Raw genomic sequence first — 57,671 nt, forward strand, 5'->3', positions numbered from 1 at the left:
TCGGATGGTTCGGGAACCAGCCTGATGTTGTTTTTACTGGCGGCGCGACTGATAACACTGCCGCCTCCGGGTTCTGCATAAGCCGTGTCGGTCTGGGCCTGGGCCAGCGTCACGTAATGGGCACCCGCAGCTTCCAGCCGGTTCAACACATCGGGTAGCGTGATTGCGCTCCAGCCGCCTATGTGGGTCAACAGCACTTGCGGGATGATGCGTCCGTACACGCGCCTTGAATTTTCTTTCATGCTTGCGATGCCAGTGTCTACGCCTTGCAGGTAGTGGACCTTCATGCGCTCTATGCTGGCCATGTCACCCTTATCCACGCAGCGTGCATAGGCGTCGGTATAGTTCCAGTCGCTGAAGCCGACACTGACGTCTGCGATTTTATAACCACGGTTGCGCAAGAAGACGATGGCATTGTCGCGTCGGTTGGCACCCACCGACAGGTAGGCGAAGCGCAGGTAACGCCAGAACTCCCCTTCCATCCTGCTAGCGATTGCCGGTTCGCCAGCGATCACATCGGCCTGCCAGGCTTCCGGTGTTGCAGCCTGGTCGATATTCATGTGGCTGTAAGTGTGGTTGCCAAGCGGGTAGCCAGCCTGCCGCCAGATATCAAGAACTGCCGCATTGCCCGGATCATCGCCTAGCCCGCCTGCATTCACAAAGCCGAAGGCTTCCGGCACGTGATGCGCCTTGAAGGTCTTGATATGGGATTGGGCGATATCTAGCCTGGTCATGCCGTGCGGCAGCATGCCATGAGCTGGCAAATCGTCTACGGTGATGGCAATGTCGAAGGCGTCAGCGGCCCATGCAGGGGTGGTGAAGTTGACCATCAACGCCAGCATAGTCAAAACAGTTTTCATAGAGATTTTATCTTCAAGTCAGCTGGGTTGAGCAGTTTACTACGCTTGGTCAACATGCATATGCGAAAGCTTGCTCAGCTCTATTCCGCCTGATACACCCATTTCCCGCCCTTGATCTGCACCATCACGCGTGCTCTCTGGTCCAGGCCCAGGTGATCGGTTTTGCTCATGTTGACGACGCCATTGGTGGTCGCCAGGCCCCGGGTAGCTTCCAGGGCATCACGCAAGGCGGCGCGGAATTCTGCGGTGCCGGGGGCGGCTTTCTTTAAAGCGACGGGGATGGCTTGTTGCAGCAGCAAGCCGGCATCCCAGGCATACGAGGCGAAGGCGGCCAGGCTGCCTGCGCCGTAGGTAGTTTCAAATTTGTTGGAAAAATCCAGAGCAGCTTTTTTGACAGGATTATTGTCAGCCAGTTGTTTGGCCACCATCACCGGGCCAGTGGGCAGATAGGTGGCATCACAGTCTTTGCCGCAGACGCGCAGGAAGTCGCTGTTGGCAACGCCATGGTTGTGATAGATGCGGCCCTTGTAGCCGCGTTCTACCAGGGTTTTGGGTGGTAGCGCAGCGGGTGTGCCGGAGGCACCAACAACGATGGCATCCGGGTTGCTTGCCATCAGTTTCAAGACCTGGCCGACCACGCTATTGTCATTGCGGCTGAAACGTTCCGTGGCGACGACCTTGATCTTTTTCAGTTCGGCATATTTCGTCACTTCCACCAGAAAGGCTTCACCCAGCGCATCAGAAAAGCCGATGAAGCCCATGGTCTTGACGCCCTTTTTGCTCATGTCTTCGGCAATCGCTATCGCCATCATGGTGTCGGTCTGGGGTGTCTTGAACATCCAGGCTTTATTGGCATCCATGGGTTCGATGATGCGGTTGCTGGATGCCAGGCTGATGGCGGGTGTCTTGCCTTCACCAATGACACCCAGCATGGCGAGGGAATTCGGCGTCGTGGTTGAACCTATGATGGCATCGACTTTTTCTTCTGAGATCAGCTTGCGGGTATTGGTCACGGTTTGCGTGGTGTCAGAAGCATCATCAAGGATGATGTATTCCACTTTCTTGCCAGCGATTTCTTTGGGCAGCATGGCGATGGCGTTTTTCTCTGGTATGCCCAATGATGCAGCTGGCCCTGTCGATGAAATAGTCACGCCTATCTTGATTTGTGCCTGAGCACCGGCACAGAGTAAAGTTGTCGTCAGTGCCAGCAGGCTTTTTTTGAAGTGGATATTGATTTTCATATAGTCTCCGTATTTTTTGTTGTGAAGAATTTTTATAGTTTACAAGGTACCGATAAAAAGCCGCGAAAGCGTGCGCGCCCACCTCTGACCGGCGCCGCACTCAATTCATGATTCGGGAAGCGCGCCAGCAGACGTGAAATCGCAACCCTGCCTTCCAGCCGCGCCAAAAACATACCGGCACATTGATGTATGCCGGATGCAAAGGCCAGATGACGATTCGGGCTGCGGCTAAGGTTGAGTTGGTCCGGATCTGGGAATTGCAAGGGGTCACGATTCGCCGCACCTATGCACAGGCTGATGCGGCTACCTGCTGCTATATCGATGCCGCCGATTTGGGTATCTATCGTCGTCATGCGATTACCCAACTGGTTGGAACTTTCAAAGCGCAAGAATTCTTCGATGGCTGTGTTGATCATTTCTGGCTGGGCGATCAGGCGGGCTTTTTGTTGTGGCCATTCCTGCAAGGCGACCAGGCCATTGCCAATTAAATTGGTAGTGGTTTCATGCCCTGCATTCAGCAAGAAAATACAGTTTTGCAAGAGTTCAGTTTCGGTCAGTTTTTCGCCATTGGCTTCACCTTCTATCAGGCGTGTCAGCATATCGGTTTTTGGGTCACCTGGATGCAGGCGGCGCTTTGCTACCAGTTCTTTGAGGTAGGCCAAAAAATCGGCGACACATTGATTGGCATAGGCAAAAAATTCCGGGGTGATGGCAGGTTCCAGCGCACCCAATATCGCCAGCGACCAGGCACGCAAGGGTTCGCGTTCATCATGTGGTACGGCCAGCAAATTGCCGATGATCTCGACTGGTATGGCGGACGCGAAATCGGTAATCAGGTCAACCTCGTCCTTGTTTTCCATCTGGTCCAGCAAGCCATCCACCAGTTTGATCAGGCCGGGTTCGGTATCGGCCATGGCTGCCGGTGTCAGGCCACCCATGATCAGGCGACGTACCCTTGTGTGTAACGGCGGGTCATTGAAGACCAGGCTATTGGTGTGATGTTCATATAGCAGTGAGTCACCGTAGCGCGGTTTGAATTCCAGTTTTTTGTCCGAGCTGAAGGTCTTGGCGTCCTTGTACACATGGACCAGGTCGGCATAACGCGTCAGCAGGTAAGAACCATCCGGCATCTTGCGCACCGGGGTTTGCTCACGCAGGGCGTGATAGTAGGGATAAGGGTTCAGGTAAAAATCTGCGGGCAGGTGGCGCAGGTCAAAATCATCAGTGATGAGCGGCGCTGAAATGACGGTATTCTGATATTCAGGAGTCATGTAGAACTCGCTTCATCAAAAGGAGTGAGATGCGCTCTTAAACCCGGCAAAGGACAGAATTTGCACTGTGTCCGATTTGCCGGGTACTGTCAATCAGGCAGATGACAATCGCTTATGGCAGCGGTGCATAGTTCAAAGGTGTCCAGGCGTAGGCCTTGCCCTCTTTACGTACATAGCCCAGGGCAGGAAACGCCAGGTGGGCAGCACCTACCAGATAGCCTTGTTGCGCGGCGTCAGCATAGGCTTTTTGTCTTTGGGCATAAGCGGCCTTGCTGTCACTGTCAAATTTGATGGTGACGGTGGGATTATCAAACTGGACGGCGGCGACATGCATCAGGTCACCCCACAACATCAGGGTCTGCCCCTTGCTTTCGACTTTGTAGGCGGTGTGACCAGGGGTATGACCATGGGCGGCAACTGCCTTGATGCCTGGCGTCAGTTCTGTATCACCTTCAAATGGCGTCAGCTTGCCTGCCTGCACATAAGGTTTCAGGATGGCGATGGCTTTCTCAAAGCTACCCTTGGCATCACCAGTGGCCTTGTCCAGATTGGCCTGGCTTAACCAGAAATCCGTGTCATGCTGGTCTATACGCACGATGGCATTCGGGAAGACGGCTTTATCGCCATCCACCAGGCCACCAATGTGGTCGGTATGCATGTGGGTGATGTAAATTTCATCAACTTGCTCAGGCAGGTAACCGGATGCCCTCAGATTTGCCTGTAACTTGCCCACCGTTGGCCCAAAGAAGACACCGGCACCTGTGTCTATCAAAATCAGTTTGCTGCCAGTGTTGATGAGAAAACCATTGAAAGAAGTCGCCAGCGGGCTTTGCTGGTGGTATTTGGCCAGTGCTTTGTTGACTTTTTCTGGCGTGGTATTGGTCAACAGTTTATCAACTGGCAATGGGACTGTACCGTCAGACAAGACTGTGATTTCAAAATCACCCAGCATGCTTCGGTAAAAACCGGGAGCGTTGGTTTTTGCCATGGGCGCAGCGGCCTGGGCGCTGATGGCGGGAATACCAAACACCGCAATACCAGCCAGGATGGATGAGCTGAACAAGCCGGAACGAAGCAAACTTTTCAATTGCATGGTTTTTCCTTTGAATGTGGTGGAGTTCAGCAGGTGACAAAATGCCTGTGGCATTACTGCAGGAGGCAGAGCCCACGCCTGCTACGGATGGATGCGTAGTCTATTATGCCGAAATTTCAACAAGTTTGTTGTCGCACACGCAAGGTGTGCGATTAATGCTTAGCTGATCAGCGTCGCAGTCAGGGATTCGACATCTTCTGCCGATTCGGACAAGATGGAAAGCAAGGTGCCTTCGCCAACGGCGAAATCAATTTCTGAAGCGGACAGACGTATGCTTTCTGGTGAGCGTGGGTCCAGTGGCGAGGGGACGGCAGCCAGTTCATTGGCCAGCAGCAGAGTATCCCCCAGCGTTTCTGGCGGCATGACACGCATGCCATACCACAGTGCTTCGACGGCAGAGACGACGCGTTTGGGTACCAGTAGTTTATTCAGGACAGCACGGCCGATGAAGGTTTCATCCGTTTCGGCCAAGCTATCCGGGGACGGTGGCGCGGTGTCGATTTCCAGCAAGGACGGGAATTCCTGGGCGCGCGACAGCAGATAAAAACCACCTACTTCATGCACAATGCCAGCAAACAAGGCAGTTTCGGCATCCACCTTGCTGACCTTGCGGGCAATCAGGTGAGCCAGTGCGGCGACGTAGGCAGAATGACGCCAAAGGGCATCCATTTTGGCGCGTATGCCGGGGTTGGATACGGCAGCACTTAATTGCCGCATGACAACGGCTGCTGTAACTGAGCGCAGGGTATTGAAACCAAGTATGGTGATGGCCGTACGGATATTGGTGACTCCGCCGCCAAAGCGGTTGTAGGCGACGGAGTTGGCAATGGCTACTACGCGGGCTGACATCAGCGGTTCAGTCATGACCAGTTTGGCTGCAGTTTCTATACCGCAATCCGGGTCATCCAGTGCCTGCTGTATCTTGAGGGAAGCGTTGACATTGGTCGGAAATACCAAATCGCCTTTGCTGGCCTGTTCAACGATACGCTTTAGTGCTTCCGACTTGTTCATATTCATTTCTAGATAGAAAAGACCCGAAGCGAGGGTCTGTTTCTATCTCTCGCTTAACTTTTATTCCAACCTAATACTTTCACTAGTTTACCAGCAGTTGCCTTAATCAAGTTGGATTCCGTATTTTCATCTTCTGCTGGGGCGGCGCTGACCCTTGCCGGCTGTGCCCGGCGTGCAGGATTGTTGCGCGTGTCAAGCTTGAAGGCTGTGACTGCATGTGCCAGATTATTGGCTTGCTCTTCCATGCTTTCCGCTGCGGCGGCGGCCTGTTCTACCAGGGCAGCATTTTGCTGTGTCATTTCATCCATCTGATTGATGGCACGATTGACTTCTTCTATGCCTGAAGTTTGTTCCTGGCCGGCGGCACTGATCTCAGTCATGATATCCGCCACATGCTTGACCGAGGCGACTATCTCATCCATGGTTTTGCCAGCTGCATCAACCAGTTTTCCGCCAGTATCGACTTTTTCTACGGAATCGCTGATCAGGGTCTTGATTTCCTTGGCGGCGCTGGCGCTGCGCTGGGCCAGATTTCTTACCTCCGATGCTACCACTGCAAAGCCGCGTCCCTGTTCACCGGCACGTGCAGCTTCCACTGCCGCGTTCAGGGCCAGGATATTGGTCTGGAAGGCAATGCCGTCAATCACACTGATGATATCAACAATCTTGCGCGAGCTTTCCTTGATGGAATTCATGGTGTGGACTACTTTTCCGACTTCCTCACCACCCTTGATGGCAAAGTTGGAGGCCGAGGTCACCAGCCCACTTGCCTGTCTGGCATTGTCAGCGTTATGTCTGACGGTAGCGGTGATTTCTTCCATGGAACTGGCGGTTTCTTCCAGTGCACCAGCCTGGGTTTCTGTACGCGAAGACAGGTCAGCATTGCCGGAAGAAATTTCGACGGCGGCAATGGCGATGGCATCGGTACCCTGGCGTACTTCGCTGACTATATGATACAAATTGTCATTCATTTCTTTTAATGCATTCAACAATTCACTGATTTCGTCTTTACCGTCAGTGGTTTCACGGAAAGACAATTCGCCAGCGGCGACCCGTTTCGCAATCACGACAGCATCGCGCAGTGGGGTGGTGATGCTGCGTGTCAAAAACACAGAGAAGCCTGCGCCTATCAATAAAATCACTGCGCCAATCGCAAACAGGGTAACCGTTAGTTGCTTGCCCTTGCTTTCGGCGATGGCTGACAACTCAGAGGCAGCCTTGTTTTGTATGTCGACTAGTTTATTAATTTCGAGTAAAGCTTTTTGTTGCAATGGATCAACTTTGGTGGCAATCACCTTGACCGCTTCTTCGCCGTTGAAAGCCAGCAGCATCTTCATGGCCTCCTTGGTAGGAACGTCGATTTCCTTGTCCATTTCAGAAACGGTATCCAGGATTTTTTTCTCTTCACTGTTCAGACCAAGGGCGATCAGTTTGTCGCGTGCCTCGGCAAAGCGAGCTTGTTGCTTTTTTGAGATGACCTTTTGCTTGTCGATTTCACCAATATCACTTTGCAGGCCGATATTGCGTATGGCAATGCCACCTTCGAGCATGCTGCTTTTCATGGTGGCAGCCAGTTCGGTTTTGGCATGTGATAGTTCCAGACCAGCGACCATTTCTTTGCGATTGCTGGCGCTGAATATGCTGTCGAGGACAAGGATGAGTATGAGGGTGGCGAGTATTACACCAAAGCCGACAGCGAGTCGGGTTCCTATGCGCAAGTGACGCAAATTCATCGTGTATCTCCCAGAAAAAACTTCGTTTGCTGCCAAATGAGAAAAAATATTTTTCGAAATTCAACATAACAGATTCTGGGGAAGAGAAAATCCGGTATGTCTTTGTAACTGTGAAATAAGCTTCGGTTGGGCTTTGGGTCCATTCAGAGACTCAAGGGAATTGACCGTCTCTCACATTACTATGCAGAAAATTTGAGTCCTTGTTTCCATACTATGCCAAAATTGTTTTGCCGCAAAGCAGCAAAGTCGCAAGTTTTTGTTAAATTCTGTGGATGACTAAATGCCTATATTGATGACTGTTGTGGTGCTGGCTCTCTCAGCCAGCCTGATTTTTGTCTGGACGCGCTGGCGGCGGGCCGCTCAGGCGGATTACATTCGCAGTTATATGTTTCCGCCTGGATTGTTGGAAAGGCTCCACAAACTGCGTCCCGATCTTTCCTTGAAAGACCAGCAACTGGTGGCACGGGCGCTGAGGCAGTTTTTTCTGGTGTATTTAAAATCCGGCTACAAGCATATCGCCATGCCTTCACAGGTGGTCGATGATCTATGGCATGAATTTATTTTATATACAAAAAATTACGAACAATTCTGCAACAAGGCTTTTGGTCGTTATATGCACCATACGCCAGCTGCTGTGCTGGGCAGTAATCTGCGTAACAACGATGGCCTGCGGCGTACGTGGTGGTTTGCCTGCCTGGAAGAAAACATCAATCCGCGTCGTGCCACCCGCCTGCCTCTGCTGTTCGCGCTGGATGCCAAATGGAGTATTGCCGATGGCTTTCGCTATGAACCGGATTGCAGTGCCTTGCGTGCCAATGCTGACGGCACTGTATATTGCGGTGGCGATTTTTATGGCGGCGTCAGTAGTGATTCACCCTACGGCTTTGGTGAAACCACGCATGATAGTGGTAGTGGCTACAGCGCTGACAGTAGCGATAGCAGCGGTGACAGCTCGGGTTGTAGTGGTGGTTGCAGCGGCGGTTGTAGCAGCAGTGATTAAAGCTCAGGCGGATGTGATTTACTGTAGTGTTTAAGCGCTGTTAGGCGACAGTGCTGCATTACTGCTTTCCAGGCGGTCCATTAATATTTTCTTTTCTCCATCGCGGAAATTCAAAAATTCCAGGCCAATACGGAAAGAAAATTGCGAAAGTATGGTGTACACCATTTTGCTTTCAACTTCTATTTTTTGTGCCTGTACGCCGATACTCAACGGTGGCAAGCTCATGATCAGTCTGACTCTGCTGTTAAAAAAAACATTGTAGTCACAAAACATGCTGAGACCATTCTCGGAAATGTCGTTGATTCTTCCGTAATAAGTCAGTTTCTTGCCACTGAACTCATGAACCAAGGCGATGTGCCATTTCACCAGATAGCGACCATGGGAACGCGGCAGTTGTGTCTTTACTTCATTGAATTTAATGAAGGTATTGGAGGCAGGGGCGTTATCAGCAGAAGGTGAATCCTTAGCTGGAATCACAAACGCCAGGTCTGGAGCAGTTGTTGGCGGAGGCAAAGAACGGCCTTCTATTGCACCTTTATCAAACAAGGCAGCAGGAGTTTCCGGCGCTACCGTGTCAGCGCCATAGGAGACTTTTCTTTTTCCAGGTAGTTTGTGCATGTGGTCATTATATAGAAAAAACCCGGCACAATTTCCGTGTGGAAACTACAAAGTCAAAGGTTCAAGCTACTTCTTGCGTAGTTGATAACTCAGACACTGACTCCCCGCTTTGCTGGTCTGAATTGTTTGCGATAACTGGCTGGTGACAAGCCCGAATGTCGTTTGAACAGACGACGGAAAGAACTGGGGTCACTGTAGCCGGTGCGCTCTGCCACCTGTTCCAGTGTCAACGTGGTGGTTTCCAGCAGGCGTTTGGCAATATCCATCTTGATTTGCTGGGCATAACTGGCTGGCGTGGTATCCAGCGTCTGGTGGAAATGCCGTATGACAGTGCGTTCGCTGACGGCCAGATGTTCGGCCAGTGCTGGCAGGCGGAAAGGCAGGTGGTGATTCTGGTTCAGCCATTTTTGCGCGCGCTGGACCAGCGGGTTTTCATGTGGCTGGGAATCTTGCTGGGTCATCGTCAGCAATTGCATATATGGCATTTGCGAAGCGCGATTGGCGTCTATCAGCAGGGTCTTGGAAACGCCCGTGGCAACATCCTGCCCGCCAAATCGTTCCACCAGGTGATAGGCCAGATTCAGATAACTGGTCGCGGCACCGCTGGTCAGGATGTTGTCATACTCGTTCAATACCTCGGCCAGATGCAATTGCACATCAGGATAGCGGGCCTTGAAAGCCCGCTCCAGCCACCAGGTTGTGGTGGCATGCCCGCCATTCAGCAAGCCAGCTTCAGCCAGCAAGAATGTGGCACTGCAATTCGAGGCCAGTATGGCTCCCTGTCGGTGCTTTTCACGCAAAATGGGGAACAGATCACGCATCTCATGCAAATCACCAAGCAGGCCAGGGATACCATTGCCAATATAAATACCAGGCAGCAGAATGACATCAGCCTTGCTGTCTGCCTCTATGGGACCATCAGCAATCAGACTGACACGGGCGGGTGTCATGACAGGCTTGCCATCCAATGAGCGCAGGCTCCACCTGAACAAGGGGCCGACATCATCCCGGTTTTTTATTGCCCAGATGGCATTGGCAACGGCAAATACATCCAGCGGACCCGTGACCGCAGATGCCATGCATTGCGGATAGAGCCAGGCTTCAATATTAATCATTTGTCGTAATCTGCATTGAAAGAGTCAATACTGACACTATCCACCCTTTCCTGCAATATCTAGAATGCCAGTTAAGCTTAACCAAGGAAGATCATCATGCAAGTTGAATCAGGTACTACCCCGACGGCAGACGAACAGGCACAACGCCTGAACCAGTTTGGTGCCCCATTCTTGCCCGGCCATCTGGGCATACGTATCCTGTCGGTCGAAAAGGGACGCGTCACTGCAGAATTGCCAATTCAGCCTCACCTGTTGGCACCGAATGGTTATTTGCATGCTGGCAGTGTGGTGACGCTGGCCGATACAGCCTGCGGTTACGGCTGCATCAGCAGCCTGCCGCCCGGGGCGCAAAGTTTTACGACAGTGGAACTGAAGTCGAATCACCTGGGTACGGCCCGCGAAGGCACCATCAGCGTCATTGCGACTGGCGTGCATCTGGGTCGTACGACCCAGGTATGGGATGCGGTGGTCAGTTATCAGGACAAGACTATCGCCCTGTTCCGTTGCACACAAATGATTTTATTTCCGCGTAAGGATGCATGATGAGTACAGAAGTTGAAGCAGTTTTGCAGCAATGGCTGGCCCGTGAAGCCGAAGTGCGAGCCCGCATGGCTGAACCCGGCATTGCTACGCTGGATCAGTTGAAAGCAGTCAGTGGTATTGATTTCCTGCTGGGCATTTTGAATGGCGATTATCCGGTTGCCCCTATAGGCAAGACTTTGGATTTCATTCCGGTAGAAGGTGAGCCGGGCCGTATCGTGTTTCAGGGTACGCCGGGTGTTCAGCATTACAATCCCTTGGGCAGTGTGCATGGCGGCTATTTCTGCACGCTGCTGGATTCCGCGGTGGGTTGCGCCGTGCAATCGATGTTGCCCAAGGGGATGGGCTATACCACTTTGGAAATCAAGGTGAATCTGATACGTGCCATGAACAGCAAGACCGGGCCGGTCAGGGCAGAAGGCAAGGTGATACAGGTGGGTAAGCAGGTGGGTACGGCAGAAGGCCGTATTGTGGATGCGGCGGGGAAGGTTTATGCGCATGCGACGACGACGTGTCTGGTGTTTCCGCTGCCTTAATTGAGGTTCGGTCAACCACACGGTGGTTTGCCGCGTCAGTTGCTGTGCTGATTTTTACCCCTTCTCTTTCAAGGAGAAGGCAGGGATGAGGATGGGGTTCTGTCGATCAACGGCAATCATAATTTCGTCGCTGTAGGTTGGGCTACGCTTTATCAGCCCAACACTGGGCTTTTCAAGTACGTATTCGTTATTTTGTGCGGAAGCTCAGCGGCGTTCGTTGCATGCTTGGGTTGTTATTAAAACGATTGCCCTTCGTAGACACAAGCCGAGTCTCGGCCCGGCGGCCGAATTCCTTTCTTTTGCGTCGCCAAAAGCAGGTATCCAAAGTCGCGTAGGTTGGGCTACGCTTTATCAGCCCAACACTGGGCGTATCAAGCACATATTCGTCATTGCGAAAGTTGGAGCACATCGGGAGGTGCTCCAGTGGCGGTTGTTGTTTGCTGTACGTTGATTTAAACGATTGCTCTTCGTAGACACAAGCCGGGTCTCGTCCCGGCGGCCGAGATACTTTCTTTTGCGTCGCCAAAAGCAAGTATCCAAAGAAAAGGCGACCGCAGACTTGCCCTTCGGGTGCTTGCGCTGCGCTTCAGCACAATTTGTGCATCCCAAAAAATGGGAAAGCTTCGAAACTCGCCTTCGGCTCAAACACGAAGCTTTCTGATCCATTTTCTGTGAAGCACAAATTGCTACGTCCCAAGCGGATTAAGATCAAAAGCAACCTCAAATTCAAAACCAGAGGCAACATCAAAATCAACACCACTGCGACCGCAAATAAATTGCCGTAATCGCCGTTGATTGTTCCCCTATTTTTTACCCGACTCCTTCTCCTGCAAAGTCCTCCACATCACTTTCCCCGTCCCTGATTTCGGCAAACTGTCCACAAAGTCTACGAACTTGGGTACTTTGTAGGCGGCCATTTTGTCGTGGGCCCAGGCCATGATGTCGTCGGCGGTGATGTCGCTGCCGGGTTTTTTGACGATGACGGCTTTGACGGTTTCGCCGCGGTAGGTGTCCTGGGCAGCGATGATGCAGCATTCCTGTATGGCTGGGTGCTGGTACATCATCGATTCGACTTCGGCGGGCCAGACTTTGAAGCCGCTGGCGTTGATCATGCGTTTCAGGCGGTCGGTGAAGAAGAAGAAGCCTTCTGGGTCCATGTAACCCAGGTCGCCAGAACGGAAGAATTTTTTTCCATCAAGTTCGGCGAAGGAATCGGCGGTTTTTTGCGGGTCGTTCCAGTAACCCTGGAAGACTTGCGGGCCATTGATCCAGATTTCACCGGTTTCGCCCTGTTTCACTTCCTGCAAGGTGGTGGGATCAACCACGCGCGAATCAACGTTGAAGTAAGGCATGCCCAGGCATTGTTGTTTCATGCGCTGTGGCGGGTTGAGGTGGGAAGGGGCCATGGTTTCGGATAATCCATAACCTTCCATATACACTTGACCAGACAATTCATACAATTTTTGTGCAATCGCGGCTGGCATGGCGGCACCACCACCAGATACGCGTGTCAATTTGGAAATGTCATATTCACCCAGACGCGGATTCGAAAGGAAATCGATCATCATCGATGGCACCAGGGTCCAGCTACTGACGGCATAACGGGTAATCAGTTGCCCGGCAACATCCCTGTCCCAGCGTGGCAGGATGACCAGGGTACCACCACAATAGATCATGGCATTCATGACCGACTGCATGCCAGTAACATGAAAGAAAGGCAATACCGCCAGCGCTACATGAGTGGCGACGATGGCACCTGACCAGGTGGGGCTACCCACGATGTTGAACATGACCGAGCGGTGATTGTGGATACATCCCTTGGGTTTGCCAGTTGTACCTGAGGTATAGGGCATGCAGGCCAGATCGTCCGGCCCCGCTTCATGCCTGCGTGGTTGATGTCCCGCCTGGATTGCTGCCTGCCAGCTGACAACCCCGGCCTGTTCTGCTACCTGCCGCTCTGCCTTTACAAAATCAGGGATGGTCAGGGTAGTGGCCACATTCAAATGGTCAGAGTAAGTAGCCACTATCGCGTTTTGTAATATGCTGTGCCCCACCAATGGCTGCAGGCGAGCAAATATCTCTTGCGAGACCAGCGCAGTTCTGGCACCACTGTCGGCGATGTAATGTGCCAGTTCATCCGTCATCAACATGGGATTGACAGGCACTACCATGGCATCAGCACGCATGATGGCATAAAAGCCGATCACAAATTGTGGACTGTTTTGCATGTTCAGCAAGACCCTGTCGCCTTTTTGCACACCGCAGACCTGTTGCAGATAACCCGCCAGCGCCAATACTTCATCATGCAGTTGCTTGTACGTAATGACGGAGTCATAAAAGATGATGGCCGGTTTGTTGGGGTAACGTAGCGCTGACACTTGCAAATTCGTGTAAACGCTGGCTTCCGGCGTAATCAGATGATGGGGTAAGCCTTGCGGCCAGTGGGCGTAATGCAAAGTATTCATATAGCAGTGTCTCCGGGTTTTGGTCGGTTTTTTTATTAGAGTGCCATACCTAAAGTATTTTTGCACGATCGTTCGTAAATAAATTATGTCTTGCAGAAACTTGAAACATTTTGTCAACACTTGGCTTAAAGGTATTGCAATTGCCAGCATAAAGCTACAATGGTGAGAATTTCTCTATTTTGTAAGTCATCGGAGTCAGCGTGTTTCAGCAAATCAAAACAGCCCTTATCGTTTTATCCAGCCTGGCAATGGTGGCCTGCGGTGGTGGCGGCAGTAGTTCGGGCTCAGGCACGTCGGGTGGAACGACAGCCAATCCTATGGCGATTGCGGTTCCCGATCCCCTGACTGTGACCAGTGGTGTCCCTCTGAGTTTTAATGGCCAGGCCAGCAGTACTGCCGGTGTCATCACGAATATGTACTGGCAGGTAGAAAATCTGACCTTGTCAGCCAATCCGCTGACAGCCGTGACTAATGCCGATTGCAAGACCATACAAAAAAGTAGCAGCGGTGCGGAAGCCAGCTGTGTCTTGCAAGTCACACCACCTGCCATATTAACTGCCGACTATACCTACAAGTTCACCCTGAATGCCGTCGATGTCAAAGGCAATACCGTCAAGGCATCCACCACGTTGTTGGTGAAACAGGAGGCATCCACGACAGCCAATCCAGTAGCCAAGATTACTGGCAACACGACCGCCACTTCAGGCGACAAGGTCAGCCTCAGTTGTGCAGGCAGTGGCGGTACACCTGCAACAACAGGCGACGCCTATTCTTATCAATGGGTGGTCAGTGACGCAGCGGGCACGACAATTACCCTGGCACCGACAGATGCTGCAGCGACCAGTTTTACGGCCCCGGTTGTGACCGCATCCACCGCCCTGAAAGTGCAATGCCGCGTTACAGATGACAAGCAAAAAGTTGGTACGGCAACCCAGACCGTGACGGTCACACCCATCGTCAAGCCTACGGTCGTACCAATTTCTTATAGCGGTGGTGCAGTCGCAGCTGGTTCCACGATCAGCCTCGATGGTAGCAAGTCTGTCAAATATGATGCCAGCGGCAAGGTCGACAGTAGCACGCCTCTGTTTTATTTCTGGACGCAAAAATCCGGTCCGCCGATACAAATCTTCAATGCCTTCAGCAGTGTCGCCAGTGCATCCTTACCCAAGTTTCTGGATACCCGCACGGCGTTTGTGTTCACGCTGAATGTATCAAATTCGGTGATTACCTCTGGCGGTTTTTCGCTTGATCCAATTGCGCAGATGGACGTGGTGTTTTATGTTGATCCCTTGCCGCCAATTTCGCTGGTGTCATACACCCCGGTACAGGTAGTGTTGACCGGCAGTGCAGTCACCCTGAAAGTCGATGCACCGTCGAATACCGGGTCGAGTATTGTGTATTACAGCTGGTCGCAAATTACCGGTACTTCCGTCGTCATAGCCGGTGCTGGTACCGCCAATGCTGGTTTTATTGCACCCAGCATACCTGGCACTCTGGTTTTCCGCGCCACGGGCAGTTATCAACCCATCACGGTTGCTAATCCTGGCACTGCGTCCATTGATGTTATCGTCATGGTGCAGGCACCTGTAGTCACAAAATAACAGCTGCTTGCAAACAAAAGCCCCGCATCGACAGATAGCGGGGCTTTTTATTTATGCCTGAGAAGTCATTTTTGTACAATTTTACGTCGCCCCAATTTGCGCTGGCGGGTCAAGGTTTTGGTGGCGACAAAAATCTCGCGCATGAAATAGATAAAGCTACCTATCAACGAAAATACGCCGCCGACAAACAAGGCCGCAATCAGCTTATCCAGATTCAGGCTGGTGGCATCGCCCAGGAACAGGGTGGCAATCACCAGGCATATGAACAGGCCGCAAGAGGTACTGAGCGTGATCGCGCGATTGATCAGGTGAGAGCGTTCATATAATTCATGTAACTCCTCTTCCAGCCCGGGTGGATTGACTGCCGGGCTATTATCACCGTGCAGCAAATCCTCCACCACGCGGGAACGGTCAATGATACGTGCGAGACGGCTGGTTAGCACCGAGAGTTTGGTACCAACGCCCGTCAGTAGAAAGACCGGGGCAATGGCAAGTTGGATGATATGGCTGACATCACCTAGCTGTAAATTGATCATGTTTTTATCCTTAAGCTATTTTTCGGAATTTTACAGGTGAGCCTGAGTGTATGGGCAAACTAAAACAAGGCTTTTGGCGTATTCTGACACTTTCTCTGACACTTTCATTGGCATTTTGCCAGCAGGAGCCACCATGTCTGTATCCACACGTTCACCCGCCATCTTCATCGGTCATGGCAGTCCCATGAATGCCCTGGAAGACAATGACTATACCCGTGCCTGGCATGATCTTGGACAAACTGTGGCCCGCCCAAAGGCGATACTGATGGTATCTGCTCACTGGATGACGCGTGGGGTGGCTGTGACAGCCATGCCCAGACCAAGGACGATTCATGATTTCGGCGGTTTTCCGCAGGCCCTGTTTGATATCCAGTATCCTGCTGTTGGCGACCCTGCCCTCGCCGCCCGTGTGGCAGAATTGCTGGCACCTATGACTGTGATACAAGATCAGCAATGGGGTCTGGACCATGGTACCTGGTCAGTGCTGGTCAAAATGTATCCACAAGCAGACATACCCGTGGTGCAACTGAGTCTGGATTTATCCCAGCCCGCGGCCTGGCATTTTGAACTGGGACGGCAATTGAGTGTCTTGCGCGACGAAGGCGTGATGCTGATGGCCAGTGGTAACGTGGTCCACAATCTACGCCGCATGTCATCACAAGTGCGTGCTTATGACTGGGCGCAGCGCTTTAACGACAACATGCGTGCAGCCATCCTGGAACAAGATTGGGACAAGCTGGTGCATTACGAACAATTTGGCAGCGATGCTGATCTGGCCGTACCTAGCAACGAACATTTCTTGCCGTTGCTGTATGTATTGGGTAGCAAGCGGCAGGATGAGCAACTAAGCATCTTTGCCGAAGGCATGGAACTAGGTGCCATCAGCATGATGTCGGTGGCGGTTTCCTGAGTGCTATGGCGAGCAATGGCTACGCGTTTTGACAGGTATTGAACTTGAAAAAAAGAAATATATTCCTTCTCTCGTTTGTCCTCATTCTGACTTACTGCCAATTTTCAGATGAAATTACCAGTCGACTAAATGGTACTGCGGTTGAACTGGTGTCCGCCACCAGGGCAATCGAAGATACATTGGCGACTCCAAACTTTGTTCATTTGCAAGTGGTGGCAGACAATAGCCTGCGCATTACGATCAGGACTATTTTTTATGATTCCGGGGCCATCGCCAAACCTTATCTGACGCTGGATAAGGGGCATGGTGTCTTGCATATCGAGATCATGCCGCAATTTCGGATATTTAATACCAAATGCGAATATCAGCGCCAACTGGTGATACAAATTCCAGCGCAGCGTTGGCAAAAACTGAGCGATCTGGCTATATACAACCACAACACCTATGAAGCAATTACCGATAATATGCCCATTGCTGATCATGCATATTTAGAAACGCAACTGCGTGAATCAGCTCAGCAAGTAGCATGGGAAAAGTTCACAGAAACCCCGTCATGCTAACTTTCAGCTAGCTGTCTTTAACTCGCCTGCAAGGGTAAAGTCAGCCGCACTTCCAGCCCGCCTTCGGACAAATTGCTGAGCTGCAGTTTTCCACCATGCTGCTGGGCGATATTCTGGGCGATGGTCAGGCCCAGGCCAGTGCCGCCAGATTCGCGTGAGCGTGAGGTTTCCATGCGAAAAAAAGGTTCAAAGACTTTGGTCTGAAATTCCGGTGGTATGCCACTGCCACCATCGCGTATCAGCACATGCATGACATCGTGAGCAGCATCTTTGCCTGCGACCAGGCTGACTTTGGCGAATTGGCCGTATTTGACCGCGTTGTCGATCAGATTGGTCAGGCAACGACGCAGTGCCTGCGGCCTGGCCATCACGGTGACGCCGGGTTGTCCCTGAAAGCTGACATTTTGGCCGGCATCGGCTGCATCGGCACAGACACTGTCGAGCAGGGAATCCAGGTCCAGCGGTTTCAGTGCTTCATTGCTATCCATGCTGCGGGCCAGATCCAGGCCCTCGCGTATCATCATTTGCATGCCGGACAAATCTTCTATCAGCTTGTCGCGCAACTCATCATCCTTGACCTTTTCCAGGCGCAGTCGCAGACGTGTCAGCGGGGTTTGCAAATCATGGGTGATGGCTGCCAGCATATGAGTACGCTGGGCGATATGTTGACGTATCCTCGCCTGCATGGCATTAAAAGCACGGGTTGCCTGCAGGATTTCTGTGGCACCTTCTTCTGGCAAGGGCGGACGGTTGATGTCCTGTCCCAGCGCGGTGGCGGCTTGTGCCATTTGCTGCAGGGGGCGCATGGACATGCGGGCAATAATGAACGTCAGTACGGCAATACTGGCCAAAAACAGGAACAGGTACTGAATGAAATCCGGCCGCAAAGGCGGCGTCGGACTGCGTGGTGGCAGCACAGTCAGGCGCAAGGTGGTGCCGTCATGCAAAGTGATACCCAGGGCTTCACAGGGCAGACGGTTGGTCTGGACATTTTGTGGTACACGTGGGCAGGATGCCGGGTCTTGCACCAGTGACGTGACACGAAAAGTCTTGCCCAGCCGTTCACTGACCGCTGCCGCATATTCTGAACGTGGTGCATGGTCCGACGTTTCAGTTGGCAATGTTGCCACTTGCAGGCCCAGGCGAGGTGCTGTTGCCAGAAAAGCTTCGCGATTGGCTTCTGGCAAGGCATCCAGTGCCAGTACCAGTTGTTCAGCCCGTTCAACCGCGTGTGAGTCACGGTATTGGGTAATGGTTTTCTGGCGTTCACCAAAAGCCAGCCACCAGGTCAGCGCTGTGGACGCAATAACGCCAAGTAAAAGAATGGCAAATACCCTGCCCCACATCGATGACAAAATTTTCATTATTCTTGCTCCACCGCGACAGTCACGGCCAGTACATAACCGCCATTTCTGACCGTTTTGATGATTTGTGGCGAGCGTGCATCTTCCCTCAACTTTTGACGCAAGCGACTGATCTGGATGTCGATGGAACGATCAAACGGATCGGCATCGCGTCCATGCGTCATGTTCAACAACTGATCACGATTCAGTACACGGTTGGGGTGATCCAGGAAGATATTCAACATGCGGAATTCTGCGCCTGACAGCGACACGACCATATCGTCCGGGCTGATCAGGTGACGGGCTGTCAAGTCCAGGGTCCAGCCAGCAAATTTAAGTTTTTGCAAGGCTTCGCCGGTATGTGGGTTGATATTGGTCTGGGTGCGTCGCAATACGCTACGTATGCGTGCCAGCAGTTCACGCGGTTCAAAGGGCTTGGGCAGGTAATCGTCGGCGCCCATTTCCAGTCCCAGGATGCGGTCCAGCGGTTCGCCGCGTGCGGTCAGCATGATGACCGGCAGGCTGGATTTGCTGCGCAAGGTACGGCACAGGGTCAGGCCGTCGTCACCCGGCAGATTCAGATCGAGCACGATGAGGTCAATTTGCTGATTTTGCAGCGTAGCCCACATGGCATTGCCTTCGGCAGCAGTGACTGTACTGTAGCCATTATTATCGAGATAATCGGCCAGCAAATTGCGGATGTCGCGGTCATCATCAACAATGAGAATTTTATTAGGTGTATCCATGGGTTTCATTATGAGCCTGGTCCGTGCTATGAAAACGAAGATTTTGTATCGGCTTGTTATGATAAGCCGATCAGGAAACAGTACGTAACATACCATTGTATGGTATCTCAGGTTGTTACACGTCGATACAAAGCAAGGGCAGACAGACATGTTTGGGTTACATCTGTCCCGCAAGATACGACCCATGTCTGAGGCAGCAATGCCGGGATCTAAGCAAGATGGAACGGGCGGCAAGTAATGAATAAACCTGCCCGTCTGATTGGGTTTAGCTCCTGAGGGTCACGTCACAGTCAGGTTGCTCGCTTTTTTGCAGGATGTACATGGCAAGGCGGCGAGTATGTTCAGTCTGTTCAGAAAGCAAAAATGATGAATACCTTACAAAAAAAATTAGCTCTTGGTTTGACGGTTATTACGATGGGAGTCGCGGGTAGCATATTCGCCCAAAGCGCACCTTCCTCACCACCTGCAGATACCCATGCTGGCCATGCCAAGGGACCGGTGGATCCCGCCAAATGGGCGGAAAAGATGAAGGAGCGCATGGCCAAGCATCAGGCAGAACTGCATGATAAATTGAAAATTACCGCTGCCCAGGAACCAGCATGGAAAACTTTTACTGATGCCATGAATCCTGGCACCATGCCAGCCCGTCCAGATCATAAAGAAATGGAAAAGCTGACGACACCTGAACGCATGGAAAAAGGCCTGGAAAAAATGAAAGAACATCTGGCGAAAATGCAGACTCGCCTGACTGCGCTGAAAACTTTCTATGCCGTGCTGACCCCAGAACAGCAAAAGATTTTTGATGAAAGCCATCGCCGCATGGCGTCCCATATGCGTGAACATATGTCGAACATGGGCGGCCACGGCGCTGACCACGACATGAAACGCGATGGTAGTGGTCATCCGCCGATGATGGACAAGAAAAACTGAGTTCCAGTTTATTGGGCTGATAGCAAGCAGACAGGCTTCGGGCCTGTCTGCTTTTTTTGAATTTTCTTGCCAATGTGCTTGTCTTGCGCCGGGTTTGCTTTCGCTTACTTCGGGCGCGTATTATTCCCCTTGGTCTTGATCCACTCGACCAGATTTTCTTCCAGCATCGGGCGTCCTATATAAAATCCCTGACCATCATGGCAACCCATGGCTTCCAGGGTTTTCCAGTGGGCTGCATGTTCTACCCCTTCGGCGATTACTTGCAGGCCCAGTTTTTTACCTAATTGGGTGATCAGTTCGGCAATGCGTGGACCTTCCGGCGTATCGATCTGGTTGACAAAGGCACGATCGATTTTCAGTCTGTCTACGGGTAGTTTGTCGAGATAACTGAGGGAAGAAAAACCGGTACCAAAATCATCAATCGCTATGGTGACACCCAGATTTTGCAACTTGCTGAGCCGGGTTTCAAACATGGCTGCACTGCTCATGGTAACTGATTCGGTAATTTCCAGTTCCAGGTTGGAAGGGGAGAGGCCGCTGTCTTCCAGTGCTTTTTCAACGACATCGATAAAATCGTCCTGGCGGAATTGTATGACGGATACATTGACGCCCATGCGTTGAGGAGCAATACCAGCTTTTTGCAACCTGACCATCATGAAACAGGCCGTACGCAATACCCAGGCACCCAGGCTGATGATGAGCCCGGAATATTCAGCCAGGGGGATGAAGTCGTTTGGCGGTATCAGTATGCCATCGTCAGTGCGCCAGCGTATCAGCGCCTCCAGACCAGTGAACTGACCTGTCTTCAAATCGACTTGCGGCTGATACATAAGGAACAGACGTTCAGTATCAAAGGCCTTATGCAGATGCTGCATCAGAGTGGCGCGCTCGCGTATTTCTATTCCCATCGAACGGGTAAACAGGGTAAAGCTGCCGCGCTGATGTATTTTTGTACGCTTTAAGGCGATGCTGGCATCTTTCAGTGGTTCTGCACCATCACCCTGGTAGCCTTCCAGCGCCACCATACCAGCGGACATGGAAACAGAGTGTGCCGTTGCCCCTATCGTAAAAGGCCGGATAAATAATTGTTTCAGCGTATCCGGGGCCAGCAAATCCTGGTCACCCAGCAAGCCAAACACATCGCCCGAGATACGGGCAAAAAATACGCTCTCCCCTAATTGCTCGTGCAAACGGTCAGCCACTGCCTTTAGTAGCAGGTCGCCGTAATGATGTCCCAGCACGTCGTTGATTTCTGCAAAATCATCAATGTCCAGTAACACCACCATCTGTGAGAGTTGGTTTTGCTCCAGCGCTATGCTGATTTGCTCTATGAATTTCAGGCGGTTTGGCAGCTTCAGTAACTGGTCGCGATAAGCGTGATTTTTGAGCTGGTTGACCAAGCTAAGATTGTCCAGACACACACCAAGATTGGCGCAGAATACTTCCAGCAGATCCCGGTTGATCTCAGACAGTGTGAAAGGTAAGTCCACATAGGCTGCCAGAGGCCGGTTGTCGCGCCCTGAAAAATACAGCGTCATGCTGTGTTGACCAAACAACGGTTCCCGCTTGATCAACACATGGCGTAAGGCTTCCTGTATTTTAGTGTTGTCAATGTCCTCAATCGGGCAGTTCATCAGTTTGCCGTAATGCCCGGCTGAGGCAATCACATTGAATATCTGAGGAGGTGTTTCTTCGTCCAGTTCATTCAACTCCCCCTGGGCGCATAGCAAGCCTTCTGGCGGGACACCACACAAGGCGGCAATCTGGGTGATGACGCCACTGGCAAAAGCCTGGATACCGTGGTCAAAGGTAAATGCAGCGCTGGAGGTGATGATCTGGTGCAGGCCACGCCGGCTGGCATCTATCGTGCGTATCAGATCATACGAGCGGATGGCGGCAGTCAGCGAAGTCAGCAGCTTCTTGCGCGTTAGTTCATTCTTGGTTTTGTAGTCATTGATGTCGTAGTCGCGTATCGCCTCTTCTTCTGGCGCGTAACCAGGCTGGCCGGTACGCAGGATGATGCGGGTGTCTATCCAACCCAGTTCGTCACGGATGAAACTGACCAGCTCCAGGCCGGCGTGTTCTGTTTCCATGACCACATCCAGCAAGACGACCGCGATATCGCTTTCTGTCGCAAATACCTTGCGTGTTTCATCTTTGGAATAGGTATGGATGAATTCCAGTGGGCGGTTCTGGATTTGTACATACTGGAGGGCGAAGCAGGTCGTACTGTGGACATCTTCGTCATCGTCGACGATCGCCACTTTCCAGGTGCGTACCTGCGTGGAATCTCCGGGAATTTCTGCCGTATCTTCGATGATGAATAGTTCGTCATCGTTGTCTTGCATATTCGACATGCCTTCTCCGGATAGAAAAGTTCATATTTCAGTCTATGGTATGTTGACATACCTTAGAACCTGCTTAAAGGTATGGCACACGCCCTAGTATAGGGTAAGTTTGTGGGAGTAACATTGGGGAAAAATTAAGTGTTTCTTTCCTGTGTCATAAACATTGTGACGAATGGTGAAATACCGACTTGAGCAGCAGAATTCATTTCATAAATGGCATTACATTTTTATTGATGAATTGAGCTTTGCCAAAGTCAGGCAAAGCGACGTGCTGCATCCAGGCCCAGACCGGCACCGATGCTGCCAAACAGATCACCCTCGACCTTGCGTGCGCTTGGCACGATGCTGGCAATTTGCTGACGCAGACCGCGCACGCCGCTGGAGCCGCCGGTAAAGAAGACGGTGTCGACTTGCTCTGGCCTGACCTGCGCGGCCTGCAGCACTGTGTTCACTGTGTCACCAATCTGTATCGTCAAATGGGCGATGGCTGTCTGCAACCCACCCTGATCCAGTTCCAGCAGACAGGGCGGGGCACTTTGCTTGCTGCGCAGTCTATCCAGTGGCAAGCTGATGGCTTGTTGATCCGATAATAATATCTTGGCTTCTTCCGAGCGGATTGCCAGCCAATGTCCGTCGCGTTCCTGCACCAGATGCAGCAGGCGCTCAAAGCGCAGGCGCAGATCAGTCGTATTGATGTCGCGATAGACTTCCTGTAATTCACGCCAGACTTTTTGTGTGTACACCAGATTGATGGTGTGCCAGGTAGCCAGGTTGAAATAATAGCTGGATGGCACTTCAATTTGCGTACCCAGGCGTCCACCCAGACCAAGCAAGGGCATGACATGGGTCAGGCTCAGGTATTTGTCGAAATCGGTGCCACCGAGGTGGACCCCACCATTGCCCAGAATATCGTCCTTGCGGTCAAATTGGCTGGCACGTTGCGGTGACAGGCGCACCAGGGAAAAATCTGAAGTACCGCCACCGATATCGGCAATCAGGACCAGTTCTTCTTTTTCTATCCGCGATTCATAATCGAAGGCGGCGGCGATGGGTTCAAACTGAAACTGCACTTCTTTGAAACCTGCAGCTCGGGCGATTTCTTCCAGAGTATCCTGGGCCAGTTGATCTGCTTTGCTGTCATCATCGATAAAATGCACTGGGCGACCGAGCACGGCGCGGTCAAAGCGGGTACCTGCCGCCTTTTCTGCCCGCTGTTTCAACTCACCGATGAATTGCGCCAGCAAGTGGCGGAAAGGCAGGGCCTTGCCCTGTACTTCTGTCTGCCCATCCATCAGACTGGTACCCAGCAGGCTTTTCATGGAGCGCATCAGACGCCCTTCGTAACCTGCCAGATAATTGCTCAGTGCGGCCCTGCCGTAAGTGACTTCATCATCCTCGACATTGAAAAATACGACAGATGGCAGGGTGACTTTGTCGTCTTCAAGCTGCAACAGGGCTGACTGGCCTGGACGATGCCAGCCTACCGTTGAATTTGAGGTGCCAAAATCTACTCCACATGCTTGCGACATGAAACTTCCTGATAAAAAACGAATAACTCAGAACACACTGCGGGGCGTGTCAATGACTAAAAAAATTATGCCGGGTGTTCAGCATCTGCGCCTGACAGACGCACCACCAGCAATTGGTCAATACGGTAATGATCAATATCGACAACTTCAAACTTGTACACTCCAACCATGACGAAATCGGTACGTTTAGGTATTTTTTTCAGCATGGTCATCATGAAACCGGCAATAGTCTCATAGCTGCCTTGCTCAGGCAAGGCATCTATATCGAGGGCGCGGCAGACATCCTCAATCGTGGTGGCACCATCTATCAGCCAGGAATTGGCATCACGTTGCACGATCTGGTCTTCCATGAAAGGATGGACCAGATTACCCATCAGCGTGCTCAGCACGTCATTGAGGGTGATTACACCGACCACCAGTGCATATTCATTCAAAATAACGGCAAAATCTTCGCGCGTACCCTTGAACTGTTCCAGCATTTCTGACAGGGTCAGTGAATCCGGTACTGCCAGGGCGGTGCGTATGGATAGCTCCTGTACTTTGGTAAACGCCTGGTTGGTCAGGACCCGTTTGAGAATATCCTTGGATTCGACATAACCAACAACATTGTCGATATGACCATCACAGACCAAAAACTTGGTATGCGGATGTTCTGCAATTTTTTGCCGTATCACTTCATCCGTGTCCTGCAAGGTAAAGAAAACGATGCTGTCGCGTTGTGACATGGCCGATGGCACAGTGCGGCTTTCCAGTTCGAACACATTGCCTATCATGTGGTGTTCGCGTTCTTGCAGCACCCCGGCCTCGGCACCGGCATCTACCATGGCATAGATTTCATCCGAGGTAATTTTTTCATTTCTTTCAGTCGGTAAATTCAGCATGCGCAATAGCAGGTTGGCCAGGCCATTAAAAACCCAGACCAGTGGTTTGAACAAACGCACACACAACAGCATGGGGCTGACCACCAGCATGGCCACCGTTTCTGGTGAAATCATGGCAATTTTCTTGGGCATGAGATCGGCAAACAAAATAAAAAGCGAAGTCACGAACAGGAAAGACGTGACGAAGCTGACCGTTTCTACCCAGCTAGTCAAGCCGATGATCGATACAAATACGCGGGAAATATAAGGTGTCAGTGCCTGCTCACCCAAAATACCACCAAGTATGGCAACTGCATTCAGGGCGATTTGCACCACAGTGAAGAAATGCCCTGGCTCCTGTTGCAATGCCAGTACCTTGGCCGCGCGGGGCTCGCCTTCTGCATCAAGTATTTGCAGTTTTACTTTACGCGCAGCAGCCAGGGAAATTTCTGACATCGAAAAAAATGCACTGATGGCGACCAGCAAGGCAATGACGAGAAAGTGATCAAACAAAGCCATATTGTCCTCTTGACGGATGTGTCTTGCGGTAATCATATACTATTGCGCTTTGATTATTTCGCTTGAAAGCTACCCGCCATGACCAGCCCAGATCAGGCCGATGCAGCCAAACCACTGCCGACCAATGTACGTTTTGTATTGATAACGGTGTTTCTGGACATTCTGGGCATAGGGCTGATTCTTCCTGTACTGCCGCGTCTGGTCGGCAATTACAGCGGTCAGGCAGATAGTCAGGCGTACTGGTATGGTGCCATCGTCGCCATTTATGGTGTCATGCAATTCTTTTTTGCGCCTGTGATAGGTGCACTCAGTGACCGTTTTGGTCGTCGCCCCGTGTTGCTGACCTGTGTATTTGGTCTGGGCCTGAATTTTTTGTTACTGACCCAGGTCACCAGCATTTACTGGATGTTGGTGGTGCGTGCGATTGGTGGTGTGACTGCTGGCAACCTGTCCGTGGCGAATGCCTATATCGCCGATGTGTCCAGCCCGGAAAACCGCAGCAAGGCACTCGGCAAGATTGGTGCCATGTTTGGCCTGGGCTTCATCTGCGGGCCAGTCGTCGGTGGCATACTGGGTGAAGCAAATATCCATTACCCGTTTTACCTGGCTGCCGCCGTATCACTTGGGAACGTGATATATGGTTATTTCTCTTTGCCTGAATCACTGCCACCAACACATCGCAAAGCCTTTCATATCACTGCGGCGAATCCTTTTTCCGGTTTGAGCGGCCTTGCTCATCTGCGCGATGTCGGCGCTCTGGTCTGGGTCTATGCACTGACCATGTTCGCCCAATTTACCTTGCAAACCACCTGGGTCTTGTCTACTGAATTGCGCTTTGGCTGGTCACCGATGCAAAATGGTTTTTCCCTGTTCATGGTCGGTATTTCCAGCGTGCTTATGCAGGGCGTATTTCTGGGCCGCTACATCAAGCGTGTTGGTGATGCCAATGCGGTATTGATAGGCCTGGCTTCTTCTGCCATTGCACTGACCATGTATGGCCTGGCGAATCAGGGGTGGATGATGTATGTGCTGATTTTATGCAATGTACTGGCATTTGCGACCGGACCAGCCTTGCAGGGCTTTTTCTCGCGTGCCGTGGATGCACGCTCACAAGGTATCGCCATGGGTTCTCTGACTGGTCTGGCCAGCATCATGAGTGTGTGTGCAACCTTGATAGGAACATCTATGGTGGGACAGGTCAGCCACTTGGCCAAAGGCAGCATTTTGCTGGGAGCCCCTTTCTTTCTGGCAGCTACGGTACAGGTAATGGCGCTGACGCTGGCAATGCGGTATTTGCGTAAAGCCTGAGAAAGTAACAGACGCAGAAACAAAAAAGCGGACTTCAAGTCCGCTTTTTTTTGTAGCTATCGCTTGTTAGAACAATTAACGCTGATTCGCCATATGTATTTGCGCCTGGTCCAGCACCAGTTCAGGATCATCTGCTTCTTCAGAGGATTCATTATTCAGGCGCTTTTGCATTTTCAGAATATCCACATCATTACCCCATTTACCAACAACGATGGTGGCGACGCCATTACCGATCAGGTTGGTCAGGGCACGTGCTTCCGACATGAAACGATCTATACCCAGTATCAGTGCCAGGCCTGCAACCGGGATACCGCCAACAGCGGACAGTGTTGCTGCCAGCACGATAAAGCCGCTACCAGTAATACCCGCTGCGCCTTTCGATGTCAGCAATAATACGGCCAGCAAGGTGACTTGCTGCATCAGGGTCATTGGCGTATCTGTTGCCTGGGCGATGAATACTGCTGCCATGGTCAGATAGATCGAGGTGCCATCCAGGTTAAAGGAATAACCGGTAGGGATCACCAGGCCAACTACGGATTTTTTCACACCCAGATTTTCCAGTTTTGCCATCATGCGTGGCAACACCGATTCCGAAGAAGACGTACCCAGAACGATCAACAATTCTTCCTTGATGTATTTGACAAATTTCCAAATACTGAAGCCATGCAATTTGGCGATGGTACCGAGTACACCAAAGATGAAGATCAGGCAGGTGGCGTAGAAAGTTGCCATCAGATAGCCCAACTGCAACAGGGAACTGATACCGTATTTGCCTATGGTGAAAGCCATCGCGCCAAAGGCACCGATAGGAGCTGCCTTCATGATGTAACCAACGATGACAAACAGCACATGTGAGAGTTTTTCAACAAAGTCGAAAATCATTGTGCCGCGACCACCGAAACGATGCAACGCAAAACCAAAGAACACCGAAATCAGCAATACTTGCAAGATTTCACCTTTGGCAAAGGCATCAACCATCGTGCTGGGAATCATCGCCATCAGGAATTCTGTCGTGGTCTGCATCTTGCCGGGACCAGCAAAGGCCGCGACGCTCTTGGTGTCCAGCGTATGCACGTCGATGTGCATGCCAGCACCCGGTTGTATTACGTTGATGACAATCAAACCGACTATCAGTGCCAGGGTACTGACAACTTCAAAGTACAGCAATGCCATACCACCGGTCTTGCCGACTTTTTTCATGTCTTCCATGCCGGCGATGCCGACTACTACGGTACAGAAGATGATCGGGGCAATCATCATCTTGATGAGTTTGATAAATCCATCCCCCAACGGCTTCATGGAAGCGCCGGATTCAGGATAAAAATGGCCAAGCAACACACCTATAACGATGGCAGTGATGACTTGTAAATAAAGGGATTTGTAGAATGGTTGAGATTTCATCCTTGGTCTCCGTTGGATGTCATTAAATCCCGCTTTCCTGAAATGAGCTTGGCGGGCAAGACGCGGAATTAATTTCCGTCGATGGCACCATTATCAAAAATGTCGCTGTAGCGCACAATTGTGGCTTTCCACAGCTTCAGGCATATGCACGAAAAAGAGACAAACGCACATATCCTCTGGCTTACTATAGCCCTTACGGCGTGTGGACCAGCCTTTCAGTCTTGCCTGAAGACAGGTCAACACGCTCTGGTAACAGCATAGTACGTAGATGGCGGCAACACAACCGCAGGCATGTTGTGTCTACAGCAGGCTACCCATCCGGGAAGTCAGGCTGCAATATGCTGTTTGAGATTGGCCTTGTGCTGGATAATTCGCCCCAGGGTACGCATGGCGTCATCCATGTCCTGGGTATACGGCATGCCGCAGTTGATGCGCAGGAAATGATCAAAACGATTTGAATTCGAATACAGCAATCCTGGCGAAACCAGAATGCTTTGTTCCAGTGCAGCGTCAAATACCGCCTTGGATGAGGTGTTGGGTGGCATTTCTACCCATATCGATACGCCACCGGCAGGCGTGTTCATGCGTGTGCCTTCGGGAAAATAGGTGGCTATGGCTTCGGCCGTTCTTTCCCTTTGCTGGGCCAGGGTGCTACGTAGTTTCCGCAGGTGGCGGTCATAGGCTGAAGACAGGATGAAGGTCGCTGCAACGATCTGTGACAATTCTTCGTTGTAGCGGGTGTGTGCATATTTGAGCATATTGACCCGGGCTTGCCAGCGCCCGCCCAGTATCCAGCCCACGCGCAGGCCAGGCGCCAGGATTTTATGCACCGATGCGCAGAAAATCACATTGCCGCTATGGTCCCAGTGCTTGAGTGCGGTCGGTATCTTGTCGCCGTCCACCAGTGCGCTATAGGAATCATCTTCAATCAGGGGAATCTGCTGTGCTTCGCACAAGGCCACCAGCCTTTGCTTGTGTGGTTCCGGCATGATGCTGCCCAAGGGATTTTGCAAATGCGGCACGACTACCACCGCCTTGATATTGTCATAGGTGCGCATCGCCAGCTCCAGCGCTTCCAGTGAGATCCCGGTGCTGGGACTGGTAGGAATTTCCAGCGCCTTCATGCCCAGGCTTTCCAGTACTTGCAGCAAGCCATAAAAGGTAGGTGATTCGACGGCGATGACATCACCCGCTTGCGCCACCGCACGCAGTGCCAGGTTCAGTGCTTCTATACAACCGTTGGTGATCACCACTTCTTCGGCAGAAATGCTGATGCCACAGTCCAGCGCCCGTTTGGCCAGTGCCGCTTTCAGTTCACGGTTGCCACCGGGCGAAATTGGCTTGGTCAACAATTCCGGATAACGCCGCAGCGTGCTGACAGTCAGGCTGCGCAATTGCTGATGCGGGTACAGTGCCGGTCCACCAGTTGCCCGCGCCAGATTGCATTTGACTGGTCGTTGGCCTTGGGAAATGATTTCTGACACCCGCTCATGGATACCGACAAATTGCGCCGGGTCGATCAGCTTGCCTACTGTCGGTTCCTGCGCCGGTATCAACCGCACACGCCGTGGTTGCCGTACGAAATAGCCAGAGCGAGGACGCGCTTCCAGCCAACCTTCGGTTTCCAGATGGCGACAAAGCTGCAATGAAGTAGACAGACTGACACCATGTACCTGCATCAGCTTGCGCACCGAAGGCATACGGTCGCCCACTTTCAACGTACCGCAACGTATCGCATTCAGGTAGTGGTCGGCCAGTTGCCGATAAAGTGGGATGGTCTGCATAGTCCTATCATGGGATGTTTAAGCTGCCCTGCACAGATACAGTTTAGACCTATCTGCACGATAACAGATTGTAAAACGATTGCCTGATACGATACAGATAGTCTTTTTCTGTGTCTGTGCGGCACGCCCGCCAGGACCTATCCTGAAAGCCATGGTTAACCATATTCAGGAGTCTCATCATGCAAATCCACAAAATCAAGCCAGGCCAACGTCAGCAATGCCTGTTAGCGGCAGGTAGCAGCTTGTTTGTCCAATCAGGCAAGCTGCTGATTCAAACCAGTCCCCAGTTTCTTGAAGGCGTGGCCTGGCAAGTCGGCACTCGGCTCAGTGCTGGCATGTCATATCAAGTAGAACGATATGGCTGGGTAGAATTGCAGGCGCTGGAGGCGAGTGAATTGGTGATACAGCAAACAGAGCCTGCTGGTTGGCGGCAGACTCTGTCGCGGGTTTTGCATAGTGTGCTGACTTATGCGCATCGGCAGCCCAAGCCAGTCTGAAATACAGGCCTGAAGAGCTTAGATGGCGGCTATCCCGCTGCGGTTGCACAACAGATATCGCGTGTTGTAATGGTTTTGTAAAGGACCTTGTTGCTACAATGAAAGCATTGCGTTTGATGGAACCGGAATGACATGCTCTCTAAACTCGTCGCGTCTGCTTTGGCCGCTCTGCTATCGTGCACAGTGCCTGCGGATGTCGTTGCTCAGCAATTGCCACTCCAGTATCTTACGCAGCAGGATGGATTAGGAAATCTTTCCGTCAGTGCCCTCACCCAGGACCACGCTGGTTACCTTTGGGTGGGCACCGATAATGGTTTGTTTCGTTACAACGGTGCAGAATTCAAGCGTTATGCACAAGACGCTGGTCTGGTGGAAACGCAAATTACTGCTGTACTAGCTGACCGGGTTGGGCGGCTGTGGGTCGGAACCCTTGATAATTTGTATCTGCGTGTCGGTGAACGTTTGCATCCGGTTATGATCCGGGAACGAGGTTTGTCAGTGAACGCCGGACAGTCACTGGCGGACCGACCTGGAGGCGGCATAATCTTGGTGAGTGAAGGCCAGCTATTTCAGATATTCGAGCAAGGGGGGCGGTTTGTAGTACAAAGATTTTTCTCCGCTATGCAACGCCAGCTCATGCCAGCATTAGATAAAATCGACAGCGTCATGTCGGAAACCGGCGGCGGTCTCTGGATGGGTTGTGATCAGTCGCTCTGCTCCCAAGGGCCGCGTGGCACAACGGTTTGGGGCGCCGATGCCGGTGTACCGGCAGATCAGTGGTTGAATTTGTACAAGGCCGCTGATGGCGTGCTATGGGTACGCGGTAAACGGCATGTCATTGTGCTGGAACCTGGCAAAAGCCGCTTCATTGATCGCACTCCACCTGGAGATGCCATGCGCAAGGTTGCCGTGGCAACCAGTCTGGCAGAAGATGTTGAGCATCGCATACTCATCAATACCGACCATGGTGTGGCTCGCTGGCAAGAGGGGCGATGGGTTTTTTGGGGTGCCACCAACGGTTTGAAGATGGGCGGTGGCGTGCCAGCCATGCTGGTTGATCGTTATCATGGACTATGGCTGGGCACTGGTGGGCATGGTCTGGCACGCTGGATGGGATATGACAACTGGGAAAACTGGGGGGGCGCGCAAGGTCTGCCAGACGACAACGTGTTTGCTTTTCTGCGTGACGAGGCGGGACGGATGCGGATAGGCACACGCTCTGGCTTAGTAATGCTGGCTAACCGTGATTCCACACGGGCTGTGCCAGTCCCTGGCTACCGGACTGAACAGTGGAGCAGCATGGCGCTGGATGGCAAAGGCCAGTTATGGACTGGTAGCTATGTCGGATCGCTGATGCGGGAGAACAGCCGCAGCGGTGTTGTGGCGCAGGTTGCCGCCCTTCCCATGATTTTCAAGCTGCTGACTGATCGTCAAGGACGCTTGTGGATTAGTACGGGCGAGGGCTTGTATGTGATTGAGCATCCCGGGACAGCAAGCCTGCCGACACGACCTGCAGGCTTGCCTGCCGCCAGCGAGCTGTTACAAGATCAGACCCGACGTAGTTGCCAAAGTAGTGATGGTACGCTCTGGTTTCTGACTGAGTTCAAGCTATGGCGTCTGCAGGGAGAACACTGGGACAGTTATACATTGCGTAGCATGCGCGATGCCGAATTTGATGGGCTGGCTTGCTCGGCAGATGGCACTCTATGGCTGGGACAAGGACCGAACGGTCTTTGGCACGCACAAGTCGACGCATCTGGTTTGGTCAAGCGCTTGCTGGCAACTCCGTTATTGCGTGACAAGACCTTGTTGACCATCCACGAGGACCGTCATGGCTGGTTGTGGTTGGGTACAGATGTTGGCCTGGTCGTCTGGAACCGTCGTGAGTGGCACCAATTCGACAGCAGCGATGGGCTAGTATGGAATGACCTCAACGCCCGCCCCGTATATGAAGACGCTGATGGCACTATCTGGCTAGCGAGCTCCAACGGTGTATCACACGTCATCCATCCTGAGCGCTTGTTTGACCCTTATCCTTTATCAACCATTGTTGAGTCGGCTGAGCGCGATGGCACAGCACTTGATTTGCACGACGGCGATCAGTTGCCATGGTCGTCCGGGGTGCTGCATTTGCGCATGGCCAGTCTCAATTATCAGCACCGCAATGCTTTGCGCTTTCGCTACCGACTGGCAGGATTGGAGCAGGAATGGACATCCACCACTATGCCACACTTGCGTTATGCGGCATTGCCGCCAGGGGAATATCGTCTGCAATATGCTGTCGAAAACCTGGATACGCTGAGTGAGTCGGCGATGCGTGAGTTGCGCTTCACTATTTTGCCGCCCTGGTGGCTGACTCGCTGGTTTATCTTGCTCTGCGGCGCCGTCGCCGTAGCGGCACTGTGGCAACTGTATCGCTACCGGGTTCGCGGATTGCATCTACGTAATACCGAGATGGAAAACCTAGTGCAGGCGCGCACGAAAGAACTGGAGGCGCGTACCCGTGAATTGGAATTGTCTCAAGAGTCCTTGCGCGAACGTGCGCTGAAAGACGGGCTGACCAAGGCATGGAACCGGGCGGCAATACTGGAAATGCTGGAGCAGGCCATTCTGAGATCACAACGTGACGCGACATCGTTTCTCCTATGCTTGTTGGATCTCGATTATTTCAAACGCATCAATGATACCTATGGTCATCTCGCTGGGGACGCTGTATTACGCGACCTGGTGCAGCGCTTAAATGGCTGCGTACGTCCCTACGATCTGGTCGGGCGTTATGGCGGCGAGGAATTTCTCGTCCTGATGATTGATTTGAACCTGGAGAAAGGCGTGACTCGGGTGGAAGCAATGCGTGCCGCAGTGGAAGCAACACCATTCGATATTGGCGAACAGCGCATGCTGGCCGTAACGGCCAGCTTCGGCGTGGCCGAATTCGATCCGACCACGCCAGTTACTGGCTTGGAGCTGGTGCGGCGTGCAGATCTGGCCTTGTATCGCGCTAAGGAATTGGGGCGCAATCGGGTGGAATATGCTGGCGTGGCTGATTCGTGACCTTATTGCCTATCACTAATTACTAGAACTCATTTCATAAATACCTTCGAAGCAGAATCATAGGAAAAGCCAAATGTTGAAATCTGCCCCTATTTTTATGAAGGGATTCTTGTAAATTTTCGATTGAAACGCTTCTGGATTACGTATGTTACGTGCACGAAAACAGTAACATTGTATTCGGTTAATTCACATGGGTGAGTGGTGCAAAGCATGTCATTGCGCATTGACTCAAAAGACACGATGGCATGTTGGAACAAACGTGCGGTGCAACAGTAAATCTGATCCTGGTGTGTTGCAAGTATGCTGTTTGACTATATGATTCCCGCGGATTAATGGCTGACACCTGCTTTGTATTCATGCAGCCACGCCAGTCAACTGTATGACCAACTCGGCTCCGGTCAGTGTAGCTGCGGTGGCGGCATAGGTGTCGGTGAGCAGGTTGGCGGCAGTGACGCTGGCTGTGCTGCCATCAACTGCGCTCATCACCGATTTTGCCCAGGCGGTGTCGGTCAAACCCTGATTGACTGCAAAATGAGCACCAACCAGCTCTTTATTGGCGAGCACAAGAGCATCTGCTGGTGAACCTGTGACTGCACGCGTGCCGTAAATTACATCAAGAATAAACAGTGGTTTACTGACAGAGCCGGTTTGTAATTCGTTTGTCCAGTATTTCAGCCCCACGGCGTCGGGGCTGCGGTTCAATACATTGTGGTAAACAGCATTCACAAAATCATTGATGCTCTGGTTGTCGGGATAAGCGGCAACCGTTTCAGGTTGCACAAAAAAACTGGCGGCAATTTGTTGCAGACTCATGCCATCGGATACCCGGCTGGCCCAGTAATCAAGGCCTACGGCGTCAGGTGCGCGATTGAAATAGGCAATGTACATTTCGGTCAGATCAACAAAGCTGGCTGCAGGTAAGCTGGCCGCCTTGATGAACCAGGATGTGTCAATGTCACGGTCGTTGAACTGTATCTTTTGTATGTTTTTAAGGGTATCACTGCCATCAATGCCCGTGTGGTCTTGCACTTTGATGGAGGCAGCACTGACTATCAGTCCATAATTTTTAGAAGCATTGGCATACGTCACCGTGCTGTTGCTGTTACCGGCAAAGCCAAGCAGTGTGTCGTTGCCGGCACCGCCATGCAAACTGGCGTTGGCAACGGTGGCGGCTATCAGCAAGTCTGCATTCAAGGGGCTGATTGTGACTGTGGCTTCGGCAAAGATGACTGTCTCTATCGAGCGCAGCAAGGAAACGCCATCAATACCCGTCTTGTTTTGCAGCAGGGTGTCAGTGCCGTATTTGACCAGATTGGAATCAGCCAGGTAACGGGTCACCACCACGGTATCATTACCCAGTCCGCCATCCAGCAGGTAATTGCCATTGCCGATATTTTTCGGCAACATGATCGTGTCGTCGCCTTCACCAGCAGTAATGATGCTGGATATCTGGCTGGGTTTGAGCACGTCATTGGCGGCGGTGCCGGTCATATTGTATTTGTCCAGCGTATCAACCAGCGGCAGGCTTTGGTAATTCTGTATATTCCAACCGGCATCGCGCAAGATCAGCAAATCAAGCTGCCCTATATCCATGCGGTTGCTATCATAATTGCCCCATTGGTACATGAGGTCGGACCTGACCGGTTGATAGGCAATGGTAGTGTTGCCAATATGGTCGTTTGCCCCTGCCAGGGTCGTGGGTGCCAGTGGTAAATCCCCGCCTAATAACTGGTTGACTGCGGGGCTGGAATAATACCAGGCACCGTTGACAAGCTTGGTCATCTGGTTCCACGGGGCATTCACTGCCGACCACGAGGCAAAGCCCAGACAATGAACCAGTTCATGCATGGCAATGCCGATAAAATCGGCAGCGCCTGCTGGCAGTGCGGGTGTCACCCCCACTTGCGGATTGGGATCAAACCAGAGTGGCATGCCATAATTTTTCAAGCTGCCGTCATTGCCTGCATACACTGTAAAACCTGCATCAGCCACAACGCCATTGGCATCTACCCCAGTCTGATTCTTCAGCACCGGTACCAGCATGCTATTTCCCGGCTTTAATGACCAGGTGGGATTGGACGGCAACAGGCCATCGCTATTGGCTGCATTTTGTGAAGCAGGTGCAAAGTTGATTTGCAGATCAAGCGGTTTTGTAAAGACAATATATTTGGATAGCAGACTGATCACGTAATTCATGTCCGTGATGAACACAGCAACGTTCGACCCCAGTAAATTATTCGGATCGTTAATAGTAAGTGTGAAGCCATTACTCATGGGGATAGACATTGCTATTCCTTACGTTTCTATTAACTTGCACGGGGCTTCGGTGAAATCCACCCTACTTTTGAATTGCATACGGACAGCAATCGAGTATAGGTAACGATTACCAATTTGTCATTGAGAATTTCCTGAACAAAATCAAGTGGTCAAAGTCAGTTTGGCAATAGTGATCTGGTGGAATCTGGTTCCAGACAAATTGTTGATGATGTCGTCATTTATAAAGTGGCTGGCATCTGCTGATATGAGCGTCAAGCTGATCAATTTTGACTGACAGCGAGATCTTGTCAAAGCTGATGCACTCTTTCACGCGCGGTTATAATTTGTGTACTATTCGCCGCCTGAAAGTTCAACATGCATGCTTTCGACCAAGTCACCATCGACACCGTGCGCCTGCACTTGCGCCCTTTTTGTCTGGATGACGCTGCTGCCATCCTGCGCATACGCTCAAACGCCGATGTCATGCTTTACATGAGCACGCCCCCGTGGACGGACATTGCCCAGGCCGTCGCCATGGTTGAGCGTGACCTGGCCGGCATGCAAAAGGGCGAATTTTTACGGTTGGGATTAATTCGCAAGGCTGACCAGGCCTTCCTTGGTGCTTGCACTCTGTTTCACCTTGATGAAGGTTGTCGCCGTGCTGAAATCGGTTACGAAATGGACGTTGCTGCCTGGGGCCAGGGCTATATGCATGAAGCTCTGGTCGCCTTGTTGAATTACGGCTTCAATGACATGAACCTGAACCGTGTCGAAGCCGACATAGACCCGCGCAATCTGGCTTCAGCCAAGTCACTGGAAAGACTGGGTTTTGTCCGCGAAGGTTTCCTGCGCGAACGCTGGATCGTAGATGGGGTGGTGTCGGATACGGCGCTGTATGGCTTGCTGCGCAGCGATTGGTTGGCGCGGGAGTGAGATTTGGTAGTTTGGGTTTAGTTGAGACTGTTTGATTTTGAAATCCCGGAAATGATGGGTGTTTCGCAGCAAATGATAATCAAGACATAGTCAACGACCTGGCCTAAGAACCTGTTCACGATCTTACTGCGCGGGCGCAATCAGAGACCGCGCGGGGCTCATGCGCTGCTCTTCACCGCCGCTGACGCCCGCTCGCTACAGATCGTGAACACGTTCTAAGGAAAAAATTCCTTCAACAAGAAACTTTCCAGTTCAGCACTGTCTTCTATACGTGCAGACTTGCGTACGACCTGGCCCAGGCGTCTTGATTCCCAGTTGAAATCGCCTTTGTATTCCATGCGGATAATTTCTATCATGCGGCGCACGACTGCCAGGTGGACGTCGCCGCCAAGACCGGCATCGACTTCGAAAAATTGTTTTCCACCAGAGGCCACGACACGGGTATTCCAGCCACGGAAAGAGAAGGATGCCATCCGCGTACTGGTGCTGATCAGTTCAAACACACCGCTGCCGCCCTTGCCCTGGGCTTGTTGCATGCTGCGGCGGACATTGGCTTCGGCCACTTCTTGCGGCGACATGCCACGGCCAGCCTGACGGGCACCTTCGTTTTCCTGAGCTGCGGCGGTTTCGGCGGCACGGCGGCGTTCACGGGCGGCGTTGACCATGGCCATCATGTCCATTTCTGGTGGCGCATTGACCTGAGGCGGCGGTGGCTGCACGATGGTGGGCTCTGTAGTAGCCACCACAGGCGGCAGTTTAGGCTGGGTGATGGTATTTTTGGACGGTGGGATACGGACAGGTTTGGATTGTACTTTTTGCGTTTTTGGGGCAGTCGCCTTTTTTGGGGCAAGTGTAGTTTTATCCATCAGCAAGACAATAGGATTGTCCGAACCTGCATTTTCTCCCTTTTTTTTCTTGAGGACACTCATGTTCAACAGAAAATAAAGCAAGAGCGCATGGATCAGCAATGCCAGCAGGATGCCGAGCATACTGGCAGGGCGAAACCGGATGTGCAAATGAACTTCACCCGGCAGGGAAACTTCATCTTCTGGCGCTTCTATACTCAACTTCATGGGCAGTGAACCGGTATGCGGAATTTCAAGGTGGCAAGCATACCTCAAACTATGCTTAACGCCTGTAACAAAGATTGTCTACGTTTGGTATTTTCATTTTTCTATCAAATGACAGAAACCGAAAGTGTAACAAATGATGCGGCCTGTTTCACGTTTACGGCTTGTTATCTCTTAAATATAAGCAAAATCTTCACAACTCCTGACAACTACTTACAAATCAGTAATGAGAATATCCGGTATTTCATCTACTGTAGAAACCTGGAATTCAGTCAAGTCAGCCTGCGCAAGCCAGCCTGATTTTCAAACAGGGGATAAAAACATGGATGAGCAATTTACAATTGTGGAGACAGACAGCGACCTTGACCAGCAAGTGGCAGGTGGTGGTAGCTCCAACCAGGCCTTGACGGCTGCGGCTTTGGCTTCCAGCGCTTTGCTGGCAGCCTGTGGTGGTGGTGCTGACAGTCAGTCGGCTGCGGGGCAGACACCGGCGGCAACGCCACCTGTACCGCCAGCAGCGGCCCCCGGCATCAGCATTTCTGCCACCGAGGCCTCACGCTTCCTGGCCCAGGCCAGTCTGGGCGCCAGTCGCGAGCAGATTGCCAGGGTACAGGCGCTTGGTTATGCCGGCTGGCTGGATGAGCAGTTCAGTCTGCCCGGCAACGGCAGTCGCTGGGACTGGCTGGTGTCCAAGGGCTTGAATGCCATCACTTACCGCAATTCCGAGGCAGGCTTTGATTCGGCAGCCTGGCGCAAGCTCATCAGTTCGCCCGATACCTTGCGACAACGCGTCACACTGGCACTGTCGGAAATCATCGTGACATCAATCGATGGCTTGATCGGTGGTGGCTGGAAAGCCTTTTCTGGAGCCGCCTGGCTGGATATGCTGGAAACCAATTGCTTTGGCAATTACCGTGATCTGCTGCAATTGGTTTCGACCAGCCCGGCCATGGGGCAATACCTGACTTTCCGTGGCAACGTCAAATACGACCCTCTCACCGGTGCCTTGCCGGATGAAAATTATGCGCGTGAGTTGATGCAGTTGTTCAGCATCGGTTTGCTGGAACTGAATATTGATGGTACGCCGCGTCTGGACAATGGCAAGCCCATAGAAACCTATACCCTGGATGACATTACTGGCCTGGCCCGCATTTTCACCGGTTGGGATTTTGACCTGGCCGGTGGCAAGGCAGATACGCCAGATTTTATGCGCCGTCCCATGATACAGGTCGCCAGCAGGCATGAAACCGGGGCTTCAACGTTCTTGAAGAGTACGGTTCCTGCCGGGCTCAGCGGTGCAGAAGCATTGAAGGCGGCACTGGATATTATTTATGCACATCCCAATGTGGCTCCCTTCATCAGCCGTCAACTGATACAAAGACTGGTGACGAGTAATCCCACGCCGGGTTATGTGGCCAGAGTGGCTACCGTATTCAACAACGACGGTACTGGCACCAAGGGTAATCTGAAAGCAGTAGTCAGCGCCATTTTGCTTGATGGTGAGGCACGCAGCAGCCTCAATCTCAGCGATGTGCAGTTTGGCAAATTGCGTGAACCCATGTTGCGTTTCCTGGGCTGGGCGCGTGCTTACAAGGCCACTGCATCCAATGATCTGTGGAATCTTGGCAATACTTCGGACCCGGCAACCAAATTGGGACAAAGTCCCTTGCGTTCACCAACAGTATTCAATTTCTTCCGGCCTGGTTACGTACCGCCAAATAGCGCGATTGCCACCGCTTCTTTGGTGGCACCAGAGTTCCAGATCACCAATGAATCCTCGGTGGTTGGTTACGTCAATTACATGCAGCACGCTGTCAGCAATGGTGTCAGTGATGTGACTGCAGACTATAGCAGCTTGTTGCCATTGGCCGATACGGCAAGTGCCTTGCTGGATGAAATCAATCTGGTGCTGGCTTCCGGTGAATTGAGCAGCGATACCCTGCTGAACTTGCGGTCGGCGGTGGACAGCATGCCGGCGGGTACCGACAACCGGCACAAGCTGCGGGTGTATGCAGCGTTGACCCTGGTGCTGGCAGCACCAGAATTCATCGTCCTTAAATGAAGAGACAAAAGGAATCCATCATGAAAAATCCAACAACGATGAATGCATCCCGCCGCGCTTTTTTACAACGCGCTTCTGCCTTGTCGATAGCTGGTGTGGCTACGCCGTGGGCCTTGAACCTGGCTGCTATGGCCGAAGCCTCTGCCGCCAATGCCGATGACTACAAAGCCATCGTCTGTGTCTTCCTGTATGGCGGTAATGATAATGGCAATACCCTGGTGCCGTATGACAGCAGCAACTATAACGCTTATTATCAATTGCGCCCCACCTTGTCGTATACCCGCGACAGCCTGGGTGGCACAGTATTGAATCCGCTGGCGGCCCCGGTAGACAGTGCGGGTGTCAGCCGCCAGTTTGCGCTGGCACCTGAACTGGCACCTTTGATGCCGATTTTTAATGCCGGCAAGATGGGGGTGTTGCTGAATGTCGGCACGCTGGTACAACCGACCACCAAACTACAATACACCAACAAGACGGTGCCTTTGCCACCCAAGCTGTTTTCACACAATGACCAGCAATCGGTATGGCAATCGTCTGCCCCCGAAGGGGCGACATCTGGTTGGGGTGGTCGCATGGGAGATCTGTTCCAGTCAGGTAATGGCAATGCTACCTTCACCTGTGTCAATGTGTCTGGCAATGCGGTGTATTTGTCGGGTAATACTGCTGTTCAGTATCAGGTATCGACTAATGGTTCGGTACCCTTGAGTGGCTTGCAGACACCACTGTTTGGTTCGGCTGCCTGCTCTGCCGCTTTGCAAAATCTGGTGACGCAGAACCGTACGCATTTGTTTGAAAATGAATACACGCGGGTCAGCAAGCGCTCCATCGATGCGAATGGTGTGCTGACTTCAGCTTTGGCTGGCGCACCAGCCATCAGCACGCCATTTGATGACAATAATAATCTGGCCCAGCAATTGAAAATGGTGGCGCGCATGATTTCCTGCAACAGCACGCTAGGAGCAAAACGCCAGGTGTTTTTTGTATCCATGGGCGGTTTTGACACCCATGATGGTTTAGTGTCGATTCACCCTGGTTTGCTCAGCAGTGTAGCGAGCGCCCTGTCTTCGTTTTATGCGGCGACCCAGGAACTGGGCGTGGCAAACAAGGTCACCAGTTTTACCGCATCCGATTTTGGCCGTACCCTGAGTGGCAATAATGATGGTTCTGACCACGGCTGGGGCAGCATGCATTTCATGTTGGGTGGCGCGGTGAATGGCCAGCGCTTTTACGGTACGCCACCGATCGTGGCCAGCAACGGGCCGGACGATGTGGGCCAGGGCCGTTTGCTGCCAACGACTTCAGTCGATCAGTATGCTGCTACCCTGGGTAAATGGCTGGGTGTGTCGGACAGCGACTTGCTGACACTGTTGCCGAACCTGGCCAACTACAATGTCAGTGCACGCAATCTGGGTTTTGTCTGATTATTGAATGATAGAGTGTGGGGTGCTGCTTCAGATCAAACCGAACCAGCCAAGAACGGCACCCACACCCAACAGCCATAACAGATGCAGGCGGGTGCGCCAGACTACTACGGCACAACCCAGTGTCAGCAGCCATAAAGGCCAGTCTTGTGCAGCCTTGTTATGTGAAGCTGCCATGATCCAGCCAGTGGCCAGCAACAGGCCGATGACGATAGGTGCCATGCCAAGTTTAAAGGCGCGCACGCTGCGCAGTTCACGATTCGCGTGACCCCAGCTGGCAGCCATATAGGTCAGCGTCGTGCTCGGTAACAAAATGCCGGTCATGGTGACCATTACGCCCAGTAAGCCAGTCCACATGCCGCCTGCATTCATGCCCACGTTCCAACCCATCAGGGCAATGAACAACACATTCGGGCCAGGTGCTGCCTGGGCAATTGATACCGATGCATTGAACTGGGCATCTGTCAGCCACCCCTGCTGTGCAACCAGATAGCGATGCATATCCGGCAGTGTGGAAACTGCGCCGCCTATCGATAACAGCGATAGCATCATGTAATGCATGAAAAGCTGCAGCCAGTCGTTCCAGTCCAGGGAAATTTGCAAGACAGTGTTTGCGGTACCGGACATTATTTCAATCTCCGGTAAACCAGAGTGCAGGCCAGGCCGCCCAGTGCCAGCAGCACATAAGCAAGTGGCAGACGGAACAGGGCAATACCGACAAAACAGACTGCGCTGAAAGCCAGCGCCATATTCCTGCCCAAGGGATTGCTGTTCAATGCCGGTATCAATTTCAATGCCGTAGCGATGATCAGACCGGCAGTGACCGCGCTCATGCCGCGCAAGGCACCAACCACGCTGGGGTATTGGGCAAACTGGGCATAAATCACCGCCAGTACCAAGACCAGCAACAAGGGGATGGACAACATGCCAGCCAATGCCGTCATCGCACCGGGTAAGCCAAAGTGACGATGACCTATCATCATCGAGAGGTTGACCACATTCGGCCCCGGCAATATCTGCGCTACTGCCCAGTCTTCGACAAATTCTTCCGCAGTGAGCCAACGCTTGCGCTCGACCAGTTCACGTTGCACGATGGCGAGTACACCGCCAAATCCTTGCAACGCCAGTAAGGTAAAAGAGATATACAAATCCGCAAGGGACGAGGGCCGCTGGCTTGTTGGTTCAGTGGACATGGTGGTGGCAGCTAGGTGTTGAGGCAGGCCTCCATTGTAAAGCAGCAGAGAAAATGCTGCTGGGCAAAGTTGTTAGCTTGCTAAAAGGTCAAATTTCAGGGGCAAATTCAGGACCAGGATTCCACCTGTGGTTTTGTGACAGCAACAAGAGGTGAAAACACGTCTTTATGTGGAGGCTGTCGCAAAATTAAGCTGGCAAAGTATCGCAACAACATCAACCAACACCATGGAATGTTGCAACAGCCTTGGATGAAACGGCTTCTAATCCCTTTGCTTGTGGTGGGCACGAATGCGTGCCCGCCATTCACCCAGCACTGTCAAAGCGCTCTGGAATTCTCTTTCTATCAAGTCGGCTTCGGCATCGGTAATTACCCCATCGAGCAGGGCCGTTGAAACTGCTTCAGCGACATCGCCAACACGGCTCATGACGCGGCATACAGTTTGCGACAAGTCATCTTCACTGACCTGGCTCGACTCAGGAATGACAAAGGCAGCCATGCCATGCCGGCTGAGCAGGGCGTGCAAAGGCATGTGGGCATCCTTGACACCAGCTTCGTGACAATGTTCGACGATCACAGAAAGTTCTTCAAACGAAGGGTAGTGCGACTCTATGCCAGGTGCCAGTTTGTTGCGCAAGACATTCACCGACACCCCCATCCGGCTTGCCAATGCTTCCAACCCGCCTGGATATGCGCGCGCTATTTTGTACAGGGCGTCGTGCTGGTTCATATCCGAATATTTACGTGTCATGGTGAATTCCCCAATTTATTACCGATGATCTTTGTGCTTTTGCTCACTATGATGACATCCATCAAGCGTTGAGGGATTGTACAGAGAGCCTAATCTTTTTTCTATAGACCAGAACCATGAACAGTTTTTATCGCAAATTAATCATCACGATGGCACTGATTCTGCCCTTGATGGCCAATACGGTCAATGCAGCTGGCCGTTCCGGTGGTTCGTCTACAGGTTTCAAGGGCGGTTTTTCTTCACAAAGAAGTGTCAGCAAGCCCGTGCCATCGAAACCAGCAAGCACCTCGTTTGGCAGTTTCAATACGGGTAAGCCAGCGACGACCAGGAATTCAGATTCGGCACTGAATCGTGACTTACAAACGAACCAGGCCCAGGCGAATGCGCTGAAAAGCATGGACGTACGCAAACAGGCAACTACACCACAATCGCCGCCACCACTGAATGCTGGCAATAACACGAGCAACTATCCCGGCAACAATCCTGGCGGCTATCAGGCCAACAGCGGTTTTGGCAATACAAATACAGCCAACATGAACCGACCCGTAACACCTGTTCCAACCGCGCCGGTGATATTCACCAGCCCCTCACCTGCCCCTGTCATCGTACAGCGCAGTGGCATGGGTGGCGGCATGGCAGGTGCATTCATGGGTTTCATGCTGGGCAGCGTGATGAGTCACCCGCGGGCCGCAGAGTCGCGTCCTGGCCAACTGGAACCGATTGTCGGATCGGGCGGTTCAGCAAGTAATGGCAGCAATGCCAACAGCGACGGTAGTAGCGGTAGCAGCACCAGCATGCCCGCCATGAATACCCAAAGTACCAACGCGGTACCAGAAGAAGGCAGCGGCTGGAAGCTGCTTCGCCTGGCGGCCTGGAGCCTGATATTTGGTGGCTTGGGCTGGATCAGTTACAAAATCTGGCGGGTAGTTAAACCAGTTCGTAAATCAGAACAGACAGCGCATTACAGTTTGGGAGGAAATTAATACCATGGCCTGGAAAGATGCATATCAATACGTAGGAAAAATCCTCGGCAAGCCGGACGCCGATAAGCAAAGCCCGCAGGACAGGCACGTAGAGCAAGGCCGTCAAGATGCCGCCCTGCCGCTGGACGCACGCATCGGTAGCGTGGTGAATTTGCAGAAGACGCCATTGATACGTGCCATCAGCCAGGGCTCGCTGATCGTCATGCCGGATGAAGCTGAAACCCGCATCGTAGCAATCAGCCGCGTGCAGTTACCGATCGCCGGCAAGATGTACCGCTATTACCTGAATTGCGACGCGGAAAGCGGCGAAAAATTCCTGCAATTGTATTGCGATGCGAATGATCAGTTGCAGGAGCTTTTGTATTGCAGCCACCTGACCCGCGTGATACCCGAAACGGTGGAAGACCAGCAAGCCTTTCTCGGAGAAAACGGTGCTGGCCTGGGCGACCGCAGTTATAGCTTGTGGCGTCAGCAACTGGCCGATATAGGGTGGGATGAGTCCAGTCTGGATGCGGTGTTTGCCGATGCCGACAGCCTGGTGTACGACCGCGATATCGGTGACCCGGGGCTGGATTTTGTGGCACCCGTCAAGGGTTTGGAAACCCGCATTGATGATGCAGGAGGCCAGCATGGCCTGCAACAGGAAGTGGTTTTCATGCCCTATCGCCGCAGTTTGACAGCAGAGGGCGGGCAGACAGAATTATTGCTGATCAGTACAGAAATTTTGCGCAGCAAGGATGGTGACGCTACACAGCGCGGCATCCACGTCGATTTTATGATTGCTTTGCCGCTGGAAGCGGAAAGGCTACTGGTGCAATAGCACCGTTTTTATGCAGCACAGAACCTGAAGTAAAACCGCTGAAGCACAGCACTTGAAGCACAACACTGACCGCGTCACACACTGAAAGGAAGTAACATGAGTAACTTGAATGGCTGGGGCCTGACTGCACGTCTGATTTCCAAACACTTTGGTGCCCTGGGCGATAAAGTATCGGAAGCCATCGCCAATTTTGACCCGGAGACAGCAACGGAAGCCGATCGTGACCGGCTGGCAGCCACCCTGCGCGAAACCGCGCAAAAGCTGGCGGCAGCACGTGCCTCTTTCGACAAGGAACACGCCGATGTCGTGCGTCTGCGTGACTTGATCGCTAACGACGAAAAAGCCTCGGCAACGCTGGCAGATCGCTTGGCTGCAGGTAAAATTTCTGAAGCAACGGTGAGCCTGTTTTGTGATGAACTGGAAGCCAACAAGGCTCGTCTGCCGATTGAAGTTCAGGAAGAAGCCGATGCCCAGGAATACATGAACGAGTTGCAGAAAATCGTTGATGCCTTCTCCAAGCAACTGGCAGACTTTGATGCCGCGGCAAAAAAAGCCCTGCAAAACTTGGCTGCTGCAAAAGCGCAGAAAGATCTGCAGCAATTGCGTGTCGAAAGACAGGAACAACTGAGCAATCTGTCTGGCATGCAAAGTCATTCGACAGCATTGAATGCGCTGACCCGTCGCGCCCAAAATGTCAGCAACGAGGCGGCTGGCTTGCGCATCGTCGCCGACATCACGCAAAAGCCGATGGATCAGGCAGCCGAGATTGATGCTATCCGCAAATCGGTAGCCCAGGGTGACAATACTGGCGAAAGCACACTGGAAAGATTGAAACGTCTGTCAGGTCAGAACGTTGCGGCCGCTACTGTCACTACTACAGCAGCAACCGCAGCCTGATTGTTCAGATCGCCACTCTTTGCGTGAGCAAGCTGAGCCAGCGGTCTGCACCACTGACTTCACTGATGACCTGGGAAAAATCAGTGACGGTGCGGGCCGCTCTTTCAAGCAATTGGATGTCGGCCTCATGCTGGCGCGCCACATGTGGGTCTTCCAGAAACAGGATGCGGCGTATCTGGCGATCCAGCACCAGCTCGGCCAGTTGTGCGTCGCCCCCCAGTGGGCCAGATAAAAATGGGCGTACCCAGTTTTTTCCAGCTTCTTCCCCTTTGATTTTCTGCGCCAGGCGGTTCAGCAAACCACCGGTGGTACCGGTGGCATAGCGATAGGCAAAGCGATCGAGCAAGGCAAAATGTTTCTCTGCCATGGCCAGCATGCTTTCTTTCATCGCATCATGGGCGATCAGGGCGATGCCTTCCTGTTCCAGTTGAAAGCTGTTGTTCAGGCGGGCATCAATGCTGGCCCCGGCTGCCGTGGCTTCCAGTTCCAGCCATTCGCGGGCGCTGGCCAGGGTCGCCAGGAAGGGTTTGCGGTGGATAACGCACTGGCGTTTCAGCGCCTGTGCTTCCGGGAAAATGGACGAAGGATCGACTGGATCAATCAGGTATATCACCGCGTCCACCGCCCGTGCCGGATCAGTATCAACGACACGTGATACCAGCTTCATCAAGCCACCTTCCCTGCCATAAGGGAAACGCTCGACGCTGGGACAGGTTTCCAGCAAGCCGTGAGAAATAATTGCATCCAGGGTACGGCCAACGATCACCAGTTCTGCCTGCAAATGTCTGAGCGCCGGACCGGCACCATGCAGTAGCTGTACCAGGGCAGAATTAGTTGCATCCTGGTGCGAGCGATTGGCGATCAGTCCTATGCGTAGCTTTTTCTTGGCGCTCACGTTGGCGGTCCTTGAATGTAGATTGACGTGGTGGGTTGCCGCCAAGTTTACCCTGTGTTCGCGTTTATGTATTGCGGTAGCCTCAGAAAACGGAAAATAAAACACGCCAAGCCGGTTACAGCGGCTGTAAGGACCTGAACTTCCCCGCACCTATTCTGGACATTCTTCAGAATTTGGTCACCACGGTCACGCCCACACCTTCAAATTTGTTCATGTTCATCAAGGCATCAATCGATTGCTCCAGGCTGATGGTCTTGCCTATGAGCTTTTCAGGGGCAAGTTTCCCTGATTGCATCATCGCTAACATGGCGCCATAGCGATGCGCCTGCATGCCGTGGCTACCGAGGATTTCGAGCTCGTACGCAATGACCTTGCTCATCGGAATGGCAGGCATACTATCCGCCGCCAGCATGAGTCCAACCTGAATGTGCTTGCCGCGCTTGCGCAGATTGCTGATCGAATTGAAACACGTTGTGGAGTGTCCCAGAGCATCAATGGAAACGTGGGCACCACCTTGTGTGATTTCGATGACAGCTTCGGCGACATTGGGGATCTCTGCCGCATTCACGGTGGCAACTGCGCCCAATGCACGGGCCAAGCGCAGCTTTTCTTCGGAAATGTCGACGGCAATGACATTGGCACCAACCGCGTTGGCGATCATGATGGCGGATAGCCCCACACCACCGCAACCATGAACTGCCACCCACTGTCCTGCGGAAGTCTTGCCCTGATCAACGACGGCGCGAAACGACGTTACAAAACGGCATCCCAGGCTGGCGGCAGTGGCAAAATCAAGCGTCTCAGGCAATGCCACCAGATTGATGTCCGCCTGATGAATGGACACGTACTGGGCGAACGAACCCCAATGGGTAAAACCCGGTTGAAACTGTTTGTCGCAGACTTGCTGATTTCCAGAGTAACACTCAGGGCAGGTGCCGCACCCACTCACGAATGGGACGGTTACGCGGTCTCCGATTTTCCATTTCGTCACACCTTTGCCGACCGCTTCGACAATTCCCGCCAACTCGTGCCCCGGAACATGGGGGAGCTGGATATCGCTATCATGCCCGACCCAGCCGTGCCAGTCGCTCCGGCAAACGCCGGTGGCCATGACCTTGACGACGACCCCATGTACTTCTGGCGTCGGGTCAGGAACATTCTGAAGTTGCGGAGGTGCGGAAAAGGCTTCGTAGATCACTGCTTTCATAGGAGACTCCTTCTTTGAAATATTCAATCATTATTGAACATTTAGCGTGAAGTTACCTTGCTTTTTATGCTTGAAAATTAGTAATGGTTGAAATATCCTTTCGAAATTCCTATTTATTTTGAAAGAATTTCGCCAAATGGATGAGCTTGATAAAGTAGATGCTGGTATTCTGGATCGTCTTCAACGCGATGGCCGATTATCCAACGCCAAATTGGCGGAACAGCTTGCGTTGAGCGAAGCGTCTTGCTGGCGGCGCTTGAAACGCCTGGAAGAGCTGGGCGTGATAGAAGGTTATCAGGCGACGCTGAACCGACGTAAGCTGGGTCTTGGCGTGATGGCATTTGTGCAGATTTCCTGTACACAGCATAGCGAAAAGGTGACTGCGGAGTTCGAGAAAATTATTCAAACCTGCCCCAATGTACTCACCTGCCACAACACGACCGGTGAAGCAGACTTTTTATTGCAGGTTGTCGCGAAGGACCTTGATGATTACAGCCACTTTGTGGAGAGCGTGCTGAGAAAGTTACCTGGTGTGTCGAGCATACGATCGAATATTTCCTTGCGAGAATTGAAAGCGACGAACAGACTGCCTATTGTGCAGAGTTGATTGCCGCTGGTCCTGTGCTCCATCGGCACGATTGACGCTTATGCATTGCTGGAAGTTGGGCGGCAAGCTTACAAGACCAGTAGCGAACCGCGTCGCCTTTGCATTTTCTGAGTTGGAGTGTCAACGACAACACCATCGCACCCGTCGTATTCCGAATTTCGGGACACTCCCTGCGTTGCCAGCCTGAACCCTGGGCTACATTTTGTTACCTATTCCAACAGTTGCGAAACACCTAAGCAACTTCCCGGGCGTAGCATTTGGACTCAGGCAATATGACAGGTGAGGACGAGATGAAAAAATGGCGACATCTGTTGATAGTATTGACGATCATACTGTCTTGCGCATCCGCCCTGGGTGACGATGACTTTGATGATGAAATGCAAGTCCGTCGCTGGGCCTTACTTGGTGATACACAGGCGCAGAACATGCTGGGTCTGTTATATCTGGATAGTGACGAGAATATGCAAAACCGCCAGGAAGCGGCCTATTGGCTGGAGCAGGCCGCTGATCAGGGGCATGCCGGTGCACAGGCAAATCTGGGTGTCATGTATCTGATGGGGGAAGGCGAAGAAGCTGATGAAGTTCAGGCATTCCGCTTGTTCCGCCGTGCTGCAGTACAAGGCATGGCATCTGCCCAACTGGCCCTAGGGTATATGTATGCGACCGGCAAGGGCGTCGAAGTCAATTCTGACGAAGCTGTATTCTGGTACCAGCAGGCAGCCCAGCAGGGCAATGCCAGCGCCCAGCATCACCTTGCCCTGGCGTATCAGGATGGTGAAGGCGTTGAAAAAAATAGCGAGTTGGGCGCACAGTGGGAACGCCTGGCCGCTGATCAGGGTTTGTCTACCGCTCAATTCCAGATGGGGCTGCGTTATTTGCATGGTGACGGCGTAATGCGTGACACGATGACTGGTTATGCTTATTTGTTGAAGGCCAGCATGAAGGTTGGTAGCATGGCCATGGATAGCCGTGAACTGGTCAGTAACGACCTGACTTCTGAACAAATTGCTGAAATCCGTGACGATTCCCGTTATTGGAAGGCACCTTCGTAGAGCTCCATTCTGCAATAGAAAAGGGTTCTGGAAGGAGGTACGTTCATCAGGACAGATAACGTTTTTCAAATTCTTCTGCTGATACAGCAGGTGAAAAAAGATAGCCCTGCATTTCATCACAATGCAGTTTCTGCAGTAAGTCGCGTTGTTGCGGAGTTTCCACGCCCTCGGCTATGACGCGCAATTTCAACGCCTGCGCCAGGTTGATGATAGCGGTGACGATGGCTATATCGCTTTCATCGGCGGGCAGTGCATCAACAAACGAACGGTCGATTTTCAATTTGTAAATGGGGAAGCGTTTCAGGTAACTAAGACTGGAATAACCAGTACCAAAGTCATCAATCGCCAGTTTTACGCCCAGGTCAGCCAGTGATTGCAGTTTTTTCAGGGTCTCTTCGACATCGCGTATCAGGATGGATTCGGTCAATTCCAACTCTATGCATTCCGGCTTCAGCGCATTGTCCTGCAAGGCAATGGCAATGCTTTCCACAAAATTGGATTGCTGGAACTGCAATGCGGATACATTGATTGCAACCCGCATGTTATTGCCCCCCTTATTCCACAAGGCTGCCTGGCGAATGGCGGTTTGCATGACCCAGTTGCCAATGGGGACGATGACCCCGGATTCTTCTGCGATGGGGATGAATTGTGCCGGGCTGACTTCACCCAGATCCTTGTCGGTCCAGCGCAATAAGGCTTCTACGCCCAGCAGCTTGCCTGTATTTAATTCTATTTGCGGCTGATAATGCAGGCGGAACAAATCATGTTCCAGAGCCTGGCGCATGGCGTGATCAAGTTTCATGCGTGACAGCAGGCCGATATTCATCTGGCGCTGATAAAAGCGGAAATCAGAACGACCACGTTCCTTGACGTAATACATTGCGCTGTCGGCATTCTTGATCAGGTCCGCCATGCTGGTACCGTCAGCAGGGTAAAGGGCAATTCCTATGCTGGATGTGACGGTAAAGTTCATGCCGTCCATGGAAAATGGTGCCGACAATTCGTCCAGTACACGTCGGGCACAAATCTCTGCGCCTTCGGCATCGGCTTCATGCAATAACAAGACAAATTCATCACCACCGAGGCGTGATGCTGTATCTACCTGACGTATGCATTTTTTTAGTCTTTCGGTGACTTGTTGCAAGACGCGGTCACCAAAAGGATGGCCCAGCGAATCATTGATTTGCTTGAAATGATCAAGGTCAAGAAATAGCAGTGCAAACGTGCTGTTGCTGCGGCTGGAAATGGTGATCGATTGTTTGATACGTTCTTGCAGCAGCAGGCGATTGGGTAAACCGGTCAGCACATCAGAAAATGCCAGTTCCTCAATTCTTTGCTTGGCGGTGTGGGTTTCTGTCCTATCCTTGAAAAAGCCGATGTAGTTCAGTGCCTTGCCTTGTGTATCGACAACCTTGACCAGAGAAATCATACACAGATAGGCATGACCATTCTTACGCCTTATCCAGAGTTCACCTTCCCAGAAACCGAGATTTTCCAATTCCTTGAGCAGGTTTTCCACCTGTTCGGTATTGCCTTCTTCATAGAAAAATTCTTTCGGTGTCTTGCCCACCATTTCTGGTTCGCTATAACTGCTTAGCCTTTCGAAGCTGGGGTTGGTGGTGATAATTTTTTGTTCGGCATCGGTAATGAAGATGGCGTCGGTACTGGATTCAAATACCTTGGCGGCCAGTTGCAGACGTGCTTCATCGGCCAGCCTCTGGGTAATGTCCCGGTAGGAATAAACACGACCTATCGGGCGGCCACGTGCATATTGCGGCAAGGTGACACGTTCGAGTATCTTGCCTGAACGTAGTACCAGTACATCGGTGGCTTCCATCAGCGGCGAGCGGGTGATGGTACCCAGTCTTTCTGTATAGTGATTGGCGTCCAGCATGCACTTGTCCATCCAGGCATAGATGGCATCATCATCGCGTTGCGTCAACAAATCGTCGGGCAAGCCCCACAGTTCTGCAAACAGGTGGTTGTAGCTGCGGATGGCCCCATCAAGGTCGGTGACCAGGATGCCGTCCGCCGTTGATTCCAGCGTTGCCCTTAATTCTGCGATGAGCTTTTCCAATTCATTTTCCACCTGCCTCTGGCTGGAGCGGTCATGAATGGCGACGACATAGATGGAGCTTTCCATACCTACCTTGACCAGGCTTACCCGTCGCTCCACTTGCACGATGGTGTCATCGGCGCGTTGCAACATGGTTTCTGAATGGATGTTGTCAGACAAGCCGGCTGCCACATCTTCCCAAAAAAATACATCTTCTGGTGCTGCCGCCAATTCTATGATGCCACGCCCGATCAGGCTGTCTGGTGCCACTTTCAACAACTGGTGAATGGCGCGGTTGGCGGCAACGATGCGTAACTGTATGGGGTCAACCAGAAGTATGGCTTCCAGCATGCCTTCTATCAGCGGCTGCCATTGTTGGGCTTTCATGGTGCCGACTCGCTTTCTCCCTCTGGACCAATTTCCAGACCTCGCTCAAAGAAATAGCACAGGCGCTTGCGGGGAGACAGGTAATCGTAGGCGGCTTTCGGTAACTGTAAAGGTTTCAGGCTGCGATGTATGCACAGCGTGCTTTCATGTTCGAGATTGATGACCAGTGCCTCTTCGCGTGGTACCGATGGGTTATGGATGACTACCTTGGGTTTGATGGGACGTGCGGAATTCACCGATACCACCATGGCATACCGTTCGTCCGTCAGTTGCACGACCGAGCCTGGCGGATAAATGCCCATCATGCGGATGAAGGCAGTCAGTGTCGCCGGGTGGAATTGTGCTTTGCGCTGGGTAAAAATTTGTGACAGGGCTTCGTGTGGCGTCACTGCCAGTGCCGGATTGGCTGGATTGCACAAATTATCATAATGGTTGACCAGTGCCACAATACGGCTGATAGGTCCAATTTGATCACCAATGACGTGGCGCGGATAACCGCTACCGTCTGCATATTCGTGATGCTGTGCAACCAGCAGCATGGCATTCGGCGACAGGCCCATTTTGCGCGCCAGATGCAGGCTGTGCATGACGTGATCATGATACAACTGGCTTTCGGCATGATTGAAATGTTCATCTTGCCAGCGCAGGCGGTCCGGTAATTCGATTTTACCTATGTCATGCAGGATGGCACCTATGCCCAGGTCCAGCATGTCGGCCTTGCTCAGATGCAGTGCCCGCCCCAGCAGCAGGGAAATGACCGTGACGTTGATCGAATGCAGCGAGGTTTTCTCCCCTGCCTTTTCTGACAACAGGCGGATGGCGGCTTCATCTTCACCCAGGATTTCTCCCAAAAAACCTTGTATCAGTTGTTCCGCCAGTTCCCTGGCCATCACAGGCTGGGCATGGACGATTTCTGTAACCTGTTTGAAGGTTTGTGCCGCATGAGCAAATTGGCGCTCGCATGCCTGCAGACTGGCTTGTTGGCTGGCCAGCAGTTCACGCCTTAACCTGGCAGCCTGACTGGCAGCACTTTCCTGCGGGCGCGGTTCGGGAATCTTGTTGTCGGTTTTGCCGGCGTTAGCTTCAAGGGTACTTTTTTCGGGGGCGTAACGGATACGTTCCAGACCCAGCGAATGTATGGTGTCAATCTGCGACTGGCTGCTGATCTTGAAATTGGAAACAGGAAAAGGGTGGTCCATCCAGCCGACATCAAGGTATACAAACATCCCTATGCGTAGCTGAGAAAGCTCAATAAACTGTGTATGAATATCAGTCATGACGCCCGTTTCTGGATGACAGACCCTGTCATTGGAATGTTTATTCTCGCCAGGTTCGCGATCAGTTTTGGCTCAAGACTTCTTCTCGTTGTGTCTTCAAACCGCATTCAGTATAGTCATCCCATATCGTATATGTCTGTAAGTCATCTAGTTCGCATGGTACAACAGCTTTTTACAAAAATAGTTATAAATACACTACGGTGTGGGTTTTATGTCTGAATTCAGTACCTTATCGCAGATACTTGTCGGTTTTGATCAGGGTTTGACACAGTCGCAGACATCATTACCCTTGTCAAAGATGATACGCCAGACGCCTGGGCTTTCCTGACGCCAGATGGAGGTAAAGGTGGCGATGATTTTCCCCTGCGGGTCCTTGACTGGCCCAGTACTCAGGGCTAGTTGACCAGAGTTCAGAACCTCGACTGTCTCTGGTGCCCAGGAAAAAGGTGCTGCCGGGCTGTCGTAAAGGCGTTTCCAGGCGGCGGCGACTTCCTGTTTGCCATGCAATACTTTTTTTGCGGAAAAGAATACCGTTTCTTCTGACAGAAACTGGCTGAAGGCCTGGTGATCGCGTATTTCCATGGTTTTGGCAAATGCGCGTTCAGTCTGCATGACCTGATTGACCAGTTCTGCATTGCTGACAGAGGTATCTGCTGCCACTGCTGCCTGATCAAGCATTGCAGCCAGGCCGAGGCTGCTGGCAACAAACAGACGAGACAAGATCTTGTGCATGTGATGCTCCTTCGTGAAAATGAACGGGTCGAGCCAAATTTAAAGAAGTTGAGGATTTTCCCCACGGGTTTTCTTTGTAAAAAATCCCTTATGGTTTCGCGGCAGTTGTCTTTTTCCTCCTCCACAACCAACGTATTATCCAGGCGCAGATGAATAGCACGATGGACCATGGCAGGAGATACGCGATGCCGGTAATTGCTGTTGCAAGGCCATGCGCCAGGTTGCCGCCAAATCCAGACAGGGCTAGTTTGATGGGTTGACTGAAAGAGTGGCTATTGTCCGGCGTCAACGTTACGCTCAACAGTTCGGTTTCTACCCTTTGCAAGAGTTGTTCACGCTTGCCAGACAGGGATTCTATCTGTTCCTGTACGCTGGCCAATTCCTTGCTGGTCTTGATGAGGGCGTCAATGTCCGCATTGGCGCGGCTGCGCAGGACTTCCAGTCTGGAGCGGTAGTCATTCAGCATGGCCAGTTTTTTCTGGTTATCCTGAATCGGACTGGCCAGATCTTCAGCCGTGACCGATTGATGAATGACTTCGCCCTGTTTGTTCAAATTGGCAAGTAATTTCTTAATGCCTGCCGGATCAGCGCGAAATTTCAGCCGGGCACTTGCATAACGCCCCGTATCCAGTTTGGCTTCCAGTATCACACAATGCTCGGCTTGCAGGCTGAGGCAGAATCGCTGTGCCTCCTCATGCATGAGAGCAATTTTTTGTTCTTCTACTTCCAGTTCCAGGAAATGCGCATAGGCCAGCGTCTTGTTACTACTATCCGTTCTGTTGGCTTCAACTGCATTGGCACCTCCGACGGAGTCTTCTTTTTTTGCGCAGGCCAGCAGGCTCATGCATATCAGGATGATGAGAAAAGTGACGCGCATGATAGGCCCTAATCCTTATTATTATTCTTGAACGCCAGCCAGCCGGCAATCAGGGTAAAGGTCGCCACGATGGCAACCACGATCCAGAAACCATTTTCGTGTTGTGCCAGTGGGATGCCGCCGACATTCATACCGAGAAGGCCGGCGATGATATTAATCGGCAGGGCCAGCACGGTGACGACGGTCAGCACAAACAGGGAGCGGTTGTTTTGTTCATTGACACTGGCGGCAATTTCTTCCTGCAAGAGTTTGATGCGTTCCTGCAGCGATGCCATATCGCTCAGTACGACGGCAAATTCTTCGGTGGATTGACGCAGTTCCTGCACATCGCGTTCTGCCACCCAGACCGGTGGTCTTTGCAGCAGGCGGAACAGGGCAGCCGGTTCCGGTGCCAGCAGTCTTTGCAGACGTACCAATACTCGTCTTAACTCACCCAGGTTGGCACGCTTGTGATTCAGGCGGTCTGCCAGCAAATGGTCTTCGATATCATCGATACGCTTGATGACGCTGCGTACGATACCGATCAGCACATCGGCCTGGTCGCGCAGTAAATGGGTCAGTAATTCGGTCGGTGAACTGAAATGTTCACTCTGATTGACGGCATTGCGCAGACGATCCACTGATTGCAGTGGTTTGCGCCTGGCGCTGATCATGACGTTGGCAGTGACATTCAGCCACAAGGTGGCGATGTCGGATGCTTCAAAGGCAAAGTCATGCAGGACATCATTGACCACGGCAATCAGGCTGTGATCAGCATGCTCGATACGGGTGGAGCGTGAGCCTTCATGCAGGGTTTCAAAAAACTCTTCAGGTAAATTGGCATGTTCATGCAGCCATTTCTCTGCTGCTACATTCGACAGGTTGAAGTGCAACCAGATAAAAGAATCATCCCTGGCATTATGCCTGGATTGCATCCATTCCACGGCATCCTTGGTATGGATGAGTTTGCCAGGCTGATCACGGGCAAAAACATAACCGCAGATAAGTCCTGACTGATCTGAACCGTAAGATAATTGATCTGTTTGCATTGATTGTCCAGGCGAAGAAACTGGCCACATTGTAAATCAGAGCAGCTTTTTTCATGGCAGACTTTCAAGCCGGGTTGATCAGAACCGTGCGCTTGCAACAGTTCTGCCTCAACTGATCAGCATATTCTTGTACGCCATTGAAGCTTGCCGTATGCAATCCTGGAAAGTCAGCGCGACATGGGATAGCGGGCGGGTCTTGTTCCAGATCATGCCGACCGGGCTGGGTAGTGGCCCCAGGTTCAGTGGCAGTATTTGCAACACCCCTTCCGCTACCAACTGGCGCGCCGCTGACAGTGACAGCAAGCCCAGGCGTGGTGGCTCCATCAACAAGGGCAGGTTGACCGACCTGGAGACTGATTCGATGACATCGGTTGGTTTGTTGACACCGTTCTTGGCCAGCAGGTTGACCATGCGCTTATAGGTGGGTGACTCTTCCACCGACAGTATCCACGGCAAATTGTTCAAGTCCTTCCAGGTCAGGTTGTCACGATGCGCTAGTGGGTTTTTACTCGATGTGACAATCACCAGTGGGTCGTCATACAAGACTTCTTCTTGCAGATGTTCGGCTGCACGCTCAGAAAATACGCGGCCAATGATCATGTCTAATTTGCCTTCGTTCAGGTCTTGTAATTGCTGGTCTACCGTACCGTCCATGATGCGTATGGTGACGCTGGGCCAGTTGGTTTTGAGAATCTTGACCGCCTTTGGGATGATGGTGGTCGACACCACACTCAGGATGCCTATCGTGACCTTGCCCACGGCACCACTTGCCAGTGAGCGCATCTCTTGATGGGCTTTTTGTAAATTAAACAAAACCTCTCTGCCGTGCCGTATCAAACATTCACCAGAAGGCGTTGGTTTTATACCACGTCCTGCTCTTTCAAACAGCTTGACGCCTATTCCTTCCTCCATTTCACCCAGCATCTTGGAAACGGCCGGTTGGCTGACATGTAAAGAGGCCGCAACCTGAGCAACCGTCTGCTTGTCAGCCAGTTCCACCAGCAAGCGCAGGTGCTTGATTTTGAGGTTGCGGGCAAAATACTTTTCTATGGGCAAGGAATCAATCATAACGATATCTGTATATTTTCAGGCCAATTTGCCATTAGACGGTAATGGAATGTGAATGGGATCATACACGCATGAAACAAAGTGTAACAACCCGCATGTGATCATCACGCTGACGAATATCAAATTTTGTTGACAAATTCACAGGTATTTCTGTGCATTTTTGTTTGTGCAGCGCATTGGTTCGACCTCGATCAGACTCCTCAGTTCACATGAAATAGCCGGTTTTAGTAACCATGGTCAGTACAGTTTCAGCGTCACTTCCTGCATTGGTTATATTTTTCGTCCTGGACCAGAGTGATCTGAGGCACAACTACAAAGGTTGGAAAGATATCAGCATTGGTACCTGTGTATTCGTCTGAATGTCGGTTACCTGTTTAAGTGACCAAGTTAAGAAGTAATGAACAATCAGCAACTACGTGAACTCCACCCGGATGTCGTTCAGTGATTCACCAGGCGACATTTTGTTGGCGCAATTCGTTTACAAACATAGATGTGGGCAAATTCCCAGGCATGTTACTCAGCAGAATTATCCATTTTGGGATTTTGATTCATTAGTATAATGATAGGCAGTGCAGGGAAGGAGATAATTCCACCCGTCACATATCGCTGCAATGCATCAGTGTTGATTCCACAAAAAGGAAAGTCATGATTAGTTGGTTTAGTGCGAAAGAGGCAAAAGATTTTGGCCTGCAGT

49 protein-coding genes (2 of these 49 only partly in view) are annotated in these 57,671 nt (G+C 52.0%); 19 read left to right on the plus strand and 30 right to left on the minus strand.

Features of this window, described 5'->3' with window-relative positions; all coding sequences use genetic code 11:
- The 6 genes from AC1RVX_RS02970 to AC1RVX_RS02995 form a co-directional block, all read right to left on the minus strand.
- Nucleotides 1-860, minus strand: the 5' portion of a protein-coding gene (locus AC1RVX_RS02970; protein WP_493215078.1) for a polysaccharide deacetylase family protein. The gene continues 37 nt to the left of window position 1, outside the view; 860 of the gene's 897 nt are visible here — the first part of the coding sequence; its start codon is at nucleotides 858-860; its stop codon lies beyond the left edge, outside the window.
- Between the two features lie 80 nt (nucleotides 861-940).
- Nucleotides 941-2,101, minus strand: a complete 1,161-nt coding sequence (locus AC1RVX_RS02975; RefSeq protein ID WP_493215079.1) for an ABC transporter substrate-binding protein — start codon at nucleotides 2,099-2,101, stop codon at nucleotides 941-943.
- 32 nt (nucleotides 2,102-2,133) lie between these two features.
- Nucleotides 2,134-3,372, minus strand: coding sequence for a cytochrome P450 (locus AC1RVX_RS02980; protein ID WP_493215080.1), 1,239 nt, complete (start codon nucleotides 3,370-3,372; stop codon nucleotides 2,134-2,136).
- Nucleotides 3,373-3,484: 112 nt separating this feature from the next.
- A complete protein-coding gene (locus AC1RVX_RS02985; RefSeq protein ID WP_493215081.1) occupies nucleotides 3,485-4,465 on the minus strand; it encodes an MBL fold metallo-hydrolase in 981 nt (326 codons plus the stop codon).
- A gap of 159 nt (nucleotides 4,466-4,624) precedes the next feature.
- Nucleotides 4,625-5,476 carry an HDOD domain-containing protein gene (locus tag AC1RVX_RS02990; RefSeq protein ID WP_493215082.1) on the minus strand — a complete coding sequence of 284 codons (852 nt, stop codon included), beginning with the start codon at nucleotides 5,474-5,476 and terminating at the stop codon, nucleotides 4,625-4,627.
- Between the two features lie 53 nt (nucleotides 5,477-5,529).
- Nucleotides 5,530-7,209 carry a methyl-accepting chemotaxis protein gene (locus tag AC1RVX_RS02995; RefSeq protein ID WP_493215083.1) on the minus strand — a complete coding sequence of 560 codons (1,680 nt, stop codon included), beginning with the start codon at nucleotides 7,207-7,209 and terminating at the stop codon, nucleotides 5,530-5,532.
- 280 nt (nucleotides 7,210-7,489) lie between these two features.
- Between AC1RVX_RS02995 and AC1RVX_RS03000 the strand changes: the two genes are divergently transcribed.
- Nucleotides 7,490-8,209, plus strand: a complete 720-nt coding sequence (locus tag AC1RVX_RS03000; RefSeq protein ID WP_493215084.1) for a glycine-rich domain-containing protein — start codon at nucleotides 7,490-7,492, stop codon at nucleotides 8,207-8,209.
- Nucleotides 8,210-8,239: 30 nt separating this feature from the next.
- Here AC1RVX_RS03000 and AC1RVX_RS03005 read toward each other — a convergent pair whose 3' ends face one another.
- Both AC1RVX_RS03005 and AC1RVX_RS03010 read right to left on the minus strand, forming a co-directional pair.
- Complete coding sequence (locus AC1RVX_RS03005; protein WP_493215085.1) at nucleotides 8,240-8,827, minus strand: PilZ domain-containing protein; 588 nt, start codon at nucleotides 8,825-8,827, stop codon at nucleotides 8,240-8,242.
- Nucleotides 8,828-8,916: 89 nt separating this feature from the next.
- Nucleotides 8,917-9,942 carry a GlxA family transcriptional regulator gene (locus AC1RVX_RS03010; RefSeq protein ID WP_493215086.1) on the minus strand — a complete coding sequence of 342 codons (1,026 nt, stop codon included), beginning with the start codon at nucleotides 9,940-9,942 and terminating at the stop codon, nucleotides 8,917-8,919.
- 96 nt (nucleotides 9,943-10,038) lie between these two features.
- Between AC1RVX_RS03010 and AC1RVX_RS03015 the strand changes: the two genes are divergently transcribed.
- Nucleotides 10,039-10,485 (plus strand): PaaI family thioesterase, encoded by a 447-nt coding sequence (locus tag AC1RVX_RS03015; protein ID WP_493215087.1) that lies wholly within the window; start codon nucleotides 10,039-10,041, stop codon nucleotides 10,483-10,485.
- On the plus strand, nucleotides 10,485-11,018 hold the full coding sequence (locus tag AC1RVX_RS03020; protein WP_493215157.1) for a PaaI family thioesterase: 534 nt from the start codon (nucleotides 10,485-10,487) through the stop codon (nucleotides 11,016-11,018). Before AC1RVX_RS03015 ends, AC1RVX_RS03020 begins: the two co-directional genes overlap by 1 nt.
- An 803-nt stretch (nucleotides 11,019-11,821) precedes the next feature.
- On the opposite strand, the gene AC1RVX_RS03025 is transcribed toward AC1RVX_RS03020, so the two are convergent.
- Nucleotides 11,822-13,483, minus strand: a complete 1,662-nt coding sequence (locus AC1RVX_RS03025) for a long-chain fatty acid--CoA ligase (protein WP_493215088.1) — start codon at nucleotides 13,481-13,483, stop codon at nucleotides 11,822-11,824.
- Between the two features lie 200 nt (nucleotides 13,484-13,683).
- Here AC1RVX_RS03025 and AC1RVX_RS03030 point away from each other — a divergent pair, with 200 nt between their 5' ends.
- Entirely contained in the window at nucleotides 13,684-15,084 is a 1,401-nt protein-coding gene (locus tag AC1RVX_RS03030; RefSeq protein WP_493215089.1) for a PKD domain-containing protein, read from the plus strand.
- A 65-nt stretch (nucleotides 15,085-15,149) separates the two neighbouring features.
- Here AC1RVX_RS03030 and AC1RVX_RS03035 read toward each other — a convergent pair whose 3' ends face one another.
- Nucleotides 15,150-15,617, minus strand: coding sequence for a DUF2721 domain-containing protein (locus tag AC1RVX_RS03035; RefSeq protein WP_493215158.1), 468 nt, complete (start codon nucleotides 15,615-15,617; stop codon nucleotides 15,150-15,152).
- A gap of 136 nt (nucleotides 15,618-15,753) precedes the next feature.
- Here AC1RVX_RS03035 and ygiD point away from each other — a divergent pair, with 136 nt between their 5' ends.
- A complete protein-coding gene (gene ygiD, locus AC1RVX_RS03040; protein WP_493215090.1) occupies nucleotides 15,754-16,530 on the plus strand; it encodes a 4,5-DOPA-extradiol-dioxygenase in 777 nt (258 codons plus the stop codon).
- A gap of 44 nt (nucleotides 16,531-16,574) precedes the next feature.
- Entirely contained in the window at nucleotides 16,575-17,090 is a 516-nt protein-coding gene (locus tag AC1RVX_RS03045; RefSeq protein ID WP_493215091.1) for a hypothetical protein, read from the plus strand.
- A 17-nt stretch (nucleotides 17,091-17,107) separates the two neighbouring features.
- On the opposite strand, the gene AC1RVX_RS03050 is transcribed toward AC1RVX_RS03045, so the two are convergent.
- The gene (locus AC1RVX_RS03050; protein ID WP_493215092.1) at nucleotides 17,108-18,454 is read right to left on the minus strand and encodes an ATP-binding protein; all 1,347 of its coding nucleotides are present in this window, start codon (nucleotides 18,452-18,454) and stop codon (nucleotides 17,108-17,110) included.
- Nucleotides 18,454-19,179 (minus strand): response regulator, encoded by a 726-nt coding sequence (locus tag AC1RVX_RS03055; RefSeq protein WP_493215093.1) that lies wholly within the window; start codon nucleotides 19,177-19,179, stop codon nucleotides 18,454-18,456. Before AC1RVX_RS03055 ends, AC1RVX_RS03050 begins: the two co-directional genes overlap by 1 nt.
- A gap of 363 nt (nucleotides 19,180-19,542) precedes the next feature.
- Here AC1RVX_RS03055 and AC1RVX_RS03060 point away from each other — a divergent pair, with 363 nt between their 5' ends.
- Nucleotides 19,543-20,109: a Spy/CpxP family protein refolding chaperone gene (locus AC1RVX_RS03060; RefSeq protein WP_493215094.1), complete on the plus strand. Its 567-nt coding sequence runs from the start codon at nucleotides 19,543-19,545 to the stop codon at nucleotides 20,107-20,109.
- A 104-nt stretch (nucleotides 20,110-20,213) separates the two neighbouring features.
- Here AC1RVX_RS03060 and AC1RVX_RS03065 read toward each other — a convergent pair whose 3' ends face one another.
- The 3 genes from AC1RVX_RS03065 to paeA form a co-directional block, all read right to left on the minus strand.
- Nucleotides 20,214-22,466 (minus strand): bifunctional diguanylate cyclase/phosphodiesterase, encoded by a 2,253-nt coding sequence (locus AC1RVX_RS03065; RefSeq protein WP_493215095.1) that lies wholly within the window; start codon nucleotides 22,464-22,466, stop codon nucleotides 20,214-20,216.
- Nucleotides 22,467-22,711: 245 nt separating this feature from the next.
- Complete coding sequence (locus AC1RVX_RS03070) at nucleotides 22,712-23,986, minus strand: Hsp70 family protein (protein ID WP_493215096.1); 1,275 nt, start codon at nucleotides 23,984-23,986, stop codon at nucleotides 22,712-22,714.
- Nucleotides 23,987-24,051: 65 nt separating this feature from the next.
- Nucleotides 24,052-25,401, minus strand: a complete 1,350-nt coding sequence (gene paeA / locus AC1RVX_RS03075) for a polyamine export protein PaeA (protein ID WP_493215097.1) — start codon at nucleotides 25,399-25,401, stop codon at nucleotides 24,052-24,054.
- Nucleotides 25,402-25,443: 42 nt separating this feature from the next.
- Here paeA and AC1RVX_RS03080 point away from each other — a divergent pair, with 42 nt between their 5' ends.
- Nucleotides 25,444-26,673 (plus strand): MFS transporter, encoded by a 1,230-nt coding sequence (locus AC1RVX_RS03080; RefSeq protein WP_493215098.1) that lies wholly within the window; start codon nucleotides 25,444-25,446, stop codon nucleotides 26,671-26,673.
- Between the two features lie 75 nt (nucleotides 26,674-26,748).
- On the opposite strand, the gene AC1RVX_RS03085 is transcribed toward AC1RVX_RS03080, so the two are convergent.
- A complete protein-coding gene (locus AC1RVX_RS03085) occupies nucleotides 26,749-28,074 on the minus strand; it encodes a dicarboxylate/amino acid:cation symporter (protein ID WP_493215099.1) in 1,326 nt (441 codons plus the stop codon).
- A gap of 326 nt (nucleotides 28,075-28,400) precedes the next feature.
- Nucleotides 28,401-29,858 (minus strand): aminotransferase-like domain-containing protein, encoded by a 1,458-nt coding sequence (locus tag AC1RVX_RS03090; protein ID WP_493215100.1) that lies wholly within the window; start codon nucleotides 29,856-29,858, stop codon nucleotides 28,401-28,403.
- Nucleotides 29,859-30,037: 179 nt separating this feature from the next.
- Between AC1RVX_RS03090 and AC1RVX_RS03095 the strand changes: the two genes are divergently transcribed.
- Both AC1RVX_RS03095 and AC1RVX_RS03100 read left to right on the plus strand, forming a co-directional pair.
- A complete protein-coding gene (locus tag AC1RVX_RS03095; RefSeq protein WP_493215101.1) occupies nucleotides 30,038-30,355 on the plus strand; it encodes a hypothetical protein in 318 nt (105 codons plus the stop codon).
- A gap of 132 nt (nucleotides 30,356-30,487) precedes the next feature.
- Nucleotides 30,488-33,406, plus strand: coding sequence for a ligand-binding sensor domain-containing diguanylate cyclase (locus AC1RVX_RS03100; RefSeq protein WP_493215102.1), 2,919 nt, complete (start codon nucleotides 30,488-30,490; stop codon nucleotides 33,404-33,406).
- A gap of 354 nt (nucleotides 33,407-33,760) precedes the next feature.
- On the opposite strand, the gene AC1RVX_RS03105 is transcribed toward AC1RVX_RS03100, so the two are convergent.
- On the minus strand, nucleotides 33,761-35,692 hold the full coding sequence (locus tag AC1RVX_RS03105) for a DUF4214 domain-containing protein (RefSeq protein ID WP_493215103.1): 1,932 nt from the start codon (nucleotides 35,690-35,692) through the stop codon (nucleotides 33,761-33,763).
- 345 nt (nucleotides 35,693-36,037) lie between these two features.
- Here AC1RVX_RS03105 and AC1RVX_RS03110 point away from each other — a divergent pair, with 345 nt between their 5' ends.
- Nucleotides 36,038-36,595 (plus strand): GNAT family N-acetyltransferase, encoded by a 558-nt coding sequence (locus tag AC1RVX_RS03110; protein WP_493215104.1) that lies wholly within the window; start codon nucleotides 36,038-36,040, stop codon nucleotides 36,593-36,595.
- Between the two features lie 215 nt (nucleotides 36,596-36,810).
- Here AC1RVX_RS03110 and AC1RVX_RS03115 read toward each other — a convergent pair whose 3' ends face one another.
- The gene (locus AC1RVX_RS03115) at nucleotides 36,811-37,668 is read right to left on the minus strand and encodes a hypothetical protein (RefSeq protein ID WP_493215105.1); all 858 of its coding nucleotides are present in this window, start codon (nucleotides 37,666-37,668) and stop codon (nucleotides 36,811-36,813) included.
- A 319-nt stretch (nucleotides 37,669-37,987) separates the two neighbouring features.
- Between AC1RVX_RS03115 and AC1RVX_RS03120 the strand changes: the two genes are divergently transcribed.
- Nucleotides 37,988-39,727, plus strand: coding sequence for a DUF1800 domain-containing protein (locus AC1RVX_RS03120; protein WP_493215106.1), 1,740 nt, complete (start codon nucleotides 37,988-37,990; stop codon nucleotides 39,725-39,727).
- A 20-nt stretch (nucleotides 39,728-39,747) separates the two neighbouring features.
- On the plus strand, nucleotides 39,748-41,148 hold the full coding sequence (locus AC1RVX_RS03125) for a DUF1501 domain-containing protein (RefSeq protein WP_493215107.1): 1,401 nt from the start codon (nucleotides 39,748-39,750) through the stop codon (nucleotides 41,146-41,148).
- Between the two features lie 30 nt (nucleotides 41,149-41,178).
- Here AC1RVX_RS03125 and AC1RVX_RS03130 read toward each other — a convergent pair whose 3' ends face one another.
- The 3 genes from AC1RVX_RS03130 to AC1RVX_RS03140 form a co-directional block, all read right to left on the minus strand.
- Complete coding sequence (locus AC1RVX_RS03130; RefSeq protein WP_493215108.1) at nucleotides 41,179-41,775, minus strand: chromate transporter; 597 nt, start codon at nucleotides 41,773-41,775, stop codon at nucleotides 41,179-41,181.
- Nucleotides 41,775-42,341 carry a chromate transporter gene (locus AC1RVX_RS03135; protein ID WP_493215109.1) on the minus strand — a complete coding sequence of 189 codons (567 nt, stop codon included), beginning with the start codon at nucleotides 42,339-42,341 and terminating at the stop codon, nucleotides 41,775-41,777. Before AC1RVX_RS03135 ends, AC1RVX_RS03130 begins: the two co-directional genes overlap by 1 nt.
- A gap of 261 nt (nucleotides 42,342-42,602) precedes the next feature.
- Nucleotides 42,603-43,091, minus strand: coding sequence for a phage regulatory CII family protein (locus AC1RVX_RS03140; protein ID WP_493215110.1), 489 nt, complete (start codon nucleotides 43,089-43,091; stop codon nucleotides 42,603-42,605).
- A 116-nt stretch (nucleotides 43,092-43,207) separates the two neighbouring features.
- Between AC1RVX_RS03140 and AC1RVX_RS03145 the strand changes: the two genes are divergently transcribed.
- From AC1RVX_RS03145 to AC1RVX_RS03155, 3 genes are all read left to right on the plus strand, one after another.
- Nucleotides 43,208-44,074, plus strand: coding sequence for a hypothetical protein (locus tag AC1RVX_RS03145; protein WP_493215111.1), 867 nt, complete (start codon nucleotides 43,208-43,210; stop codon nucleotides 44,072-44,074).
- Nucleotides 44,075-44,078: 4 nt separating this feature from the next.
- The gene (locus tag AC1RVX_RS03150) at nucleotides 44,079-44,894 is read left to right on the plus strand and encodes a DUF2491 family protein (RefSeq protein WP_493215112.1); all 816 of its coding nucleotides are present in this window, start codon (nucleotides 44,079-44,081) and stop codon (nucleotides 44,892-44,894) included.
- 96 nt (nucleotides 44,895-44,990) lie between these two features.
- Nucleotides 44,991-45,791, plus strand: a complete 801-nt coding sequence (locus AC1RVX_RS03155; protein WP_493215113.1) for a hypothetical protein — start codon at nucleotides 44,991-44,993, stop codon at nucleotides 45,789-45,791.
- Nucleotides 45,792-45,795: 4 nt separating this feature from the next.
- On the opposite strand, the gene AC1RVX_RS03160 is transcribed toward AC1RVX_RS03155, so the two are convergent.
- Together AC1RVX_RS03160 and AC1RVX_RS03165 are read right to left on the minus strand one after the other, a co-directional pair.
- The gene (locus AC1RVX_RS03160; protein ID WP_493215114.1) at nucleotides 45,796-46,686 is read right to left on the minus strand and encodes a methylglyoxal synthase; all 891 of its coding nucleotides are present in this window, start codon (nucleotides 46,684-46,686) and stop codon (nucleotides 45,796-45,798) included.
- A 166-nt stretch (nucleotides 46,687-46,852) separates the two neighbouring features.
- Complete coding sequence (locus tag AC1RVX_RS03165) at nucleotides 46,853-47,893, minus strand: zinc-dependent alcohol dehydrogenase family protein (RefSeq protein ID WP_493215115.1); 1,041 nt, start codon at nucleotides 47,891-47,893, stop codon at nucleotides 46,853-46,855.
- A gap of 136 nt (nucleotides 47,894-48,029) precedes the next feature.
- On the opposite strand from AC1RVX_RS03165, the gene AC1RVX_RS03170 reads away from it, so the two are divergent.
- On the plus strand, nucleotides 48,030-48,500 hold the full coding sequence (locus tag AC1RVX_RS03170; RefSeq protein WP_493215116.1) for an Lrp/AsnC family transcriptional regulator: 471 nt from the start codon (nucleotides 48,030-48,032) through the stop codon (nucleotides 48,498-48,500).
- A 290-nt stretch (nucleotides 48,501-48,790) separates the two neighbouring features.
- On the plus strand, nucleotides 48,791-49,552 hold the full coding sequence (locus AC1RVX_RS03175; protein WP_493215117.1) for a tetratricopeptide repeat protein: 762 nt from the start codon (nucleotides 48,791-48,793) through the stop codon (nucleotides 49,550-49,552).
- A gap of 46 nt (nucleotides 49,553-49,598) precedes the next feature.
- Here AC1RVX_RS03175 and AC1RVX_RS03180 read toward each other — a convergent pair whose 3' ends face one another.
- The 6 genes from AC1RVX_RS03180 to AC1RVX_RS03205 all read right to left on the minus strand — a co-directional run bounded on the left by AC1RVX_RS03180 (nucleotide 49,599) and on the right by AC1RVX_RS03205 (nucleotide 56,977).
- Complete coding sequence (locus AC1RVX_RS03180; RefSeq protein ID WP_493215118.1) at nucleotides 49,599-51,995, minus strand: EAL domain-containing protein; 2,397 nt, start codon at nucleotides 51,993-51,995, stop codon at nucleotides 49,599-49,601.
- Entirely contained in the window at nucleotides 51,992-53,272 is a 1,281-nt protein-coding gene (locus AC1RVX_RS03185; protein ID WP_493215119.1) for an HD-GYP domain-containing protein, read from the minus strand. Before AC1RVX_RS03185 ends, AC1RVX_RS03180 begins: the two co-directional genes overlap by 4 nt.
- 255 nt (nucleotides 53,273-53,527) lie before the next feature.
- Nucleotides 53,528-54,004: a YybH family protein gene (locus AC1RVX_RS03190; RefSeq protein WP_493215120.1), complete on the minus strand. Its 477-nt coding sequence runs from the start codon at nucleotides 54,002-54,004 to the stop codon at nucleotides 53,528-53,530.
- 88 nt (nucleotides 54,005-54,092) lie between these two features.
- Entirely contained in the window at nucleotides 54,093-54,881 is a 789-nt protein-coding gene (locus AC1RVX_RS03195) for a DUF4349 domain-containing protein (RefSeq protein WP_493215121.1), read from the minus strand.
- Between the two features lie 8 nt (nucleotides 54,882-54,889).
- Nucleotides 54,890-55,909 carry a transporter gene (locus tag AC1RVX_RS03200; protein ID WP_493215122.1) on the minus strand — a complete coding sequence of 340 codons (1,020 nt, stop codon included), beginning with the start codon at nucleotides 55,907-55,909 and terminating at the stop codon, nucleotides 54,890-54,892.
- 108 nt (nucleotides 55,910-56,017) lie between these two features.
- Nucleotides 56,018-56,977 carry a LysR family transcriptional regulator gene (locus AC1RVX_RS03205; protein ID WP_493215123.1) on the minus strand — a complete coding sequence of 320 codons (960 nt, stop codon included), beginning with the start codon at nucleotides 56,975-56,977 and terminating at the stop codon, nucleotides 56,018-56,020.
- 645 nt (nucleotides 56,978-57,622) lie between these two features.
- Between AC1RVX_RS03205 and AC1RVX_RS03210 the strand changes: the two genes are divergently transcribed.
- Nucleotides 57,623-57,671: the 5' end (the start) of a hypothetical protein gene (locus AC1RVX_RS03210; RefSeq protein WP_493215124.1), read on the plus strand. It continues 251 nt past the right edge of the window; only the first 49 of its 300 coding nucleotides appear in the window; it begins with the start codon at nucleotides 57,623-57,625; its stop codon lies off the right edge, out of view.

Source organism: Undibacterium sp. GW821-FHT11B02, from assembly GCF_058808955.1.

Excerpts from the sequence above, each read along its gene's own strand:
- AC1RVX_RS02975 (WP_493215079.1), bottom strand. The coding sequence starts at position 2,101 with ATGAAAATCAATATCCACTTCAAAAAAAGCCTGCTGGCACTGACGACA.
- AC1RVX_RS02980 (WP_493215080.1), bottom strand. The coding sequence starts at position 3,372 with ATGACTCCTGAATATCAGAATACCGTCATTTCAGCGCCGCTCATCACT.
- AC1RVX_RS02985 (WP_493215081.1), bottom strand. The coding sequence starts at position 4,465 with ATGCAATTGAAAAGTTTGCTTCGTTCCGGCTTGTTCAGCTCATCCATC.
- AC1RVX_RS02990 (WP_493215082.1), bottom strand. The coding sequence starts at position 5,476 with ATGAACAAGTCGGAAGCACTAAAGCGTATCGTTGAACAGGCCAGCAAA.
- AC1RVX_RS02995 (WP_493215083.1), bottom strand. The coding sequence starts at position 7,209 with ATGAATTTGCGTCACTTGCGCATAGGAACCCGACTCGCTGTCGGCTTT.
- AC1RVX_RS03000 (WP_493215084.1), top strand. The coding sequence starts at position 7,490 with ATGCCTATATTGATGACTGTTGTGGTGCTGGCTCTCTCAGCCAGCCTG.
- AC1RVX_RS03005 (WP_493215085.1), bottom strand. The coding sequence starts at position 8,827 with ATGCACAAACTACCTGGAAAAAGAAAAGTCTCCTATGGCGCTGACACG.
- AC1RVX_RS03010 (WP_493215086.1), bottom strand. The coding sequence starts at position 9,942 with ATGATTAATATTGAAGCCTGGCTCTATCCGCAATGCATGGCATCTGCG.
- AC1RVX_RS03015 (WP_493215087.1), top strand. The coding sequence starts at position 10,039 with ATGCAAGTTGAATCAGGTACTACCCCGACGGCAGACGAACAGGCACAA.
- AC1RVX_RS03020 (WP_493215157.1), top strand. The coding sequence starts at position 10,485 with ATGAGTACAGAAGTTGAAGCAGTTTTGCAGCAATGGCTGGCCCGTGAA.
- AC1RVX_RS03025 (WP_493215088.1), bottom strand. The coding sequence starts at position 13,483 with ATGAATACTTTGCATTACGCCCACTGGCCGCAAGGCTTACCCCATCAT.
- ygiD (WP_493215090.1), top strand. The coding sequence starts at position 15,754 with ATGTCTGTATCCACACGTTCACCCGCCATCTTCATCGGTCATGGCAGT.
- AC1RVX_RS03050 (WP_493215092.1), bottom strand. The coding sequence starts at position 18,454 with ATGAAAATTTTGTCATCGATGTGGGGCAGGGTATTTGCCATTCTTTTA.
- AC1RVX_RS03055 (WP_493215093.1), bottom strand. The coding sequence starts at position 19,179 with ATGGATACACCTAATAAAATTCTCATTGTTGATGATGACCGCGACATC.
- AC1RVX_RS03060 (WP_493215094.1), top strand. The coding sequence starts at position 19,543 with ATGATGAATACCTTACAAAAAAAATTAGCTCTTGGTTTGACGGTTATT.
- AC1RVX_RS03065 (WP_493215095.1), bottom strand. The coding sequence starts at position 22,466 with ATGTCGAATATGCAAGACAACGATGACGAACTATTCATCATCGAAGAT.
- AC1RVX_RS03070 (WP_493215096.1), bottom strand. The coding sequence starts at position 23,986 with ATGTCGCAAGCATGTGGAGTAGATTTTGGCACCTCAAATTCAACGGTA.
- paeA (WP_493215097.1), bottom strand. The coding sequence starts at position 25,401 with ATGATTACCGCAAGACACATCCGTCAAGAGGACAATATGGCTTTGTTT.
- AC1RVX_RS03080 (WP_493215098.1), top strand. The coding sequence starts at position 25,444 with ATGACCAGCCCAGATCAGGCCGATGCAGCCAAACCACTGCCGACCAAT.
- AC1RVX_RS03085 (WP_493215099.1), bottom strand. The coding sequence starts at position 28,074 with ATGAAATCTCAACCATTCTACAAATCCCTTTATTTACAAGTCATCACT.
- AC1RVX_RS03090 (WP_493215100.1), bottom strand. The coding sequence starts at position 29,858 with ATGCAGACCATCCCACTTTATCGGCAACTGGCCGACCACTACCTGAAT.
- AC1RVX_RS03095 (WP_493215101.1), top strand. The coding sequence starts at position 30,038 with ATGCAAATCCACAAAATCAAGCCAGGCCAACGTCAGCAATGCCTGTTA.
- AC1RVX_RS03100 (WP_493215102.1), top strand. The coding sequence starts at position 30,488 with ATGCTCTCTAAACTCGTCGCGTCTGCTTTGGCCGCTCTGCTATCGTGC.
- AC1RVX_RS03105 (WP_493215103.1), bottom strand. The coding sequence starts at position 35,692 with ATGTCTATCCCCATGAGTAATGGCTTCACACTTACTATTAACGATCCG.
- AC1RVX_RS03110 (WP_493215104.1), top strand. The coding sequence starts at position 36,038 with ATGCATGCTTTCGACCAAGTCACCATCGACACCGTGCGCCTGCACTTG.
- AC1RVX_RS03115 (WP_493215105.1), bottom strand. The coding sequence starts at position 37,668 with ATGAAGTTGAGTATAGAAGCGCCAGAAGATGAAGTTTCCCTGCCGGGT.
- AC1RVX_RS03120 (WP_493215106.1), top strand. The coding sequence starts at position 37,988 with ATGGATGAGCAATTTACAATTGTGGAGACAGACAGCGACCTTGACCAG.
- AC1RVX_RS03125 (WP_493215107.1), top strand. The coding sequence starts at position 39,748 with ATGAAAAATCCAACAACGATGAATGCATCCCGCCGCGCTTTTTTACAA.
- AC1RVX_RS03130 (WP_493215108.1), bottom strand. The coding sequence starts at position 41,775 with ATGTCCGGTACCGCAAACACTGTCTTGCAAATTTCCCTGGACTGGAAC.
- AC1RVX_RS03135 (WP_493215109.1), bottom strand. The coding sequence starts at position 42,341 with ATGTCCACTGAACCAACAAGCCAGCGGCCCTCGTCCCTTGCGGATTTG.
- AC1RVX_RS03140 (WP_493215110.1), bottom strand. The coding sequence starts at position 43,091 with ATGACACGTAAATATTCGGATATGAACCAGCACGACGCCCTGTACAAA.
- AC1RVX_RS03145 (WP_493215111.1), top strand. The coding sequence starts at position 43,208 with ATGAACAGTTTTTATCGCAAATTAATCATCACGATGGCACTGATTCTG.
- AC1RVX_RS03150 (WP_493215112.1), top strand. The coding sequence starts at position 44,079 with ATGGCCTGGAAAGATGCATATCAATACGTAGGAAAAATCCTCGGCAAG.
- AC1RVX_RS03155 (WP_493215113.1), top strand. The coding sequence starts at position 44,991 with ATGAGTAACTTGAATGGCTGGGGCCTGACTGCACGTCTGATTTCCAAA.
- AC1RVX_RS03165 (WP_493215115.1), bottom strand. The coding sequence starts at position 47,893 with ATGAAAGCAGTGATCTACGAAGCCTTTTCCGCACCTCCGCAACTTCAG.
- AC1RVX_RS03170 (WP_493215116.1), top strand. The coding sequence starts at position 48,030 with ATGGATGAGCTTGATAAAGTAGATGCTGGTATTCTGGATCGTCTTCAA.
- AC1RVX_RS03175 (WP_493215117.1), top strand. The coding sequence starts at position 48,791 with ATGAAAAAATGGCGACATCTGTTGATAGTATTGACGATCATACTGTCT.
- AC1RVX_RS03180 (WP_493215118.1), bottom strand. The coding sequence starts at position 51,995 with ATGAAAGCCCAACAATGGCAGCCGCTGATAGAAGGCATGCTGGAAGCC.
- AC1RVX_RS03185 (WP_493215119.1), bottom strand. The coding sequence starts at position 53,272 with ATGACTGATATTCATACACAGTTTATTGAGCTTTCTCAGCTACGCATA.
- AC1RVX_RS03190 (WP_493215120.1), bottom strand. The coding sequence starts at position 54,004 with ATGCACAAGATCTTGTCTCGTCTGTTTGTTGCCAGCAGCCTCGGCCTG.
- AC1RVX_RS03195 (WP_493215121.1), bottom strand. The coding sequence starts at position 54,881 with ATGCGCGTCACTTTTCTCATCATCCTGATATGCATGAGCCTGCTGGCC.
- AC1RVX_RS03200 (WP_493215122.1), bottom strand. The coding sequence starts at position 55,909 with ATGCAAACAGATCAATTATCTTACGGTTCAGATCAGTCAGGACTTATC.
- AC1RVX_RS03205 (WP_493215123.1), bottom strand. The coding sequence starts at position 56,977 with ATGATTGATTCCTTGCCCATAGAAAAGTATTTTGCCCGCAACCTCAAA.